Annotated in this window: 55 protein-coding genes and 1 tRNA gene (1 of these 56 cut by a window edge); 37 read left to right on the top strand and 19 right to left on the bottom strand. The window is 68.7% G+C overall.

Annotation, left to right across the window (positions count from 1 at the left end; all coding sequences use genetic code 11):
• From AX750_RS06455 to AX750_RS06435, 5 genes are all read right to left on the bottom strand, one after another.
• Positions 1-48 carry the 5' portion of a glycoside hydrolase family 25 protein gene (locus tag AX750_RS06455; protein WP_245282326.1) on the bottom strand. Its footprint begins 855 nt before the window's first position, so only the first 48 of its 903 coding nucleotides appear in the window; its start codon is at positions 46-48; its stop codon lies off the left edge, out of view.
• A gap of 160 nt (positions 49-208) precedes the next feature.
• Entirely contained in the window at positions 209-1150 is a 942-nt protein-coding gene (locus AX750_RS06450; RefSeq protein WP_082735460.1) for a GH25 family lysozyme, read from the bottom strand.
• A 61-nt stretch (positions 1151-1211) separates the two neighbouring features.
• Positions 1212-2618: a magnesium transporter gene (gene mgtE / locus AX750_RS06445; protein WP_066719165.1), complete on the bottom strand. Its 1407-nt coding sequence runs from the start codon at positions 2616-2618 to the stop codon at positions 1212-1214.
• Positions 2619-2809: 191 nt separating this feature from the next.
• A tRNA-Leu gene (locus tag AX750_RS06440) sits at positions 2810-2894 on the bottom strand.
• 97 nt (positions 2895-2991) lie between these two features.
• Positions 2992-3261, bottom strand: coding sequence for a FliM/FliN family flagellar motor switch protein (locus AX750_RS06435; RefSeq protein ID WP_066719171.1), 270 nt, complete (start codon positions 3259-3261; stop codon positions 2992-2994).
• 121 nt (positions 3262-3382) lie between these two features.
• Here AX750_RS06435 and lipB point away from each other — a divergent pair, with 121 nt between their 5' ends.
• A complete protein-coding gene (gene lipB / locus AX750_RS06430) occupies positions 3383-4123 on the top strand; it encodes a lipoyl(octanoyl) transferase LipB (RefSeq protein ID WP_066719174.1) in 741 nt (246 codons plus the stop codon).
• On the opposite strand, the gene AX750_RS06425 is transcribed toward lipB, so the two are convergent.
• Positions 4104-4685 (bottom strand): DUF2272 domain-containing protein, encoded by a 582-nt coding sequence (locus AX750_RS06425; RefSeq protein WP_066719178.1) that lies wholly within the window; start codon positions 4683-4685, stop codon positions 4104-4106. The two genes, lipB and AX750_RS06425, sit on opposite strands and share 20 nt — an antisense overlap.
• 273 nt (positions 4686-4958) lie before the next feature.
• On the opposite strand from AX750_RS06425, the gene AX750_RS06420 reads away from it, so the two are divergent.
• Both AX750_RS06420 and AX750_RS06415 read left to right on the top strand, forming a co-directional pair.
• Positions 4959-6566, top strand: coding sequence for a carboxyl transferase domain-containing protein (locus AX750_RS06420; RefSeq protein WP_066719180.1), 1608 nt, complete (start codon positions 4959-4961; stop codon positions 6564-6566).
• Positions 6567-6643: 77 nt separating this feature from the next.
• A complete protein-coding gene (locus AX750_RS06415; protein WP_066719183.1) occupies positions 6644-7261 on the top strand; it encodes a hypothetical protein in 618 nt (205 codons plus the stop codon).
• Here the strand turns inward: AX750_RS06415 and AX750_RS06410 are convergent.
• Positions 7223-7624 carry a DUF2177 family protein gene (locus AX750_RS06410; protein ID WP_066719186.1) on the bottom strand — a complete coding sequence of 134 codons (402 nt, stop codon included), beginning with the start codon at positions 7622-7624 and terminating at the stop codon, positions 7223-7225. The genes AX750_RS06415 and AX750_RS06410 overlap by 39 nt on opposite strands.
• Positions 7625-7752: 128 nt before the next feature.
• On the opposite strand from AX750_RS06410, the gene AX750_RS06405 reads away from it, so the two are divergent.
• From AX750_RS06405 to AX750_RS06385, 5 genes are all read left to right on the top strand, one after another.
• Complete coding sequence (locus AX750_RS06405; protein ID WP_066719188.1) at positions 7753-8130, top strand: DUF2147 domain-containing protein; 378 nt, start codon at positions 7753-7755, stop codon at positions 8128-8130.
• A 169-nt stretch (positions 8131-8299) separates the two neighbouring features.
• Positions 8300-10267, top strand: coding sequence for a GGDEF domain-containing phosphodiesterase (locus tag AX750_RS06400; RefSeq protein ID WP_066719190.1), 1968 nt, complete (start codon positions 8300-8302; stop codon positions 10265-10267).
• A 133-nt stretch (positions 10268-10400) separates the two neighbouring features.
• The gene (locus tag AX750_RS06395) at positions 10401-11177 is read left to right on the top strand and encodes an SDR family oxidoreductase (RefSeq protein ID WP_066719192.1); all 777 of its coding nucleotides are present in this window, start codon (positions 10401-10403) and stop codon (positions 11175-11177) included.
• Positions 11178-11307: 130 nt separating this feature from the next.
• A complete protein-coding gene (locus AX750_RS06390) occupies positions 11308-11967 on the top strand; it encodes a cation transporter (RefSeq protein ID WP_066719194.1) in 660 nt (219 codons plus the stop codon).
• A gap of 41 nt (positions 11968-12008) precedes the next feature.
• Positions 12009-13994 (top strand): acetyl/propionyl/methylcrotonyl-CoA carboxylase subunit alpha, encoded by a 1986-nt coding sequence (locus AX750_RS06385; RefSeq protein WP_066719198.1) that lies wholly within the window; start codon positions 12009-12011, stop codon positions 13992-13994.
• 149 nt (positions 13995-14143) lie between these two features.
• Here the strand turns inward: AX750_RS06385 and AX750_RS06380 are convergent, their stop codons facing one another.
• Complete coding sequence (locus tag AX750_RS06380; protein ID WP_066719201.1) at positions 14144-14914, bottom strand: SDR family oxidoreductase; 771 nt, start codon at positions 14912-14914, stop codon at positions 14144-14146.
• 128 nt (positions 14915-15042) lie between these two features.
• Between AX750_RS06380 and AX750_RS06375 the strand changes: the two genes are divergently transcribed.
• Positions 15043-15480, top strand: coding sequence for a DUF1489 family protein (locus AX750_RS06375; RefSeq protein ID WP_066719204.1), 438 nt, complete (start codon positions 15043-15045; stop codon positions 15478-15480).
• Between the two features lie 29 nt (positions 15481-15509).
• Here AX750_RS06375 and AX750_RS06370 read toward each other — a convergent pair whose 3' ends face one another.
• A complete protein-coding gene (locus AX750_RS06370; protein ID WP_082735459.1) occupies positions 15510-17255 on the bottom strand; it encodes a VWA domain-containing protein in 1746 nt (581 codons plus the stop codon).
• Between the two features lie 137 nt (positions 17256-17392).
• Positions 17393-18241, bottom strand: a complete 849-nt coding sequence (gene panC / locus AX750_RS06365; RefSeq protein ID WP_066719211.1) for a pantoate--beta-alanine ligase — start codon at positions 18239-18241, stop codon at positions 17393-17395.
• Positions 18242-18331: 90 nt separating this feature from the next.
• Here panC and AX750_RS06360 point away from each other — a divergent pair, with 90 nt between their 5' ends.
• Together AX750_RS06360 and AX750_RS06355 are read left to right on the top strand one after the other, a co-directional pair.
• The gene (locus tag AX750_RS06360; RefSeq protein ID WP_066719214.1) at positions 18332-19075 is read left to right on the top strand and encodes a hypothetical protein; all 744 of its coding nucleotides are present in this window, start codon (positions 18332-18334) and stop codon (positions 19073-19075) included.
• On the top strand, positions 19072-19785 hold the full coding sequence (locus AX750_RS06355; RefSeq protein ID WP_066719216.1) for a DnaJ domain-containing protein: 714 nt from the start codon (positions 19072-19074) through the stop codon (positions 19783-19785). The genes AX750_RS06360 and AX750_RS06355 overlap by 4 nt, the downstream gene beginning before the upstream one ends.
• A gap of 63 nt (positions 19786-19848) precedes the next feature.
• Here AX750_RS06355 and AX750_RS06350 read toward each other — a convergent pair whose 3' ends face one another.
• The gene (locus AX750_RS06350) at positions 19849-21477 is read right to left on the bottom strand and encodes a serine hydrolase (RefSeq protein ID WP_245282329.1); all 1629 of its coding nucleotides are present in this window, start codon (positions 21475-21477) and stop codon (positions 19849-19851) included.
• 361 nt (positions 21478-21838) lie between these two features.
• Here AX750_RS06350 and AX750_RS06345 point away from each other — a divergent pair, with 361 nt between their 5' ends.
• The 3 genes from AX750_RS06345 to AX750_RS06335 all read left to right on the top strand — a co-directional run bounded on the left by AX750_RS06345 (position 21839) and on the right by AX750_RS06335 (position 24867).
• Positions 21839-22180 carry a phasin family protein gene (locus tag AX750_RS06345; protein ID WP_066719220.1) on the top strand — a complete coding sequence of 114 codons (342 nt, stop codon included), beginning with the start codon at positions 21839-21841 and terminating at the stop codon, positions 22178-22180.
• Between the two features lie 212 nt (positions 22181-22392).
• Positions 22393-23922, top strand: a complete 1530-nt coding sequence (locus AX750_RS06340; RefSeq protein WP_066719222.1) for an altronate dehydratase family protein — start codon at positions 22393-22395, stop codon at positions 23920-23922.
• Positions 23923-24474: 552 nt separating this feature from the next.
• Positions 24475-24867, top strand: coding sequence for a hypothetical protein (locus AX750_RS06335; RefSeq protein ID WP_066719225.1), 393 nt, complete (start codon positions 24475-24477; stop codon positions 24865-24867).
• 145 nt (positions 24868-25012) lie between these two features.
• Here the strand turns inward: AX750_RS06335 and AX750_RS06330 are convergent, their stop codons facing one another.
• Positions 25013-26197 carry an aminotransferase gene (locus AX750_RS06330; protein ID WP_066719228.1) on the bottom strand — a complete coding sequence of 395 codons (1185 nt, stop codon included), beginning with the start codon at positions 26195-26197 and terminating at the stop codon, positions 25013-25015.
• 118 nt (positions 26198-26315) lie between these two features.
• On the opposite strand from AX750_RS06330, the gene AX750_RS06325 reads away from it, so the two are divergent.
• Both AX750_RS06325 and AX750_RS06320 read left to right on the top strand, forming a co-directional pair.
• Positions 26316-27071: a Sir2 family NAD-dependent protein deacetylase gene (locus AX750_RS06325; protein ID WP_066719230.1), complete on the top strand. Its 756-nt coding sequence runs from the start codon at positions 26316-26318 to the stop codon at positions 27069-27071.
• Between the two features lie 102 nt (positions 27072-27173).
• Complete coding sequence (locus AX750_RS06320; RefSeq protein ID WP_066719234.1) at positions 27174-27629, top strand: DUF3429 domain-containing protein; 456 nt, start codon at positions 27174-27176, stop codon at positions 27627-27629.
• 3 nt (positions 27630-27632) lie between these two features.
• Here the strand turns inward: AX750_RS06320 and AX750_RS06315 are convergent, their stop codons facing one another.
• Complete coding sequence (locus tag AX750_RS06315; RefSeq protein ID WP_066719238.1) at positions 27633-28265, bottom strand: LysE family translocator; 633 nt, start codon at positions 28263-28265, stop codon at positions 27633-27635.
• A 248-nt stretch (positions 28266-28513) separates the two neighbouring features.
• Between AX750_RS06315 and AX750_RS06310 the strand changes: the two genes are divergently transcribed.
• Entirely contained in the window at positions 28514-29062 is a 549-nt protein-coding gene (locus AX750_RS06310; protein ID WP_245282327.1) for a cold-shock protein, read from the top strand.
• 97 nt (positions 29063-29159) lie between these two features.
• Here the strand turns inward: AX750_RS06310 and AX750_RS06305 are convergent, their stop codons facing one another.
• Entirely contained in the window at positions 29160-29510 is a 351-nt protein-coding gene (locus AX750_RS06305) for an iron-sulfur cluster assembly accessory protein (protein ID WP_066719244.1), read from the bottom strand.
• A 98-nt stretch (positions 29511-29608) separates the two neighbouring features.
• On the opposite strand from AX750_RS06305, the gene AX750_RS06300 reads away from it, so the two are divergent.
• The 15 genes from AX750_RS06300 to AX750_RS06230 all read left to right on the top strand — a co-directional run bounded on the left by AX750_RS06300 (position 29609) and on the right by AX750_RS06230 (position 46230).
• Positions 29609-30868 (top strand): deoxyguanosinetriphosphate triphosphohydrolase, encoded by a 1260-nt coding sequence (locus tag AX750_RS06300; protein WP_066719255.1) that lies wholly within the window; start codon positions 29609-29611, stop codon positions 30866-30868.
• A gap of 35 nt (positions 30869-30903) precedes the next feature.
• Complete coding sequence (gene argS, locus AX750_RS06295) at positions 30904-32664, top strand: arginine--tRNA ligase (protein WP_066719258.1); 1761 nt, start codon at positions 30904-30906, stop codon at positions 32662-32664.
• Positions 32665-32762: 98 nt separating this feature from the next.
• On the top strand, positions 32763-34451 hold the full coding sequence (locus tag AX750_RS06290) for an SPOR domain-containing protein (RefSeq protein ID WP_066719267.1): 1689 nt from the start codon (positions 32763-32765) through the stop codon (positions 34449-34451).
• A gap of 200 nt (positions 34452-34651) precedes the next feature.
• Positions 34652-35746: a TRAP transporter substrate-binding protein DctP gene (dctP, locus tag AX750_RS06285; protein ID WP_066719269.1), complete on the top strand. Its 1095-nt coding sequence runs from the start codon at positions 34652-34654 to the stop codon at positions 35744-35746.
• Between the two features lie 168 nt (positions 35747-35914).
• On the top strand, positions 35915-36925 hold the full coding sequence (gene nagZ, locus AX750_RS06280) for a beta-N-acetylhexosaminidase (protein WP_066719271.1): 1011 nt from the start codon (positions 35915-35917) through the stop codon (positions 36923-36925).
• A 59-nt stretch (positions 36926-36984) separates the two neighbouring features.
• Positions 36985-37815 (top strand): ScpA family protein, encoded by an 831-nt coding sequence (locus AX750_RS06275; RefSeq protein WP_066719272.1) that lies wholly within the window; start codon positions 36985-36987, stop codon positions 37813-37815.
• 62 nt (positions 37816-37877) lie between these two features.
• The gene (gene scpB, locus AX750_RS06270) at positions 37878-38489 is read left to right on the top strand and encodes an SMC-Scp complex subunit ScpB (RefSeq protein WP_082735457.1); all 612 of its coding nucleotides are present in this window, start codon (positions 37878-37880) and stop codon (positions 38487-38489) included.
• Positions 38490-38649: 160 nt separating this feature from the next.
• The gene (locus AX750_RS06265) at positions 38650-39765 is read left to right on the top strand and encodes an ABC transporter ATP-binding protein (protein ID WP_245282325.1); all 1116 of its coding nucleotides are present in this window, start codon (positions 38650-38652) and stop codon (positions 39763-39765) included.
• 68 nt (positions 39766-39833) lie between these two features.
• Positions 39834-40076 (top strand): twin-arginine translocase TatA/TatE family subunit, encoded by a 243-nt coding sequence (locus AX750_RS06260; protein ID WP_066719277.1) that lies wholly within the window; start codon positions 39834-39836, stop codon positions 40074-40076.
• 44 nt (positions 40077-40120) lie between these two features.
• Positions 40121-40612, top strand: a complete 492-nt coding sequence (gene tatB, locus AX750_RS06255) for a Sec-independent protein translocase protein TatB (RefSeq protein WP_066719280.1) — start codon at positions 40121-40123, stop codon at positions 40610-40612.
• A complete protein-coding gene (gene tatC, locus AX750_RS06250) occupies positions 40609-41433 on the top strand; it encodes a twin-arginine translocase subunit TatC (RefSeq protein ID WP_066719281.1) in 825 nt (274 codons plus the stop codon). The genes tatB and tatC overlap by 4 nt, the downstream gene beginning before the upstream one ends.
• Before the next feature lie 224 nt (positions 41434-41657).
• Complete coding sequence (gene serS / locus AX750_RS06245) at positions 41658-42962, top strand: serine--tRNA ligase (protein ID WP_066719284.1); 1305 nt, start codon at positions 41658-41660, stop codon at positions 42960-42962.
• 137 nt (positions 42963-43099) lie between these two features.
• Positions 43100-43861, top strand: a complete 762-nt coding sequence (surE, locus tag AX750_RS06240) for a 5'/3'-nucleotidase SurE (RefSeq protein ID WP_066719287.1) — start codon at positions 43100-43102, stop codon at positions 43859-43861.
• A 155-nt stretch (positions 43862-44016) separates the two neighbouring features.
• Positions 44017-44703: an rRNA adenine N-6-methyltransferase family protein gene (locus AX750_RS06235; protein ID WP_245282324.1), complete on the top strand. Its 687-nt coding sequence runs from the start codon at positions 44017-44019 to the stop codon at positions 44701-44703.
• 117 nt (positions 44704-44820) lie between these two features.
• Positions 44821-46230, top strand: coding sequence for a LysM peptidoglycan-binding domain-containing M23 family metallopeptidase (locus tag AX750_RS06230; protein WP_245282323.1), 1410 nt, complete (start codon positions 44821-44823; stop codon positions 46228-46230).
• 255 nt (positions 46231-46485) lie between these two features.
• On the opposite strand, the gene AX750_RS06225 is transcribed toward AX750_RS06230, so the two are convergent.
• Complete coding sequence (locus AX750_RS06225; RefSeq protein ID WP_066719295.1) at positions 46486-47373, bottom strand: ATP-binding protein; 888 nt, start codon at positions 47371-47373, stop codon at positions 46486-46488.
• A gap of 318 nt (positions 47374-47691) precedes the next feature.
• Here AX750_RS06225 and yajC point away from each other — a divergent pair, with 318 nt between their 5' ends.
• The 5 genes from yajC to AX750_RS06200 all read left to right on the top strand — a co-directional run bounded on the left by yajC (position 47692) and on the right by AX750_RS06200 (position 52023).
• Positions 47692-47967 carry a preprotein translocase subunit YajC gene (yajC, locus tag AX750_RS06220; protein ID WP_066719313.1) on the top strand — a complete coding sequence of 92 codons (276 nt, stop codon included), beginning with the start codon at positions 47692-47694 and terminating at the stop codon, positions 47965-47967.
• A gap of 55 nt (positions 47968-48022) precedes the next feature.
• Positions 48023-49633 carry a protein translocase subunit SecD gene (gene secD / locus AX750_RS06215; RefSeq protein WP_066719297.1) on the top strand — a complete coding sequence of 537 codons (1611 nt, stop codon included), beginning with the start codon at positions 48023-48025 and terminating at the stop codon, positions 49631-49633.
• 30 nt (positions 49634-49663) lie between these two features.
• Positions 49664-50611 (top strand): protein translocase subunit SecF, encoded by a 948-nt coding sequence (gene secF / locus AX750_RS06210; protein WP_066719299.1) that lies wholly within the window; start codon positions 49664-49666, stop codon positions 50609-50611.
• 14 nt (positions 50612-50625) lie between these two features.
• Positions 50626-51003 carry an MTH938/NDUFAF3 family protein gene (locus AX750_RS06205; RefSeq protein ID WP_066719300.1) on the top strand — a complete coding sequence of 126 codons (378 nt, stop codon included), beginning with the start codon at positions 50626-50628 and terminating at the stop codon, positions 51001-51003.
• A gap of 126 nt (positions 51004-51129) precedes the next feature.
• Entirely contained in the window at positions 51130-52023 is an 894-nt protein-coding gene (locus AX750_RS06200) for a phytoene/squalene synthase family protein (protein ID WP_197426574.1), read from the top strand.
• A 7-nt stretch (positions 52024-52030) separates the two neighbouring features.
• On the opposite strand, the gene trmFO is transcribed toward AX750_RS06200, so the two are convergent.
• The 4 genes from trmFO to AX750_RS06185 form a co-directional block, all read right to left on the bottom strand.
• On the bottom strand, positions 52031-53446 hold the full coding sequence (trmFO, locus tag AX750_RS06195) for a methylenetetrahydrofolate--tRNA-(uracil(54)-C(5))-methyltransferase (FADH(2)-oxidizing) TrmFO (RefSeq protein ID WP_066734824.1): 1416 nt from the start codon (positions 53444-53446) through the stop codon (positions 52031-52033).
• Positions 53447-53604: 158 nt separating this feature from the next.
• Entirely contained in the window at positions 53605-53760 is a 156-nt protein-coding gene (locus AX750_RS25400) for a DUF1127 domain-containing protein (RefSeq protein ID WP_082732703.1), read from the bottom strand.
• Positions 53761-54160: 400 nt separating this feature from the next.
• A complete protein-coding gene (locus AX750_RS06190; protein ID WP_245282322.1) occupies positions 54161-54667 on the bottom strand; it encodes an invasion associated locus B family protein in 507 nt (168 codons plus the stop codon).
• A 308-nt stretch (positions 54668-54975) separates the two neighbouring features.
• Positions 54976-55302: a hypothetical protein gene (locus AX750_RS06185; protein WP_066721234.1), complete on the bottom strand. Its 327-nt coding sequence runs from the start codon at positions 55300-55302 to the stop codon at positions 54976-54978.
• Between the last annotated feature and the right edge of the window lie 280 nt (positions 55303-55582).

Raw genomic sequence — 55582 nt, 5'->3', positions numbered from 1 at the left:
GCCGGTGAGGGCGGCGAGCAGGCCGGCAAGGACGGCTGGGAGGGCCACCCGCTTCCACATCGTCGATCGCACCGGCTTCTCCCTCTCCTGGCTCATCCGTCGAGATGGCGAGGGCGTGGTTAAGGGCCGGTTAGAATTGGCTCGAATGCGGCCGCTTCGTTTCAGCTTTGGTTAACCGCCAAAGCACCGGGGGCGACGCACGGCGCGGTCAGTCGCCCTCGGCGATCTCCTCGGCCGGCCGGAAGGCGGAGGAGACCGGCGCAACGCTGCCGGGAATGGCGGCGACGGCGGGCGTCGGCGCCGCCGGCCGGTCCGGGCCTGGGCTCGGCTGCGGCGGGACCCGCGGCTGGCGTTTCCACTGGCGCGTGCCGATGTCGAACTCACCGGTGCGCCAACCGACGAACTCGCCCTCGTTGCCGAAGAAGGCGTTGCGGTCCACGTCGCCCTTGATGCCCGGCACGCGGCCCGTCGTCGTGAACTGCCAGAACTCCCAGGGCCGGTTGGCGTAACGCGTCTCGGGGAGGGCGGCGGTCGAGCGGATCCAGTAGGGATAGTCGTTGAACTGCCCTTCCAGCACATCCTTGTGGAAGGTGATGTCGGTGTAGATGATCGGCTTCTTGCCGGTGAGCTGTTCCAGCTCGGTCAGCATCAGCTGGATCTTCTCCAGCGCGAGATTGCGGTCGATCTTCTTCGGGCAGCTCCGCGAATGGCCGTTCCACTCGACGTCGAGCACCGGCGGCAGCGCGTCGGGGTCGTTGGGAATGTGCTGCTTGAACCAGAGCGCCTGCTCATGGGCGGGCCGGCACCAGTAGACGAAGTGGTAGGCGCCGCGCGGGATGCCGGCGCGGCGGGCGCCTTCCCAGTTGCGCAGGAACATCGGGTCGATGTGGTCGCCGCCTTCCGTCGCCTTCATGAAGACGAAGCGCGTGCCGGCCCCCTTCACGGCCGTCCAGTCGATGTCGCCTTGCCAGCGCGAGATGTCGATGCCCTGGATCGGATAGCGCAGCGCTTCCGCCACGCCGGGATGGGGGCGTGCATCGCCCTTGGCCGGGTAGTGGCCCTCCATGGCGACGCAGCCGCCGAGCACGGCCAGCGCGGCGGCAGCGAAGAGGGATGCGGGCGTGAAGGGGTTCATGCGGCGGACGGTCATGTGCCGCAACATTGAGGAGAAAGCTTGACGGGCCGTTTACGCTGCTCGCGCCCGGGCGATTTCAGGCATGGGCGAGCCAGATCGCCGCGACGCCCAGGAAGGAAAAGAACCCGACCACGTCGGTCACGGTCGTGACGAAGGTGCCGGAGGCGACGGCGGGATCGATCCCGAAACGGTCGAGCAGCACGGGGATCGCGACCCCGGCCATGGCGGCGGCGAGCAGATTGACGACCATGGCGATGGCGATGACGACGCCGAGCCCCTGGCTGCCGAACCACAGCGCCGCGACGAGGCCGGTGATCAGCGCGAAGCCGACGCCGTTGATCAGCCCGACGATCATCTCGCGGGTGACGAAGCGGCGCAGATTCCAGCCGCCCAGCTCCTGTGTCGCCAGCGCCCGTACGGCCACCGTCATGGTCTGAGTCGCCGCGTTGCCGCCCTGGCTCGCCACGACGGGGGCGAGGATCGCGAGCGCCACGACCTGGGAGAGCTGCGCCTCGAACAGGCTCATCACCGCTGCGGCGAGGAAGGAGGTGAAGAGGTTGACGAACAGCCAGCTGAAGCGGCTGCGTGCAATCTCGCGCACCGGGTCGGACAGTTCCTCGTCCGCATTGACGCCGCCGAGCTGCTTGACGTCGTCGTCGGCCGCCTCCTCGATCACGTCGACGATGTCGTCGATTGTGACGACGCCGACCAGCCGCGAGGCTTCGTCGACCACCGGGACCGCGATCAGATTGTAGCGCTGGAAGAGCCGCGCCACGTCCTCGATGTCGTCGGTGGCCTTGACCGAGCGGCTGTCCTCGTCGACCAGCGTCGCGATCTCGACCGGGCGCCGCGTGCGCAGCAGCCGGTCGAGCGGCACCGAGCCGACGAAGTGGTGGGCTGGATCGGCGACGAGGATTTCGAAGAAGCGCTCGGGCAGGTCGTCGGTCTGGCGCAGATGGTCGATCGTCTGGCCGACGGTCCAGAAGGCGGGCACGGCGAGGATCTCGCTCTGCATGCGCCGGCCTGCGCTACCTTCGGGATAGTCCAGGCCCTGCTGCAGGACGATGCGCTCGGCGGGGGTGAGCCGGTCGAGAACCTCCTGCTTGTCGGCTTCGTCGAGGTCCTCGAGGATGTAGACGGCGTCGTCGGTGTCGAGATCGCGCACGCCCTCGGCCACCGTCTCGGGCGACAGTGTCTCGAGGATTTCCTCGCGGACCGAATCGTCGACCTCGGTCAGCGCCGTGAAGTCGAAGTCGCGGCCCAGCAGCGAGATCAGCCGCGTGCGCTCCTCCGGGTCGAGCGCTTCCAGCAGCGCGCCGAGATCGGCCTCGTGCATGTCGGCGACGACCGCGCGCAGCGTCGTCAGGTCCGACAGCAGCAGCGCCTGCGAGACCTGCTCGACGAGCGCGGTATCGATGGCGCCGTCCTCGTCGCGGATCGGGCGCTCGGGGGCATCCGTCGCAGCGTTCTCGGTGTCCGTCATGGGCCGCTCCGTGCTGCGAGAAAGGGAATCGGCGCGACCAGGCTATGGAGCGGCGCGTGCCGCCCTTGTGTCAGCGGCCCGGCCTCGTTGCAATGCAACAGGGCGCGATTGCGGCGAAGGCGATGGGTTGGCCCGGAAACGCGAACGGCGACCCTTTCGGATCGCCGTTCGCCGGGCTCTCGCCCTCAATTTGGTGCGGTCAAGAGGACTCGAACCTCCACGGGTCTCCCCGCTACCACCTCAAGGTAGTGCGTCTACCAATTCCGCCATGACCGCGGCGTCGGAGCGTCCCGCCGTGGCGGTGAACTCCGGAGCGGCGCGGGTCTAGCAAATCGAATCCGTCGCCACAAGGGCATTGCGCAGGAAAACGCGATCAGGCTGCCGCGGCCACGGTTTCGAGGGTGTAGACGGTCGGCCGCTTCAGCATCTGGGTGATCTCGACCGAGATCCTCTGGCCGCTGACGACGACGATTCCCTTGGCGAAGGGGTGGTTGTTGGCGAGAATCTGGACCTCGTCGGTCTCGCTGGCGTTGAGCTCGATGATGGCGCCGCGGCCCATGCGCAGCAGCTTGTAGATCGGCATCCGCGCGGAACCCAGCACGACCGTCAGTTCGACGGGAACGAGATCGAGATCGGCCTTCAAGTCCTGCCTCCGGAACCCTACTTCAGAATACGAACAACCAAACTTGCCTGTTGCCCCGGCTGGGAGCATGAGGCTCGCCGCCGCTTCCGTCCGAAGTTGGTCGCAACAGGGTTAATGCGCAGTGAAGACGCGCGAGGCGCTCTCCGAATTGTTCCGGCCTGCCGCCGGCTCGCCGCCGGTCGAATGGGTCGTGGCCGATGGGCTCGTCGGCTATGACGAGGCGGTGGCCGAGATGGAGCACCGGGCCGGGCTGATCGCCGACGGGCTCGCTCCCGAACGGGTCTGGCTGGTGGAGCATCCGCCGCTCTATACCGCCGGCACCTCGGCGAAGGACGAGGATCTGATCGCGCCTGAGCGATTCCCGGTGCATCGCAGCGGGCGCGGCGGCCAATACACCTATCATGGCCCCGGCCAGCGCGTGGCCTATGTCATGCTCGACCTGAAGCGGCGCGAGCCGGATCTCCGCCGCTTCGTCGCGGCGCTGGAAGCCTGGCTGATCGACACCCTCGACGCCTTCAATGTGCGCGGGGAGCGGCGGGAGGATCGGGTCGGCGTCTGGGTCCGGCGGCCGGAGAAGGCCCCCGACGCGGAAGACAAGATCGCCGCCATCGGGATCCGAGTGCGGCGCTGGGTCTCGTTTCACGGCATCTCGCTCAATGTCGAGCCGGACCTCTCCCATTTCGACGGGATCGTGCCCTGCGGCGTCAGCCGGCACGGCGTCACCTCGCTGGTCGATCTCGGCCTGCCCCTGGTCATGGCCGATGTCGACTTGGCGCTGCGGTCCGCGTTCGAGCAGATCTTCGGCGAGACCGTCGCGGTGGCGTCCGCGCCAGCCGCCGGCGTCAGGGCAGAAAATTCTTGATCACGACGAAAACCTCCTGCGTCTTCGACTTGTTCAGCAGCTTGCCGCCCGAATGGGTGAAGATCTTGCGGGCCACTTCGCCCGGTGGCGATCCGACATTGCCGCCGATGGCTTCGACCGTCTTTCCGGATACGGACACGACGACATCAGAGTGGCTGAAATAGTCGGAATGCGTCATCGCCCAGTCGTAGTCGATCGGGGGCTTGCCCGAGCGGTTCATGCCGATGATGTCGCCGGGTTCGATCGTCACCTCCGACAGGCGAAAGCCCCAGAAGGCGGAGGCCTTCTTGATCACCTTGTCGTTGATGGTGCGGTAAAAGTAGACGGAGTGCTGGGCGCTGTAGGGGAATGTGCTGTTCGCACCGGCCAGATTGACCATGAAGGACACGAAGGCGGCCGACCACGGAACCTCATGGTCGCTGCCGTCGAGGTCCGGCCGCTTGAGAAAATCCCAGTAGAGGCCAATCCGCTCCTTCAAGGGCGATACGTGCTCCGCAATTCCGCCATAGGCGGCGAGTTCGTCCTGCGCCTTGATGACCAACTTGTTGCTGAACCCACCCATGACAGCCCCCTTTGCGTCAACCGTGAACTGCTACCCAGAAAATGTTATCTGAGGTCTATACAACTATAGGTAGTATTTTGGCCTGTCAATTTCGGAGAGCTGCGCTGACAGCCGCCTGCGTCGCGCAGGGTCGAAGTCCGGTTGGTCGTTGGCAGTCAAGGATCGGCCGTCCGGGGGATTTTGCCTGAGTCCCTGTGAGCATCCCGGCGGTTGGCCTTTGCAGCCGTCCGGGCCATAACCCGGCGAGGATGTCTTCGCCTGGGAGAGCGTGCCGTGCCGGTCATCGAGAGCAAGGTCGATCTGGCTTCGGCCGATTCGCAGGCGAATGCGCAGGCCTGGGTGGGGCTGCGGGATGAGTTGCTAGAGCGCCGCGCCGTCGCCGCGCTCGGCGGTAACGAGCGCTCGCGCGAACGCCATGTCGCGCGCGGCAAGCTTTTGCCCCGCGAGCGCGTGCTGCGCCTGCTCGACCCCGGCTCGCCCTTCCTCGAGATCGGCTCGCTCGCGGCCTTCGGCATGTATGAGGGCGACGTCCATGGCGCCGGCATGATCGCCGGCATCGGCCGGGTCGCCGGGCGTGAATGCGTCATCGTCTGCAATGACGCCACCATCAAGGGCGGCACCTACTACCCGATGACGGTGAAGAAGCATCTGCGGGCGCAGGAGATCGCGCGCGAGAACCGGCTGCCCTGCCTTTACCTCGTCGATTCGGGCGGCGCGAACCTGCCGCACCAGACCGAGGTCTTCCCGGACCGCGAGCATTTCGGCCGGATTTTCTACAACCAGGCGACGCTCTCGGCGGAAGGCATCCCCCAGATCGCGGTGGTGATGGGCTCCTGCACGGCGGGCGGCGCCTATGTCCCGGCGATGTCGGACGAAACGGTGATCGTGAAGCAGCAGGGTACGATCTTCCTGGGCGGTCCCCCGCTGGTGAAGGCGGCGACCGGCGAGGTCGTGAGCGCGGAAGACCTCGGCGGCGCCGATGTCCATGCGCGGCTCTCGGGCGTCGCCGACCATTATGCCGGCGACGACAGCCATGCGCTCGCCATCGCGCGGCGCATCGCCGGCAACCTCAACAGCGTGAAGCGGCCGGACATCGACATCGCGGACGCGGTCGAGCCGCTCTATGATCCGGCCGAACTCGAGGCGGTCGTCCCGACCGATCTCAAGAAGCAGTACGACATCCGCGAGGTCATCGCCCGGCTCGTCGACGGCTCGGAGTTCGACGAGTTCAAGAAGCTCTACGGGACGACCCTGGTCACCGGCTTCGCCCGCATCCACGGCATCCCCGTCGGCATCATCGGCAATAACGGCATCCTGTTCTCCGAGAGCGCGCTGAAAGGCGCTCACTTCATCGAGTTGTGCTGCCAGCGGCGCATCCCGCTGCTGTTCCTGCAGAACATCACCGGCTTCATGGTCGGCCGCGACGTCGAGACCCGCGGCATCGCCAAGGACGGGGCGAAGCTCGTCACGGCGGTCGCCTCGGCGCGGGTGCCGAAGATCACCGTGCTGGTCGGCGGCTCCTTCGGTGCCGGCAATTACGGGATGTGCGGGCGGGCCTATTCGCCGCGCTTCCTGTTTTCCTGGCCCAATTCCCGCGTCTCGGTGATGGGCCATGAGCAGGCCTCCAGCGTGCTGGCGACGGTGCGCCGCGACAATATCGAGGCGGAAGGCAAGAGCTGGAGCGCGGAAGAGGAGGAGGCCTTCAAGAAGCCGATCCGCGACAAGATCGAGGCCGAGGGCTCGCCCTATTACGCCACGGCGCGGCTCTGGGACGATGGCATCATCCTGCCCTCGGAAACCCGGCGCGTTCTGGCGCTGGCCTTCTCCGCCTGCCTCAACGCGCCGGTGCGGGAGACCAAGTTCGGCGTCTTCCGCATGTGAGCCGCCGGCGGGCTTGTGACCCAAGCCGCGGCGGGGGGCGTAGATGCGTCATCGCCCCTCGCACGAGGCTGCAGCCCATGTCCCTCATCGCCCGGTTCAACGACGCCATGGCCGCGCTCAAGGCCTATGCGCACCATCCTGATCCGCGTGTCGCCACCGCGAATTTCTTCGCGCTGCTCGTCGCCTCGAACCAGCCCTTCTATCCGCTCTATGTCTACTGGACGGTCGGACCCGAGATCGGGCCGACGGCATGGACCTTCCTCTCGACGCCGTTCTTCCTCGCCGTGCCGGCGCTGTCGCGCTGGAACACGCTGGTCGGGCGGGCGATGCTGCCGGTCGCGGGCATCGCCAACACGCTGCTCTCGGCCAAGGTCTTCGGCGTGGCTTCGGGCGTCGAGATCTTCCTCGTGCCGTGCGCAGTGCTGGCGCTGCTGATCTTCCGTCCGCATGAGCGCTGGATCGCGGCGTTCCCGCTCGCCGGCGTCTGCTTCCTCGCCTATTTCGTCCTGCACGGCGCCTATGGCGCGCCGTTTCATCTCTACAGCGAGGCGCAATACGCCGCCCTGCTGCGGCTCAACATGATGAGCGCGGGAGGGCTGACCGCCTTCACCGCGCTCTCCTTTTCGACCCTGCTGGCGGAGGCCGAAGCGGCCGGCTCAGGCAAAGCGGCGGGCGGCGGCATAGCCCGCGACTGAGGCGCTCGCCGTCAGCAGCGTGCCCCAGATCATGTCGGCGACGGTGATGATGGCCGGCCAGTCGCGCAGCGTGGCGTGATTGGTCAAGTCATAGGTGCCGTAAGCGACGAAACCGAGCGCGGCGCCGTGGAGCGCGGCGGTGGCGAGGCGGCCGTTGGCGAGGGCCGGCCGGATGGCGAAGAAAACGATACCGCCGATATAGATCACGTAGAACAGGACTGCCGGTGCGAGCCGGAAACTCGGCGCCAGCAGATCACCCAGCAGCGGGCGATACATCAGATTGGCCATGGTCGAGAGCCAGACCGCGTCGATCGCGAGAAAGGCGAGGGCGGCGGCACCATAGGCCGTCAGAAGGATTTTCAAAGCGATTCTCCGGGTTGCTGTCGGAGGGTTACGCCACCAGATGCTGCGGAGATCACATTGCGCGTGATCGTGAAACCGGTCGACGGCGCACCGCGTATCCCGATCACGAAACGATTGGAGAGGAAGCCATGATGCTGAAGTCCACGCTGATCGCCTTGGGCCTGTCCATTGTCCCGGCTCTGCCGGTCCTGGCCAACAGCCCCGATCCGAGTGGCGTCTGGCTGCGCGACGACGGCAACGCACGCGTCCGGATCGCACCCTGCGGCAGCAACATCTGCGCGACCAATGTCTGGGTCAAGGATACGAGCGGCGGCGAAGAGGTCGGTGATCGTCTGGTGCTGACGCTCAAGCCGGCCGGTGCCGACAGCCTCAAGGGCGAGGCCTTCGATCCCAAGCGCAACCGAAGCTACGCGATGACGCTGACCGTCAAGCCCGACGGTCTTTCGACCCGCGGCTGCATCATCGGGGTGCTGTGCAAGACCGTGAACTGGACGCCGGCCGAGTAGCGCCACGTGAGGGGGCAAGGCGGGCCCCCCATCCTCGGAGGCATTGTGACAGCATGGGGCGGGAGCCTGAGCGGCTCCTGCCCCATGCGCGGACTGTTTACGTTTGGATACCGATTTGTCTTGTATGAGTGACACTCACATTGTGAGTCTCTTAAGCTGGACGAGCCGGTTGACCACGCATCCCACCCCGCCCTCGCGCCAGTCGGGTCAGGTTGCCGCCGCACTGGTCCCGATCGTTCGGCGCAATTATCTCCCCGCGCTCTTCGTCAATTATGTCGCATCCACGGCGGTCTCGGTTCTTGCGGCCGCCGCTGGGGTGACCTGGGTCTGGTGGTGGTTCGGCCTCGTCACGCTGGTTTCTCTCGTGCGCATTGCCGGCCATAGGGCCATGGGGGCTGCGATGGCGCGGGGGCAGGGGCCGACGCCGGAACGCGAAATCTTCATCGCCGGCCTGGGCAAGCTGGCCGCGGCCGTGAGCTGGGCCGTCCTCGCCTGGCTGCTGCTGGGCGTGGCCGACCCGCTGGTGAAATTCGCGACGAGCATCGTTCTGGCCGGCATGGCCGCGGGTGCGATCGGCATTCTCTCGCCCTTCGGAATCGTCGGTCCGCTCTACATCGCGACGCTCATGGTTCCCGGCGCCATCCGGCTGATACTGGAAAGCGGTCCCGATTCGGTGATCGGCCTGCTGGGATTCGTCTTTTGTGGCGTGATGATCGCCGGCCACAGGGCCAACCGCATCCTGCTGCTGCAGTCCGTGCAACTTGGTCAGCGCAACAGCGAGCTGATGGCCGAAATCCTCGACGCCAACCAGACGCTGGAGAACAAGGTCCGCGAGCGCACCGAGACGCTTGAGCACCAGGCGTCGCACGACCTGCTGACCGGCCTCTTGAACCGCCGGGGCCTGTCCGAGCAATTCGACAGGGCGATCACCGGCGCAGCCACGGCATGCGTCTATTTCCTCGACCTCAACCGCTTCAAGCGCATCAACGACACGCTGGGTCATGACGCCGGCGACTATGTCCTGCGCGAGATCGCGTTGCGGCTGATGACCAGACTGCCGGCCAACGCCCTGATCGCCCGCTGGGGCGGTGACGAACTGGTGGTGGTGACGCCCGGCTCCGCCGAGGGCGGCACCTCGTCCTTCGTCATGGAGAATCTGTTCGCAACGCCTTACGTCTTCTACGGCCAGACGCTCGATATCGGGGCCAGTATCGGCGTCGCGCGCTATCCCGAGGACGGGCAAGGGCTGGAGGAACTGATCTGGGCCGCCGATCTCGCGGCCACCCAAGCCAAGCGCCAGAACGCAACGGTACCGCTGAACTACGACCATTCGCTTGCGGTCGCGCTGCAGCGGCGGGAGCGTATCGCCGACGACATTCCTGCGGGGCTGAAGCAGGATGAATTCTGGCTCGCCTTCCAGCCGATCGTCGCGGCGGCCACGGGCGATCTGCACGGCTTCGAGGCTCTGCTGCGCTGGACCCACCCGACGCTCGGCACGCTATCCCCCGATGAATTCATCCCAATCGCCGAGGAGAGCAACCAGATTGCCATGGTCGGCGCCTGGGTACTGGATCGGGCCTGTGCGGCAGCGGCGCGCTGGCAGCGCGGCGGCGTGCGCGCTGCGGTGGCCGTGAATTGTTCGGTGCGGCAGCTCTCGCAGCCGGAGTTCGTCGATATCGTGCGCGGCGCGCTCACCCGGCACCAGCTTGGAGCGCAATGGCTGCATCTCGAGGTCACGGAATCGGTCTTCATGCCGGCCGACGACGCGCAGACGCTGGCGGTTCTGACGCAGCTCGACGAGCTCGGCATCTGCCTCGCAGTCGATGATTTCGGCACGGGCTATTCCTCGCTGGCGCGGCTGCGCGATTTCCCGATGCGCCAGATCAAGATCGACAAGTCCTTCATCGCCGATATCGACGGGCGTTCGCGCTCGGTGATCGAAGGCGCGGCGCTGATCGCGCGCCGATTCGACCTGCAGATCGTCGCCGAGGGCGTCGAGACCGAGGCGCAGGCCACGGCGCTGCTCTCGCTCGGTATCGATTCCTTCCAGGGCTATCTGGTCGGCCGCCCGGTCGCCCAGCCGCAGACGGCGGTGAACTGCCCCTGGCTCGGCGCCAACGCGGCCGTGGCGGGCTGAGCAGGGGCCGCACCCCCGTATCGGCGGGCGAGGGCGCCTGCGCGAAACGCTGTTCCCTGCATGCAGCACGCTGCTATGGTCGGCTCCACCGGATTTGAAACGGTTGAACCGGCAAGAAACCAGAGGATACGCCATGCCCGCCGCCAGCACGCCCGCCCATGACAAGGTCGCCATCATCACCGGAGCCGGATCGGGCGTCGGACGGGCCGTCGCGCTCGCCTTCCTGAAGGACGGCTATCGCACAGTGCTGGCCGGCCGCCGTGCGGACGCGCTGGAGGAGACGATCGCGCTGTCGGGCGTCGCGGCCGGGCGGGCTCTCGCCGTCCCGACCGACGTCACCGACAAGGCGTCGGTCCAAGCGCTCTTCGCCAAGACAAAGGAGGCGTTCGGCCGGGTCGACGTGCTGTTCAACAACGCCGGCGTCAACGCTCCCGGCGGCATCCTGCTCGAGGACCTCTCGCTGGAAGACTGGCAGAAGGTGGTCGACACCAACCTGACCGGCCCGTTCCTGTGCACGCAGGAGGCCTTCAGGGCGATGCGCGACCAGGTTCCCCAGGGCGGCCGCATCATCAACAACGGCTCGATCTCGGCCCATGCGCCGCGGCCCAATTCGGTCGCCTATACGGCGACCAAGCACGCCATCACCGGTCTGACCAAGACCGCCTCGCTCGACGGCCGCAAATATGGCATCGCCGTCGGCCAGGTCGACATCGGCAATGCGCTGACGGAGATGGCCCGCAAGATGACCACCGGCGTGCCGCAGGCCGACGGCTCCATCAAGGTCGAGGCGGTGATGGATGTCGACAACGTCGCCACCACGGTGCTGCACATGGCGAGCCTGCCTCCGGAGGCGAACGTGTTGTTCGTTACGGTGATGGCGACGAATGCGCCCTTCGTCGGGCGGGGGTGAGACCACCGCGCTGGTCATCCCGGGCGCAGCGAAGCGGAGACCCGGGATCCATGCCGGAACGGTTCAGGCATGGTTCCCGGATCGGCGCCGCTGAAGCGGCTTGTCCGGGATGACGGGGAGGGGGGGATCGATGACTGAGCATCGGGACAGCGCCGTGCTTGTCGAGCGATCGGTCGCCCGCGCCTTCACCCTGACCATCTGGGGCATCGCGCTCGGCATCCTGGCGTTTGCGTGCGGCGTGGTCGCCTGGGCGCTCGCCATCGGCAATCCGCAGCTGTTCAAGGACGGCGTCGACTGGATCTATGACGTCGCGCTTTACGGCATCGCGGCCGTGGTATTCGGCCGTGATGCGCGTGCCGAAAAGCTGGCGGCGTTCGCCATCGGGGCCGTCATGGCGCTGGCGGGCTTTCACACGCTCTACGATCTCTGGGACAAGATCGTCATGCCGCGCCCGATCGAGGTCTGGACGCTCGGCTTCTCGGCGGGCAGCGCGGTCGTCGTTGCCATCCTGATCGTCGTCGTGCTCTGGCGTTTCCGGCGAGAGGACAATCCGGTCATCAGGGCGACCTGGCTGTCGTCCCGCAACGACGTCATCAAGACGCTGGGGTTCGCGCTGGTCGGGCTGTTCGCCCGGGTCATGCCGATGCGCTGGCCGGAATATCTCTTCGACCTCGTCATCGCCGGCATCTGTTTCCAGGCCAGCTGGGCGATCTGGCGCTCGCTGCGGACGAAGCCTGCCGAGGCTCCTGTGCAGAACAAGGCGGCGACAGCCCCGGCCGCCGGGCTATAAAGACGGCACGCTCACGCGCCATGCCGTCCGGGACGTTGCCCATGTCGATTGCCGAGAAGCTGCCCTCCATCCTGATCGCCAATCGCGGCGAGATCGCCTGCCGGGTCATCCGCACCGCCAAGCGGCTCGGTTTGCGCACCATCGCTGTCCATTCCGACGCCGATGCGGAGGCGCTGTTCGTGCAGATGGCCGACGAGGCCTACCGGATCGGCCCGGCGCCGGCGCGCGAGAGCTATCTCGATGCCAGCAAGATCCTGGCGGTCGCCAAGGAGGCGGGCGCCGCCTGCATCCATCCGGGCTATGGTTTCCTGTCCGAGAATGCCGAATTCGCCGAGGCCTGCGCGCAAGCCGGGATCGTCTTCGTCGGACCGCCGGCCTCCGCCATCCGCGCGATGGGGCTGAAAGATGCCGCCAAGGCGCTGGTCGAGAAGGCCAGCGTGCCGGTGGTGCCGGGCTATCACGGCGCCGAGCAGGGCGTCGAATTTCTCGCCGGGGAGGCGCAGCGGATCGGCTACCCCGTTCTGATCAAGGCGGTCGCGGGCGGCGGCGGCAAGGGCATGAAGAAGGTCGATCGGCCGGAGGATTTCGCCGACGCCCTGACCAGCGCCCAGCGCGAAGGCCAAAGCGCCTTCGGTGACGGTCGCGTGCTGGTCGAAAAATATGTGCTCTCGCCGCGCCATGTCGAAATCCAGGTCTTCGGCGACAGCCATGGCAATGTCGTCCACCTCTTCGAGCGCGACTGCTCGCTGCAGCGCCGCCACCAGAAGGTGATCGAGGAGGCGCCGGCGCCGGGCATGACCGAGGAGGTCCGCGCCGCGATGGGCAAGGCCGCGACCGAAGCGGCGAAGGCCGTCGGCTATGTCGGGGCCGGAACGGTCGAGTTCATCGCCGACGGGCGCGACGGCCTGCGTGCCGACCGGTTCTACTTCATGGAGATGAACACCCGGCTTCAGGTCGAGCATCCGGTCACCGAGGCGATCACGGGGCTCGATCTGGTCGAGCTGCAGTTGAAGGTCGCCGCCGGCGAGCCTCTCGGCTTCACCCAGGCCGACGTCACCGCGACCGGCCATGCGGTCGAGGCACGGCTCTATGCCGAGGATCCGGAGAAGGGCTTCCTGCCCTCGACCGGCAAGCTCTGGGCGCTGCAATTCCCGGAAGGCGACGGCATCCGCATCGACACCGGCGTCGAGGCCGGCGACACGGTGACGCCGTTCTACGATCCGATGATCGCCAAGGTGATCGCCCATGGCGCGACTCGCCATGAGGCGCTGGACCGCCTCGGGGCTGCGCTGAGCGAGACGATCGTGGCGGGGCCGCGCACCAACCTGGCCTTCCTGAAGGCGCTGACCGAGGCTCCCGGCTTTCGCGAGGGGCCCTTCGACACCGGCTTCATCGAGCGCAACATTACGGCGCTCGGAGCCGAGCCGCAGCCGCTCGACGCGGCGGCGGTCGCGGCGGCGGCGCTTCAGTTGGAGGAGGAGCGTCAGACGGAAGGTCTGCTTCGGGCGGCTGAACGGGCCGATGGCGAGGCCCGCTCGCCCTGGCTTGTGGCGGACGCGTTTTCGCTGATGCCGCGCCCCGCGCTCGGCCTGCCGCTCCTGGTCGATGGCGAGCGGGTCGAGGCGCGGATCGAGTGGCATGAGGAGGGCGCCCGCGTCAGCCTGCCCGGCCATCAGATCGGCGAGGGCGAGCACGAGATCGCGCTGGCGCAGGGCGAGCGCGGCACCTGGCTGGCGCTGCACCGCGGCCGGCAGACGGCCGTTTCGCTGTTCGACCCGTTCAGTGTCGATCTCGACGCCGCGGCCGGCTCGGGCGGCGTCGTCAAGGCGCCGATGCATGGCAAGCTGATCGCGCTGTTTGTCTCGGCCGGCGATGTCGTCAGCAAGGGCCAGCGGCTCGCCATCGTCGAGGCGATGAAGATGGAGCATGTGCTGACGGCACCGCGCGACGGCACGGTCAGCGAGATCGGCGCCGCGCCAGGGGCTCAGGTGGCGGAAGGCGCCAAGGTGGTGGTGCTCGGCGACTAGGCGAATCGTAGGAGTCGCTTGCGGCCGTTTGCTCGCTCGACAGGCGAGGATAGCCCGTCACTGCGAGCGCAGCGAAGCAATCCAGAACGGCAGTGCTCGACGTTACCTGGATTGCTTCGCTGCGCTCGCAATGACGGCGGCCAGCCGGACTACCCCATCCGTCCGATCACCGGGAACTGCTCGACCTCGTAGATCTGCCCCGAGACCGGCGCGCTCTCGTCGGAGAGCCAGAAGGCGGTATGCGCCGCGATCTCCTCGGGCTGCATGATGCGGCCGCTCGGCGCCTGACGGACGGGCACATGCTTCTCCCAGCCGGGCTTCTGCCCCTCCTTCTGCTGGGTGGCGTCCTCATTGGCGGTGAAGGTCCAGCCGACATTGAGCTGGTTGAGGCGGATGCGCTCCGGGCCGAGCGAATCGGCGAGGTTGCGCGTCATCGTCATCAGCGCGCCCTTGGACATGGAATAGACGGTCAGGCGCGGCAGGCCGCACCAGGCGTTGATCGAGCCGACGGTGACGATCGCGCCGCCCGAGCCTTGCGCGCGAAAAGCCCGCGCCGCCGCTTCGGAGGCGAGCAGCGGGGCGCGGACATTGACGGCGAAGATCTCGTCGAAGAAGTCGACCGTCGTCCCGGTGACCTCGCCGCGGGGATAGATGCCGGCGTTGTTGACGAGGCCGTCGATCCGTCCGAAGGCCGCGACCGTGGCATCGACCAGGGCCTGCGGCGTCTCGGGATCGGCGAGGTCGCCGGTCACGGGAGCGGCCTGGCCGCCCAATTCGCGGCAGACGCCCTCGACTTCCTCGCGATCGCGGCCATGGACCACGACCTTGGCCCCCTCGGCGACCAGCCGCTCCGCCATGGCGTGGCCGATGCCGTTCGAGGAGCCTGTGACGAGAATGGCCTTGCCTGTCAGTCCGCGCATCAAAATCTCCTTGTGTCTTGGGGTGCCCTGCGGCCTGCCGTCGCGCAGGCAGCTTCGCGCAGCGCGGCTGTGGAGAGCAACGCCGCTGGCGCTGGTCCGGTTGCCGTGCCCGCACTAGATTGCCGGCCATGCCGCTCCATCTCCTCAAGCTCTGCGTCGGCGCCGATTCGATCGGCGATCTGGAAGATTGGATCGAGGAGCGCCTGACACTGGAACGGCGACTGGGCCGGACGGCCGAGCAGATCCACACCACCCGCATGGTGCCCAAGCGCCTCGACGAGTTGCTCGACGGAGGCTCGCTCTATTGGGTGATCAAGGGCCAGATCAGCGCGCGGCAGAAGCTGCTGGCCGTGCGCCCTTTCACCGATGGCGACGGAATCGGCCGCTGCCATCTTGTGCTGGAACCGGTGGTCGTGCCCGTCGAGCCGCGTCCCTGCCGGCCGTTCCAGGGCTGGCGCTACCTCACCGAGAAGGATGCGCCGCGCGATATCGACGGCCGCAGCGGCGATCTTGGCGCCATGCCGGAGGCGTTGCGGCGGGAGCTTGCGGAGCTGGGGCTGCTGTAGAGCGCCATTCCAGTCGTGCGCTGGCGTGCTCAGCGCACTTCGATGCTGCGCCTCGCCAGGACGCTAAGGCCGTCTCCCGCTTTCAGGATGTAGCGGATGTCGTAGCGCCCCGGCTTGTCGGGCGCGGCGAGCCGGCCGCGGCTTTCAGCCTCCACGGAGATATAGGTCAATTCGCCAGCGGTTTCCCTGGAGCCGGCGACAACAATGTCGACATAGTCCCCTTCGCCATTCGGCCCTTGCCATGACACCTCGAACTCGACTCCGCGCTGGACACGGGCGGGGGCCTCGAGACTGGCTGTGGCGGCACGGACGGTCAGCGGCACCTCGGCAAGGATCTTGTGCCCTCCGGCGGCTGCGAGGACATAGCGGATGCGGTAATCGCCTGGTGCTCCGGGCGCCCGCAGCGCCACGGTTTCCTGATCCTCCGACTGTTCGACATAGGCATAGGCCAGTTCGCCGGAGGTGTCGCGATGGCCCTCCCTCACCAGATCGACATAGTCTCCGGCAGCGCCGGGGCCGCGCCAATGGACCGAGATTGTCGCGCCCGCGATCGCGTCGGGCGGGAAGGCGAGCGTCGCCGCGGAGGGCGTGACCTCGAGCGGGATGGCGACCAGCGCCTTGCGCCCGTCCGGGGCGGCGAGGATGTAGCGCAACTGGTAGGAACCGGCTTCGCCGGGAGCCTTCAGCCGAACCGGGTTGCCGCTGTCGAGATAGGCATAGGCGATCTCGCCATCAGGCGCCGTATGGTCGCGGCGGACGAGGTCGACATAGTCGCCCGGTTGGCCCGGCCCCTTCCAGGATACGTCGAAGGTCGTGCCAGCCGCGACGCTGGCCGGAGCCTCCAGCGCATGGGGGGCGTCGGCCACTGCGATCCGTGCCGTCGCGAGCACTTGCCGGCCCTCGGGACCAGCCCAGACATAGCGCAGGTCGTAGGGACCGGGCCGGCCGGGGGCGCGTAGCGCCGCTGCTTTGCCGGCCTCGACATAGACATAGGACAGCTCGGCATCGAAGCCCTTGCTCCCGGCCGGGACGATATCGAGATAGTCGCCGGTGCCGCCAGGGCCGGTCCACTCAGCAGTGAAGCTCTGGCCGATGCTCGGCTTCGCGCCCGTCCTGACTGTCGCCGCCGGCCGCTTGACCGATTGCACCGCTGCGGGACGCAGCGTCGCGCTCACGGTGGTCATCAGCGCATCCTGGAGCTGGGCGGCGTTGCCGGCCGCGATATAGCGGCCCCCGGTCTTTTCGGCGAGGCAGGCGACCTTGCGGCCGTCCTCGCGCGACAGGTCGAAGCCGACGACATGCGCCGTGAAACCGACGCCGGCCTTGGCGAGTTCCGCTCCCAGCGCGCAGGGGTCGGCCTGACAGGTCTCGATCCCGTCGGTGATCAGGATGACGGTCGCCTTCTCCTCCGTGTAGCGCAGTGCAACGGCTGCCTGCCGGACGGCCTCTGTCAGCGGCGTCTTGCCGAGGAAGCGCAGTCTTGCGGCCGCATCAGTGATCGCAGCAGCATTGTTCCGCCCCGGCGGCACGATCAGTTCGATGTCGGAGCAATTGCCTTTCTCGCGATGGCCATAGGCAAGCAGGCCGATCTCCCTTTGCGGGGCCATGCCGCCCAGGACGGCCTTCAGCGCCTCGCGGGCGATCTCGAGCTTGGGCTTGCCGTCGATGCGGCCCCACATCGAGCCCGAGGCGTCGAGCACGATCAGCGACTGCTCGGCCCGCCCCGCAGTGCCGAGCGACAGCAGCAGGCCGAGGGCCATCATCCAGATCCGCATCACGTACTCCGTGTCGCACCCGTCGCAAGCCGAGGCGGCTGCCAGCCGCTCCATTACCGATAGCGGTCATCCTGCCGAACGGGAAGGGGAACCGAAGGCGGCCGCAGCGCCCCCTCATCCGGGTTTCGTCACGCGCCCTACACTGCGATGTTGTCGATCAGCCGCGTTGCGCCGAGCCGCGCGGCCACCAGAATCCGGATCGGTCCGTCCGCGAGCGAAGTGACCGGTGCCAGGGTCTCGGCGTGGCGCGCTTCGAGATAATCGAGTTCGAAACCTGCCGAGATGATTTCGGTCTGGGCCTCGCCGACGGCCCGGAACAGGTCGTCGCGGTTGCGGATGCGGACGGCCAGCGCCTGCATCACCCGGTGCAGCAGCGGCGCCAAGGCGCGATCCTCCGGCGAGAGGTAGCGGTTGCGTGAGGACATGGCGAGGCCGTCCGCCTCGCGGAAGGTCGGCAGGGGCACGATCTCGATGCCGAGGTCGAGATCGGCCGCCATCCGGGTCACGACCTTGAGCTGCTGGTAGTCCTTCTCTCCGAAGACGGCGAGGTCAGCCCGTGACTGGGTGAAGAGCTTGCAGCAGACCGTGGCGACGCCCTCGAAATGCGTGGGCCGGAAGCGGTCGTCGAGCCCCACCGCAGCGGGCCCGAGCAGCAGCACGCGCGTGGCGAAGCCGGACGGATACATCTCCTCGACCGGGGGGAAGAAAACGGCATCCGCGCCGGCGGCGACCAGCTTGGCGCAGTCGTCGTCGAAGGTGCGCGGATATTTCTTGAAGTCCTCATGCGGCGCAAACTGCGTCGGGTTCACGAAGATCGTCACGATGACGCGCTGCGCCCGCCGCTGGGCTTCCTTCACCAGCGCGATATGGCCCTCATGCAGCGCGCCCATCGTCGGCACGAGGCCGACTTTGTCGCCCGCGGCATGCCAGCCGGCGACGGCCTGCCGCATGGCGGCGACGGTCTCGAAGATCGCGATCCCGGTCATGGCGTCTCTCTTGTCGATGGGCTGACACGTCGCGCCCCTGATGGTGGCGGACGGGTAGCAAATGTCCCGCAAACCGCCAATATCAAGGCCATGACGGAGAAGAGCGACAAGGCGCTGGAGAAGCGCGCCGGAGCGGGTGTGGCGACGGGGCGATCGGCGCCCGGCGAGATCGACCGTTTTCTCGGTGCGGCGAAGCAACTCGCACCGCTGGCGACCGGACAGGCGGGGCGCCTCGTCTTTGCGCTCGACGCCACGATGAGCCGCCAGCCGACATGGGACCTCGCCTGTTCGCTGCAGGCGAAGATGTTCGAGGTCGCGGCAACGAGCGGCGGGCTCGCCGTGCAGCTGGTCTATTTCCGCGGTCTCGCCGAGTGCCGCGCCTCGGGTTGGGTCGGCGAGCCGCGCCGGCTCAACGGCCTGATGTCGGGAATCGCCTGCCAGGGCGGCCAGACGCAGATCGCGCGCGTGCTGAAGCATGTCCGCGACGAGGCGCGCAGCGTGCCGGTTCGCGCCTTCGTCTTCGTCGGCGACGCGATGGAGGAGGAGGCCGATGCGCTCGCCGCCCTGGCGGGCGAACTCGGACTGCGCGGCATCCGCGGCTTCCTGTTCCAGGAGGGGCAGGATCCCGCCGCGAGCGCTGCCTTCGCCATGATGGCGCGCCTGACGGGCGGCGCCCATGCCCGTTTCGACGCCGCCGCGCCAAATTCGCTGCTCGATCTCCTGCGCGGCGCGGCGGCCTATGCGGCGGGTGGGCGAGAGGCGATGCTGAAGCTGTCGGCGGCGAGCCCTGCCGTGCGTGGGCTGCTGGGCTCGATGGAAGGAGGCCGCCGGTGACGCTGCTTTACGGGATCGGCGCGGTGCTGCTGATCTGGTGGCTGTCGAAGCTCTTCGCGAGCACCAATCCGAAGATGCTGGCCAAGGCGGTCAAGGGCGGCGGCGGGGTGCTGTCGCTGGGTGTTGCCGCGCTGCTGATGATGCGCGGCCGGCTCGACATGGCGATCTTCGTCGGCGGCATCGGCGCCTGGCTGCTCGGCTGGAGCGCGACCGGGCCCGGCGGCATCCGCTTTCCCTGGGGGACGTCGTCCGCCGAGACACCCGGTGCGCGCTCGCAGGTCGCCTCGCGGCTGTTGGCGATGGAACTCGACCATGACAGCGGCGGCATGACCGGGACGGTCAGCGGGGGCCGTTTCGCCGGGCGCAGCCTCGACGACCTCTCGCTGGCCGAGATCGCCGAGTTGATGCGCGAGTGCCTGGCCGACGACCCTGACGGGGCGCGGTTGCTAGAGGCTTATCTGGACCGCCGGTCGCCCGGCTGGCGTGAAGACGCTGATCGTCACCGCGACGCGGGGCAGGGCCGCGCGGCGGGCACGGGCGCGATGTCGCATCAGGAGGCCTACGAGATCCTGGGGCTTCAGCCGGGGGCGGGCGAGGAGGCGATCCGCGAAGCCCATCGCGCCCTGATGAAGCGCATCCACCCGGATGCCGGGGGCACCAGCGGTCTTGCCGCTCGCGTCAACCAGGCCAAGGACGTCCTTCTGAAGTGAGGGGCCGAGGGGAAACAGGGAAGAGGTCGGGTGCGACATGGCAGCGTTCCTTGTCCTTGTCCTTCAACCGCGGGTGGCGAAGCAGGCGAAGCCGTCGCGCTTGAGCCTCGCGCAGGCGTTCTGGGCGTCCTTGGAGTCGTCGAAGCCGGCGAAGCGGGCCCTGAAGAGGGTGGAGCCGCCCTTCTCGACGCGCTCGGTCACCGCCGTGGCGTCGGCCAGCGGACCGGCGGCCTTGGCGCGGGCCCTGGCGAGGATGTCCTTGGCCTTGGCCTCGTCATCGGTCGCGCCGAGCTGGATGATCCATTTGCCGGTGGTGGCGACGGTCGCGCGGCTTTCGCTGGCGCGCGCCGGCTCGGGAGCCTTCTCCACGGCCTTTGCAAGGGTGGTCACGCCGCTCTCGTGAGCCTTCTCGGCCGGCGCCGGTGCAGCGGCGGGCTTCGGCATCGGAGCCTCGGCGGGCTCGGCGACCTTGGCGATCGAGGAGGTCACGTCGACATTCGCCGGCGGACGCAGGACCTTGCCGTCGGCGGCGGGGGCGCCGATCGACCAGCGCATGGCCGGCGGCGTCGTGGTGGCGGTCACCGGGCGCATGCCGGAGATCTGGAGCTGCTGGGCGCCGGCGGAGAGCGGGCGCGGCGGCGCGATCGGCGTCGTCGTCGAGACCGGCGCGTAGGCACGGGCGGCGATCGGCAGCGGCGCTTCGGTCTCGACGCGCGGGCGGGGCACTGGCAGCGGGGCCGGCTCGGCGGCGGCGGTCACGACCGGTGCGGCCGGGCGGGCGCGTTCCGGTGCACGCTCAGGGGCGCGCTCCTGCGGCCGCTCCTGGGGTTCCGGGGCCTCCGCAATCAGCGTCGAGGCGCGGCCGCTGGTGGCGGCCTTGGGCAGGGCGGCGACAACGAGATCGGCCATGATCTTGTCGCGGGAGGCGCCTGAACGTCCGCCGAGCACGACGGAGACGACATGGCGGCCATCGGCCTTGGCCGAGGTCATCAGGTTGAAGCCGGAGAGGCGGGTGTAGCCGGTCTTGATGCCGTCCACGCCCTCGATGCGGCCGAGCAGCTTGTTGTGGTTGCGGTAGGCGCCGCCGGCATAGTTGAACACCCGCGTGGAGAACATCGGGTAGTAGCGCGGGAAGCGCTCCTGGATGGCGCGGGCGAGAATGGTGAGGTCGCGCGCCGTGGTGATGTTCGGCGGGCTGTGGGGCAGGCCGTGCGGGTTGTAGAAGGCCGTGCGGCTCATCCCGAGCGAACGGGCGCGGGCCGTCATCATCTTCGCGAACTCGTCCTCCGAGCCGCCGACATTCTCGGCGACCGCCATGGCGACGTCGTTGGCGGATTTGGTGATCAGCGCGAGGATCGCGTCGCGGACCGAGATGGTCTCGCCCGGCGTGAAGCCGATCTTGGAAGGCTCCTGGCGGGCGGCGTGAGCCGAGACCGTGAGTTCCGAATTCATGCTGAAGCGGCCACGCTCCAACTGCTCGAACAGCACGTAGAGCGTCATGACCTTGGTGATGGAGGCGGGGATGCGGGGCGCATCCTCGTTGACCGCATGCAGCGTGCGGCCGGTCTTCGCATCGACGACCATCGCCGCATAGGGGGGCGCATAGCCGCCGCCCGCGGGGCGCTTCTTCTTGCGCGCCGCCTCGGCGGGAGAGGCGACGGCGGCGACAGCCACCGCGACGATGCCGATCATTGCCACGAGCGCGCGCGAACGCACGCGCCGGGACCCAACGCAACTGAAAGCCATGCAACCCGCCTCAACCAGAACTCACGTCCCGATCCCGGAGCACGTGACGACGTGGCATCCGGGACACAGTTTTGGAGGTTACGACGGCGCGGTTACGGAGCCGTTAAAATGCCACCGATCGCGAAGGCCGCCAGTGGCGTCAGGGCGTCGCGGCTGATGCGCTGCAGCGCGATCTTGACATTCATGTTGCGGTGCACAATATGAAGGCGGTCCCGGTGGTGAACCCTTTTTCATCTGACCCAGGGGCGACAGACCCGGGCCCAAGGGCTCGTCAGCAAGAGGCGGCATGCGTGCCGAGGGAAGAAACATGATGCAGCAGTTCGAAACGATCCAGAAGGCCTCGAAAGAGAACGTCGATGCGGCCCTGAAGGCCTTCGGCGCCACCTCCAAGGGCGTGCAGACGCTCGCCGTCGAGGCCACCGACTACGCCAAGAAGTCCTTCGAGACCGGCACCGCCACGCTCGAGAAGCTGGCCGGCGTCAAGACGCTGGACAAGGCCATCGAGATCCAGACCGACTACGTCAAGACCGCCTTCGAGGGCGCCGTCGCCCAGATGACCAAGATGGGCGAGCTCTACGCCGCGATCGCCAAGGACGCTTACAAGCCGTTCGAGGGCATCGTCGCCAAGGCCGTTCCGGCCACCAAGTGAGGCGACGCGGCGCCGCCCGCTTGCGGCGCCAAGCCTCACCACTGAATCAGAGCCCGGCCGCGAGGCCGGGCTTTTTCGTTGCGTGATGCCCGCCCGGATGCTGCGCTGCAGCAGCCGGACGCCTCTTTGAACCGATTGAAAACTGTCGCGATGAAGCGCATGTCTTGCCCGTCGCCGCGCGCGCCGCGGCTTGCAAGCCAGTGGTTCCCCCGATGCTCGACAAAGCCATTCCCCCGCGTACCCTCAGGCTGAACGCCAGCGACAATGTCGCGGTCGCGGTCGATCCGGTCGATATCGGTGTGACAGCCGCGGGCGTGACGGCGCTGAAGCGCATTCCACGTGGCCACAAGCTGGCGCTGAGCCCGATCGCCAAGGACGAGCCGATCCGCAAGTTCGGCCAGATCATCGGCTTCGCCACCGTCGACATTCCGCCGGGCGAATGGGTGCATGAGCACAACACCGGCTTCCACGCCTTCGAGCGCGACTATGCCTTCTGCGCCGAGGCCAAGCCCGAATTCGTGCTGCCGGTCGAGCGCCAGGCGACCTTCGAGGGCTTCCGCCGCGCCAATGGCAAGGCCGGAACGCGCAACTATGTCGGCATCCTCACCTCAGTGAACTGCTCGGCCTCGGCCGCGCGCTTCATGGCCGAGGAGGTCAAGCGCTCTGGGCTGCTCGCTGATTATCCCAATGTCGACGGCGTGATCGCGCTGACCCACGGCACGGGCTGCGGCATCGACTACAATGGCGAGAGCTTCGAGGTGCTGAAGCGCACCACCTGGGGCTATGCCTGCAATCCCAACATGGCCGCTGTGCTCGTCGTCGGGCTGGGCTGCGAGGGCTTCCAGATCAAGCGGATGAAGGACGCCTATGGCATCGAGGAGAGCGACGTCTTCCGGACGCTGACGATCCAGGAGACCGGCGGCACGCGCAAGGCGGTTGCGGCGGGGATCGAGGCGCTCAAGATGATGCTGCCGATCGCCAATCGGGCGCGGCGCGAGACGGTGCCGGCGTCCGAGCTGATGCTCGCTCTGCAGTGCGGCGGTTCGGACGGCTATTCCGGCATCACGGCTAACCCGGCTCTGGGCAAGGCGGTCGACATCCTGGTCGAGCATGGCGGCACGGCCATCCTGTCGGAAACGCCGGAGATCTACGGCGCCGAGCATCTGCTGACACGCCGCGCTGCGACGCGAGAAGTCGGCGAGAAGCTCGTCGGCATCATCAAATGGTGGGAGGACTATACCGCCCGCGCCCGGATGGACATGAACAACAACCCGTCGCCCGGCAACAAGGCGGGCGGGCTGACGACGATCCTGGAGAAGTCGCTCGGCGCTGCCGCCAAGGGCGGCACCAAGACGCTGGCGGCCGTCTACAACTATGCCGAGCCAGTCCGCTCCAAGGGCTTCGTCTATATGGACACGCCCGGCTACGATCCCGTCTCGGCGACGGGGCAGGTGGCGGGCGGGGCGAACATCCTCGCCTTCACCACCGGGCGCGGCTCGGCCTATGGCTGCAAGCCGACGCCCTCGATCAAGCTCGCGACCAACACGCCGATGTATCTCAAGCAGACCGACGACATGGACATCAACTGTGGCGATGTCCTCGACGGCGTGACGCTGGAGGAGAAGGGCCGGGAAATCTTCGACTATCTGCTAAAGGTCGCCTCGGGCGAGAAGTCGAAGTCCGAAGAGATGGGCTATGGCGACGCCGAGTTCGTGCCCTGGCAGATCGGCGCGACCATGTGAGGGTTCGGGCCGGCGGGATTGTTCCGGCCGGAACAATAGCGCGACGTCGATCGTTCCTTCCGATCAACGTGAAGGAAGGGACGATATGATCCGCCACGCTCTCGCAGCAGCACTCTTTGCAGCCGGCCTCTCCGTTGCGGCGCCCGCCTCGGCATCGCCTCTCGCCGCGCCCTCGGCCTCCGGACTGCTGCAGCAGGTTCCGTCAGTGGCGGAGCAGGCCCAGTATCGCGATCATCGCCGTTATCGCCGCGACCACCGCGGACCTTATATGCGGCGCCACGGGCCGCGACCGCGCTACGCACCCGGTGCCCGATTCCGCGCCCCGCCGCCCGGATATCGTCGCTATGGCGCCCGGCCAGGCAACTGGCGCACCCGAGGCTGCATCACGGTCGGGGCGATCTGGTTCTGCCCGTGACCTGCGGCCATCGACAACCAAGCCGGGCTCGCGCCCGGCTTTTTTGTGTGTTGGCTTGAACCGAACCGGACGTCGAAGGGACCAAGAGGGGAAACCGGCGCAACCCGCGCCGGTGCATTGCTTTGCCTAGGCCCATCATGAAGACCCTGCTTCTGGTCACCCTCCCGCGCATCCTTCTCGGGCTGCTTTTTCTGGTTTCCGCCGTCGACGGCTTCTGGTGGCTGGCCACCGGCGCGCATCTGATCCATCCGCCGACCAGCGCGCGCGGGGTCGCCTTCGAGGAGGCGCTGCAGGCCTCCGGCTTCTTCTGGCCGCTGCTGAAGACGGTCAATCTCCTCGGTGCGCTCAGCCTGCTCGGCAATATCGCGCCGGCGTTCGGACTCGCGCTGATCGCGCCGGTCATGACCGTGATCGTGTTCTTCCACCTCGTCATCAACCCGCAGGGCATCCCTGTGGCGGTGATCCTGGTGGTTCTGGGCTCGCTGCTGGTTTGGGCCTATCGCGATCGCTATGCGGCGCTGCTGCGGTAGCGGGCAGGCGTCATTCTCGGGCGCAGCCCTCGGGTCCGATCTTCGATCGGCCCAAGGATAAACTCCGCGCAGAGCCGAGAATCTCGAAACGAGAATGAACTGGTTTCCGAGATGCTCGGGTCAAGCCCGAGCATGACGTGTCACGTCACAGCGCAAACCCGCGCAGCCGCTCGCTCAGCGCGCCGATCCGGTCGGCGGCGACATTGGCGATGGCGATGCGTAAGTGCCGTTCCTGGCCCGGTCCGAAATAGGGGCCGGGCAGGGCGAGGACGCCGCGCTCCTGCACCAGAGCCCGTACCACCTCGGCCGCCGGCACGTCCGGGAACGGGTGGGCCACATAGGCGAAATAGGCGCCGGCCGCGAGCACGCGCCAGTCGTTGAGCGGGGCCATCGCCTCGCGGAAGAGCGCGGCGCGGGCGTTGATTTCGGCGCGATTGGCCTCGCGCCAGTCGCGGATGCCGTCGATGCCCCAGGTCACGGCCGCCTGGCCGGCGCGCACGGGGTTGATCTGGACGCAGTCCAGCACCTTGGCGATCTCTGCCATCACCGCTTCGCCCGCCGTGATCGCGCCCAAGCGCCAGCCCGGCACGGCATAGGCCTTCGAGAAGCTGTAGAGGCCGATCACGGAGTCCTGCCAGGGCGTTGTGGCGAAGACTTCATGCGGGGCGGCAGCGCCTGCGGGGAGGAAATCGCGGTAGGTCTCGTCGAGCACCAGCCAGAGACCGCGCCCCGCGCAGAGCTCCGCGAAGGCCGCGATGGTCGCGGGAGGATAGATCGCGCCGGTCGGGTTGTTCGGCGTCACCAGCACGATGGCGCGCGTGCCGGCGTCGATCAGCGCCTCGGCCGTCGCGACATCGGGCACGAAGCCGGCGGCCGGATCGCAGGGCAGCGGGCGCGCCTCGATGCCGAGCATGCGCAGCGTCATCTCGTGGTTGAAGTACCAGGGCGTCGGCAGCAGCACGTTCTGGCCGGCCCGCGCCACCGCCATCATCGTCATGACGAAGGCCTGGTTGCAGCCCGAGGTGATGGCCACCTCGCCCGGCTCGAAGGGCGCGCCATAGATCCGGCCGATCTCGGCCGCATAGGCTTCGCGCAGGACCATGTCGCCGGTAATCGGGCCGTAGCGCGTGGCGTCGGGCGAGGCGGCGGCCTGCGCCAGCCGCTCGAGCAGCGCGGCCGGCGGGGGCGAGCCCGGCACAGCCTGGGAGAGGTCGACCAGGGGGCCCGAGCGGCCGTCATAGGCGCGCGCCCAGCCCTGCGCCTGCGGGATCGGCGGCGTTCCGGTGTCGAGAAGGTCGGGGTTCAGGGCGGGGAGCGTCTTGTCGGCCATGGCCGGCAGCTTTGGGACGCGGCCGGCCTTGCGTCAATCGGTCCGCGCGCCGGAGGCTCCTGCGCTTGGCGGCCGGCCAGAGGGACGCCATATCGTCGGAGGAAGCCACGGAGCGCGCATGCCGGACGGAACACGGGACGCCATCGAGACGCTGCATGCGATGCTGGACGCGGCCGGCAGCATCGTCGCCTTCACCGGTGCCGGCATCTCGACCGAATCGGGGGTCCCGGATTTCCGCTCGGCCGGCTCGCCCTGGATGGTCAACAAGCCGATCCCGTTCGAGGCTTTCGTGAAGAGCCGTGAGGCGCGGGCCGAGGCCTGGCGGCGCAAATTCGCCATGGACGATCATTATGCCGGCGCCGCACCCAATGCCGGGCATCGCGCGCTGGCCCGGCTGGTCGGGCAGGGGCGGGCGCCGGCGATCATCACCCAGAACATCGACGGGCTGCACCAGGCCTCGGGCGTGCCCGACGACCGGGTGATCGAACTGCATGGCAACGGCACCTATGCGACCTGCCTGGGCTGCGGCCGCCGGCATGAACTGGCCGAGATCCGCCCCGCCTTCGAGGCGACGGGCGAGCCGCCGGACTGTGCCGCCTGCGGCGGGCCGGTGAAATCCGCGACGATCTCCTTCGGCCAGGCGATGCCGCAGGACAAGATGATCCGGGCCCAGCAACTGGCTCTGGAGGCTGAGCTTTTCCTCGTCGTCGGGTCCTCGCTCGTGGTCTATCCTGCCGCGACGCTGCCGGTCATCGCCAAGCGGCAGGAGGCGACGCTGATCATCGTCAACCGCGAGCCGACGGAGCTCGACGCCATCGCCGATCTGGTGGTGCGGGCGGAGATCGGCGCGGCGCTCGGCCCGCTGGCGGGCTGAGCCCCTGCGACCTTTCGGTCCGGCCCGCATGACGGGGCTTGAGGCCGTGGCAAAAACAGCTATGCGAGCGGGACGCTTCCCTCCACCGTCGCAAGGCGCTCCATGTCCAGCGAGAAGACCATCCCCTCGGCCGCCCTCGCGCTCGGTGCGGCCGGGGTCATCCCGTTCCTGGCCTGCACCGCCGGGCTCGCGGCCGGCTTCGCCGTGCCGGGCATCGGCGGTGGCGAGCGGCTGTCTCAAGCGCTGATCGTCTACGGGGTCGCGATCCTCTCGTTCCTCGGGGGGGTGCGCTGGGGCATCGCCATGGGCTATGAGAGCGAGGCCGCGCAGCGGCGCGATTTCGTCATCGCCGTGATCCCGGCGCTGATCGGCTGGGGCGCGGCGCTGCTGGCGCCGGGCGCGGCGCTGTGGACGCTCTGCGTCGCCTTCATCCTGCTCGGGCTGATGGATTACGGGCTCTATTGCCGCGAGGTCGCCGCCGAGTGGTATGGCCGGCTTCGGCTCGGCCTGTCGGCGGCGGTGGCGGTGCTGCTCGGCGTGGCGGCGGCCGCGGCCTGAACCTCACTCCCGCGAGGCCAGCGCCAGCCGCAGTGCCAGCGCGCCGAAGACCGCGCCCATCAGCCGCTGCGGCCAGGCGGCGAGATGGGGCCGTGCGGCGAGCGCCCGCCCGAGCCGGCCCGCCGTCAGGATGACCGCGCCGTTGACCATCAGCCCGACCAGATTGAGAATCGTCGCCAGGACGATCACCTGCAGCGCGATCGACCCGGCCTCGGGCTTCAGGAACTGCGGCAGCAGCGCCAGCATGAACAGCGCCATCTTGGGGTTGAGCAGGTTCGTCAGCATCCCCTGCAGGAAGATCGCGCGCAGCTTCAGCGCCGGCTGGTCGGCGCGCGGCGCGAAGAGGGTGGCCGGCGACCGCAGCGTCGTCCAGGCCAGCCAGGCGAGATAGGCCGCGCCGAGGAACCGCAGTGCGTCATAGGCCGCCGGCACCAGCAGGAAGAGCTGCGACAGGCCGAAAGCGGCCGCGAAGGCCTGGAGATAGCTCCCGGCGGCGATGCCGGCATAGGTCACGAAGCCGGCGCTGCGGCCCTGGCCGAGGCTGCGCGAGGCGATCAGCAGCATGTCGGGGCCGGGCGTGGCGGTCAGGACGGCGCAGGCGGTCGTGAAGAGCGCGAGGGTGGCGAGATCGGGCATGGCGGTCCTCGTCGCTTCGGGATCGACTCGGGAGCCTCCTATCGCATGGGACGGCCGGGCGCCGCAGGGCTTTTTTCGCCCATCGCGGATGTGGATGACGCGAAGCCGGCTGTATCGCGACTCCCCGGGGATGGTATCGTGAGCAGGCGAATCAAGCCATTTCGGGCGGGGGTGGGTAGTCAATGTCCGACGAGTTCGGTGAGAGCGGGCGGCGACCGGTAGGACCGATCCAGTCGCTCAATCGGGTGATGCGGCTCGACGGGCCGGACAGCCTCGCCGCGGATGTCGGCGTCGAGCTCAGCGGCTATGTGAAGTGGTTCGACGTCTCCAAGGGCTACGGCTTTGTCGTGCCCGAGGATGGCGGGCCCGACGTTCTCGTCCATGTCACCATCCTGAAGCGCGATGGTTTCAATGCGATCGCCGAAGGCGCTCACATCGTGCTCGAAGCGGTGGAGAAGCCGCGCGGCCGTCAGGCCATCCGCGTCCTGTCGATCGACACCACCGCCGCGCGCCATCCCGCCGAGATGCCGCTGGCGCGCACCAACGTCCAGGTCACGCCGACCAGCGGGCTCGAGCGGATGACGGTGAAGTGGTTCAACCGGCTGCGCGGCTTCGGCTTCGTCTCGGCCGGCGAGAATTCGCCCGACGTCTTCGTCCATATGGAAACGATGCGCCGCTATGGGCTCGTCGAGCTGATTCCCGGTCAGGTCGTGCTGGTGCGCTACGGACCCGGGCCGAAGGGCCTGATGGCCGCCGAGATCCGGCTGGAGCAGGGCGGGGCGCCGAGCTCGCACTGACCGCCTCGCGTCATGCTCGGGCTCGACCCGAGCATCTCATCCCGCGAATGGCCCTCTTCTTGCCGGAGATGGTCAGGGCAAGCCCGACCATGACGCGTCAGAGCGCGAACGACGTCCCGCAGCCGCAGGAACTCGTCGCGTTCGGGTTGGTGATCTTGAAGGACTGCCCGATCAGATCGTCGACGAAGTCGATCGTGCTGCCGGCCAGCAGGTCGAGCGAGGTCTCGTCGATCAGCACGGTGGCGCCGTCGCGCTCGATGACGATGTCGCCCGGCGCCTTCTCGCGATCGACGTCGAAGACATACTGGAAACCCGAGCAGCCCCCGCCGGCGACACTGACGCGCAGCATCGAGCCCGGCGGCTCCGTCGCCATCACGGCGAGGATACGGCTGGCGGCCTTCTCGGTCACGGAGACGGGGCCCGCAGCGGCCTCGTTCGATGCGGTCATGGCGATCTCCCGGAGCAGAAGCTCCTTGCACCTTGGTTGCCCGCAAAGGTAAGTGCGCGCCAGCCCCCCGACAAGCCGGGGGCGGCGACGGACCCGCCATGCCGCATCCAGACGATCCGCACGCCTTGCTGCCCACGCAGCCGGGCGCCGCGCGCGAACCCGGCGACCGCTGGCGGGCTCCCTATGCCTGCCGGTCGGCGACGAGCCGGGGCCGACTGATCGAGGAGCCGGCCTCGCCGACGCGCAACCCGTTCCAGCGCGACCGCGACCGCATCATCCACTCCACCGCCTTTCGCCGGCTGAAGCACAAGACGCAGGTGTTCGTCTCGCATGAGGGCGACCATTTCCGCACGCGGCTGACGCATACGATCGAGGTGGCGCAGATTGCGCGCGCCCTGGCGCGGGCGCTCGGGCTCGACGAGGATCTCGCCGAGGCACTGGCGCTGGCCCACGACCTCGGCCACACGCCCTTCGGCCATACCGGCGAGGATGCGCTGGCCGACTGCATGGCCGATGTCGGCGGCTTCGACCACAACGCCCAGACGCTGCGGATCGTGACGCGGCTGGAGCGGCGCTATGCGGGGTTCGACGGGCTGAACCTGACCTGGGAGACGCTCGAGGGCCTGGTCAAGCACAATGGCCCGCTGCTGCTGGCCGACGGATCGCCGACCGAGCGCTATGCGCAGGGCGGAATCCCCGCCGCGATCGTCGAGTACCAGGCCAAGCAGGATCTCTGGCTCGACAGCTATGCCTCTGCCGAAGCGCAGGCGGCAGCGCTCGCCGACGACATCGCCTACAACGCCCATGACATCGACGATGGCCTGCGGGCCGGGCTCTTCGGCCATGGCGAACTGCGCGCGGTGCCCTTCCTGGCCGGACTGCTCGACGAGATCGAGGCCCTGCATCCCGGGCTGGAGACGGCGCGGACGACGAACGAGCTGGTGCGGCGGGTGATCACGCGCTTCGTCGAGGGCACGATCGCCGAATCGCAAGGCAGACTGGCGGCGCTCGCCCCGGCCGATGCCGATGCGGTGCGACGGGCGGGCCGGCCGGTGATTGCCTTCCCGGCGGCCGTCGAGGCGGCCGACCGCGAGATCAAGGCCTTCCTCTACCCCAACATGTACCGCCATGCCCGCATCGCGCCGATCCGCCGCGATGCGGCGCAGGTGGTGCGCGACCTGTTCGCCCGCTTCCGGGCCGATCCTGGGCTGATGCCGGCCGATTGGGCCGCGGGCTGCGGAACCCTCGACGCGCACCGCCTGGCGCGGCGCGTGGCCGACTATATCGCCGGGATGACCGACTGGTACGCGCTCGACGAGCACCGGCGCCTGTTTGACGCGACACCGACGCTGCGATAGGGCCGGGCGCCTCTCCACCGCAGATATCGGCCGCCATGAACCTGTTCGAGACCTATTCCGCCCGCGTCGCCGCCGCGCTCGCCGCGCTCGCCGATCGCGGGGCGCTGCCCGCCGGGCTCGATCTCGGCCGCGTCGTGGTCGAGCCGACGAAGGACCCCGCGCATGGCGATCTCGCGACCAATGCCGCGATGGTGCTCGCCAAGGAGGCCGGCACCAATCCGCGGGCTCTGGCCGCCCTGCTGATCGAGGAACTCGCCAAGGACGCCGAGATCGTCAAGGCCGAGGTGGCGGGGCCCGGCTTCATCAACCTGACGCTTCGGCCTTCGGTCTTCACCGCGATCCTGAAGGAGGCGGTGCTGCGCGGGCTCGATTATGGCCGCGGCGCGCCGAAGCCGCAGCCCAAGATCAATGTCGAATATGTCTCGGCCAATCCGACCGGGCCGATGCATGTCGGCCATGGCCGCGGCGCCGTCTTCGGCGATGCGCTCGCCAACATCCTGGCCTTCGCCGGCCATGATGTGACGCGCGAGTACTACATTAACGACGCCGGGGCGCAGGTCGATGTCCTCGCCCGCTCCGCCTTCCTGCGCTACCGCGAAGCGCTGGGCGAGACGATCACGATCCCCGAGGGGCTTTATCCGGGCGACTATCTGGTCTCTGTCGGTCACGAGTTGGAACATCAGTATGGCCGCTCGTTGTTGGACAAGTCCGAGTCGGAGTGGATGCCTATCGTCCGGTCCGTCGCGATCGGCGAGATGATGGCAATGATCAGGGCCGATCTGCTGGCCTTGGGCGTCGCGCACGACCAGTTCTTCTCCGAGCGCTCGCTGCAGGAAACCGGCGGCGTCGATGCGGTCGCCGAGACCATCGCGGATCTGCGGTCCCGCGATCTCGTCTATGAAGGCCGGCTCCCCCCGCCCAAGGGCCAGAAGGATGAGGATTGGGAGGATCGCGAGCAGACGCTGTTCCGCGCCACCCAGTTCGGCGACGATGTCGACCGGCCGCTGCTGAAGTCGGATGGCAGCTACACCTATTTCGCCAACGACATCGCCTATCACCGCTCGAAGTTCACCCGCGGCTTCGCGCAGATGATCGACGTCTGGGGCGCCGACCATGGCGGCTACGTCAAGCGCATGCAGGCGGCGGTGAAGGCGGTCACGGCCGGGCAGGGCGCGCTCGACGTCAAGCTCTGCCAGCTTGTCAAGCTGCTGCGCAACGGCGAGCCTGTGAAGATGTCGAAGCGCTCGGGCGATTTCGTCACGCTGCGCGAGGTCATCGACGAGGTCGGCCGCGATGCGGTGCGCTTCATGATGATCTTCCGCAAGAACGACGCGACGCTCGATTTCGATCTCGCCAAGGTGGTCGAACAGTCGAAGGACAATCCGGTCTTCTATGTCCAGTACGCCCATGCCCGCTGCGCTTCGATCTTCCGGCAGGCGCGCGAGGCTTTTCCGAATCTCGACCTGTCGCCGCAGGCGCTGGCTGGTGCCGATCTCGCTCGCCTCACCGACGAGGCTGAGCTCGGTATCGTCAAGTTGATCGCGGCCTATCCGCGCATCGTCGAAGGCGCCGCGGCCGCTCATGAGCCACATCGGCTGGCGTTCTTCGTGCATGAGCTCGCCAGCGCGTTCCATTCCCTATGGAACAAGGGCAAAGACTCGCCGCAATTACGGTTCGTTAATCAAACTGATCGAGAGTCGACTGTGGCGAGGTTGGCGTTTGTGCATGCGGTGCGCAGCGTCCTTGCTTCCGGTCTGGCTGTCGCCGGAGTTGCGGCGCCGGAAGAGATGCGTTGACGGGCTCAGGGCCCTCGGCGCCCACAAGGTCGGGTTGACTGCGTCGCGCCTGGGCGTTCCCATGCGTGCCTGCGGCCTGCGCTGGGATGGATCATGCCATGAGTGAGCCCGCTAGGAACCGTTTTGCTCTCGACCTCGAGGATCTGGAGCGCCAGCTCCGCAGTGCGGGACAGGCCCCGCGCTCGGGCCAGTCGGCCGATCCTCTGGCCGAGCTGACGCGGATCGTCGATCAGGGCGATCCGCTGAAGGACATTTTTGGCCAGCGGGGCGCTGCACCGGCGCCCTCGCGCGCCACGCCGTCCTGGCCGGCTGCCGCACCGGCTCCGGCCCAGCCCCGGATCGTGCCGGAAGCGCCGCGCGAGGAGCCGCAGTTCGACGCCATCCGGCAGTTCCAGGCCGTGGCCGAGCAGGCGCCGCCGCCGGCCGAACTGCGTGGCGCGCTCGACGAATTCGAAGCCCTGCTGCGCCGCACCGATTCGGCCCGGCCGGCCGCGCCCGTCGCTCCGGCACCCGCGCCGCTGCGGGCTGAACCCCGCTTCGATTCCGCCGACGAGAGCTTCGACCGGCCCGAGCCTCAGGCTTATCAGCGCCCGGTCACGGCTCCGGCTGCACGCGACCTCGACGAGGCGAGCGAGGCCTTTGGCTATCACGGTCAGCCCGACGTCTACGATCAGCAGCCGGTCCATGCGGCCGCGGTGGCCGACGAGGACATGCCCGATCTCGAGCCGCGCCGCTCGCGCAAGGGCCTCTATGCCGCCGCCGCGCTGATCGTCGTCGGCGTGGTCGGTGTCGGCGCCGCGATGTCGCTGCGGGGGCCGACCCGCAGCGCCGACGGGCAGCCGCCAACCATTGCCGCCGCCACCGGCCCGACCAAGGTCGAGCCGGTCAATCCGGGCGGGGCCGAGATCCCGAACCAGAACAAGCAGATCTATGAGCGGCCCGGCGATGGCCAGTCCGGCGCGACCAAGGTCGTCAGCCGCGAGGAGCAGCCGGTCGACGTCCAGCAGGCGGCGCGCTCGATGCCGACCCGCGTCGTGATGCCGGGGCCGGGCTCGGCGACGGCTACGCCGCCCGCCAACGCGTTGTCGCAAGCGCCTGCCAGCGCCGCGCCGGTCGCCACCCCCGCCGAACCCGCCCTGACGCCGGTGCCGCCGGTGCCGGGTCTCGGCGAGCCGCGCCGCGTCCGCACCGTGTCGATCCGTCCGGACGGCACACCGGCGCCGCCCGCCAACGGCTCGGCCAACGGCCCGACCGGCTACACCAATGGCGCCGTCCCCCTGGCGACGGGCTCCGCGCCTCCGGCGCGTCCGGCCGGGCTCTCCCCCTCCGCGACCTCCGCTCCGGCCCCCGTCGCGGCAGCGCCGGCAACGCCCCAGTCGCGTCCCGCGACGACTCCGGCGGCCGAGGCGCCCAAGGTGCAGGAGCGGGCTGCCGCGCCGGCGACGACTCCCGCCGCCCCACTGCGCATCGCCAATGCCGCTCCTGCGGCGCAGGCTCCTGCCGCTCCGGCCCCGGCCACGGCGGCGATCCGCGCCGGCACCGGTGACTTCGTGGTCCAGCTCGGCGCGCCCGGCAGCGAGGCCGAGGCCCGCGCCACCTTCGCCGCCCTGCAGCGCAAATATCCCGGTCAGCTCGGCGGCCAGGCGCCGATCGTGCGCAAGACCGAGCTGGCCGGCGGCAAGACCGTCTACCGCCTGCGCGTCGGCCCTTACAGCCGCGAGGACGCGACCTCGATGTGCACGGCGCTGCAGGCCGCCGGCGGCCAGTGCTTCATCGCGAAGAACTGACCCGACCGCCTCCGTCGACCCCATCCGAGGCCGGCGGCGCCCAGCGCCTCCGGTTTTTTCGTGTCCGTGATGCAGGGCGCGGCGGCGCGGCGCGCGGTGGCCGGGCTCGGCGATTCATGGCAAGAGGCCGCGACAGAGTCGCGTCCCGCCTGCGGGCGGCGGATGCGGCCGAAGACCAGAAAAGCCTTCCGGAGGACACCATGGACCGCCGTCGTTTCGTCAAGACCGCCGCCACAGGCGCAGCCGGCAGCGCGCTGATCGCCGCGCCCGCCATTGCCCAGTCCCAGCCCAAGATCAGCTGGCGCCTGACCTCGAGCTATCCGAAGAGCCTCGACACCCTGTTCGGCCTGTCGACTCAAGTTGCCAAGCGCGTCGCCGAGGCGACGGATGGCAATTTCCAGATCCAGGTCTTCGCGCCCGGCGAGATCGTGCCCGGTCTGCAGGCGCTCGACGCCGTGCAGAACGGCACGGTCGAGTGCAGCCACACCCTGTCGAGCTTCTATATCGGCAAGGATCCGGCCTTCGCCTTCGAGACCTCGCTGCCCTTCGGCTTCAACACCCGCCAGCAGAACGCCTGGCTCTATGCCGGCGGGGGTCTCGAGCTCTGCCGCGCCTTCATGAAGAAGCAGGGCCTCTACACGATTCCCTCCGGCAACACCGGCGCGCAGATGGGCGGCTGGTTCCGCAAGGAGATCAAGTCGCTGGAGGATTTGAAGGGCCTCAAGATGCGCATCGCCGGCCTCGGCGGGCAGATCATGTCGAAGCTCGGCGTGGTGCCGCAGCAGATCGCCGGCGGCGACATCTATCCGGCGCTGGAGCGCGGCACGCTCGACGCGGTCGAGTTCTCGGGGCCGCTCGACGACGAGAAGCTCGGCTTCCAGAAGGTCGCGAAGTACTATTACTATCCGGGCTTCTGGGAGGGGAACGCCAATGTCAGCTTCCTTGTGAACCTGGAGAAGTGGAACGCGCTGCCTGCCGCCTACAAGGCGATCGTCGAAGCGGCCTGCGCCGAGGCCAACGCGCTCTGCGTCGCCAAATACGACCATGGCAATCCCGATGCGCTGATGCGGCTCGCGGGGACGGGTGCGGAACTGCGGCCCTTCCCGCAGGAGGTGATGGCGGCGGCCTTCAAGGAAGCCTTCGCCATGTATGCCGACCTCGCCGCGAAGAACGCCGAGTTCAAGACGTTCTACGATTCCTTCCTTCCGTACTGGAAGAAGGAGAACCTCTGGTTCCGCGTCGCCGAACTGCCCTTCGACGCCTTCAACGCGCAGATGTCGCAGCAGATGCGCTGAGGCGTTTCGTCCAAACCTCAACCGTCATCCTGGGCGACCGCAGGTCGTCCGGGATCCATCCTGGGGCTCCGATGACCTCCGATGGATCCCGGGCTGCGCCGCTTCGCGGCGGGCCCAGGATGACGGCAGAGGGTTGACCGCGTCGCCCGCGCTTCCTACCCCTCGACCATGACCTCGCGCGCCTTCATCGCCGGCTGCCTCGGCACGAGCCTGACCCCGGACGAGCGGGCCTTCTTCCGCGAGGCCCGGCCCTGGGGCTTCATCCTGTTCCGGCGCAACACGCAGAGCCCCGAGCAGGTCGCCGCGCTGACGGCGGAGCTGCGCGAGACGGTCGGCTGGCAGGCGCCGATCCTGATCGACCAGGAGGGCGGGCGGGTGCAGCGCATGGCGCCGCCGCACTGGCCGAAATATCCGCCGGCGCGCGCCTTCCTCGGCATCAACGATCCGCTGCAGCAGCGGGAGATCGTGCGCCTCTCCGCCCGGCTGATGGCGCATGATCTGAGGGCGGTCGGCATCGATGTCGACTGCCTGCCGGTGCTCGACGTGCCCGTGGCCGGCAGCCACGACGTCATCGGCGACCGCGCCTATGCGCATGAGCCCGACCGCGTCGCCCAGCTCGGACGCGCGGCGGCCGAGGGGCTGCTGGCGGGAGGCGTGCTGCCGGTGATCAAGCACATGCCCGGTCATGGCCGGGCGAAGGCCGACAGCCATCACGACCTGCCCGTCGTCGACGCCTCGCTGGACGAATTGCGGGCGCATGATTTCCGGCCCTTCCGCCATCTCGCCGACATGCCGCTGGCGATGACGGCGCACGTCGTCTTCACGGCGCTCGATGCGAAGAACCCGGCGACGGTCTCCCGCACCGTCGTGCGCGACATCATGCGCGGCGAGCTCGGCTATGACGGCCTGATCATGACTGACGACATCTCGATGAAGGCGCTGTCGGGCGGCTTCGCGCAGAAGGCCCGCGCGGCGATCCGCGCCGGGGTCGATGTCGTGCTGCATTGCCACGGCATCATGGAGGAGATGGTCGCGATCGCCGGGGCCGTTCCGGAGATGCGGGGCGACCGCGCCCGCCGTGCCGCGACGGCGCTGGCGCGCATCCGCCACGAGCCCGAGCCGCTCGAAGTCGAGGCCGCCCGCGCGCAGCTCGCCAGCGCGCTTGCCTTGAACGGCTGAAGCGTCGAACCTGTGGCGCCCCCGCGTGCGTCGCAGGGGCGGGAGGGGGACGGCCGGCCATGGCGGCGCAACTGCCATTCGAAGAGGACGGCCCGGAGCGCGACGGCGAGCCGGCGCTGCGGGTCGATGTCGATGGCTATGAGGGGCCACTCGACCTGCTGCTCGATCTCGCACGCAGGCAGAAGGTCGATCTCCACCGCATCTCGATCCTGGCGCTGGCCGAGCAGTATCTCGCCTTCGTCGAGCAGGCGCGGGCGCTGCGGCTGGAGCTGGCGGCCGACTATCTCGTGATGGCGGCCTGGCTGGCCTACCTCAAGTCCCGCCTGCTGCTGCCCGAACCGCCCAAGGGCGAGGAGCCGAGCGCGGCGGATCTCGCCACGGCCCTGGCGCTGCGCCTGCGCCGGCTGGAGGCGATCCGGGCCGCGGCACGAAAGCTCGCCTCGCGCGAGCGTCTCGGGCAGGACGTCTTCGCGCGCGGCGCGCCCGAGGCGGTCGTCGCCGGAGCCAGGCCGGTCTGGGAGGCGGAGCTCTACGATCTGCTCTCGGCCTATGCGCAGCAGCGGATGAAGCGCGTGCAGGGGCACATCTCCGTCGGCCAGCGCGTCGTCTGGTCGCTGGTCGAGGCGCGCGAGGCGCTGCAGCGGCTGGTCGGTGAGGCCGGCGACTGGACGCAGATCGACCCGTATCTCGCCCGTTACATGACGTCGCATGGGCTGCCCGCCCGCGAGATGGCGGCGACGGTGCGGGCCTCGGCGCTCTCGGCCATGCTGGAGATGGTCAAGGAGGGCGTGCTCGATCTGCGCCAGGACGAGGCCTTCGCGCCGCTCTATCTGCGCCGTCGCTCGGCGCGCCCGCCCGTGCTGCCGCTGGCCGGCGGAGACGGCCCGTGACGGAGGCCGCAACGCCGCTTTCCGACGAGGCCGATGGCGCGGCCGAGGCCTTCGCGCAGGCAATGCGCGTGGTCGAGGCGCTGCTGTTCGCCTCGGCCCAGCCGCTGCCGGCCGAGGAACTGGCGCGGTCGGTGCCGGCCGGCGTCGCGATCGGGGAGGTTCTGGCGCAGCTGACCGCGCTCTACGCGCCCCGCGGCGTCAATCTGCGCGCCGTGGCCGGTGGCTACGCCTTCCGCACCGCGCCCGATCTCGGCTATCTGCTCGCCGCCGAGGCGGAGCCGCCGCGCAAATTGTCGCGGGCGGCGCTCGAAGTGCTGGCGATCATCGCCTATCACCAGCCTGTGACGCGGGCCGAGATCGAGGAGATCCGCGGCGTCGCCACCGCCAAGGGCACGCTCGATATCCTGCTGGAGGCCGGCTGGGTGCGGCTGCGCGGGCGGCGCCGCTCGCCGGGGCGTCCGGTGACCTTCGGCACGACTCCCGGTTTTCTCGATCATTTTGGGCTCGAGCGGATCGACGATCTGCCCGGGCTGGAGGAGTTGAAGGGCTCCGGCTTCATCGAGGGGCGCCTCACGCGCGACCTCACCGTGCCGGTTCCCGACGACGATCCGGAGCTGCGCGCCGACGAGGACCCGCTCGGCGACCTGTTCACGCCGCTTGACGAGAACGGCTGAGCGCCGCACAGGGCGGCGGTCACATCATCCGCCGCGTCGTCCCGGACGACCGAAGGCAGGCCCGGGACCCATTCCTGAACCGTTCCGGCATGGGTCCCGGGTCTGCGCTTCGCTCCGCCCGGGACGACGTCGCGTTCCAAGAGACGAGGCGGAGCATCCGTTGGTCGCCAACGAGACGAAATCGCGCTGGCTGAGCTGGGGGCGGCGGGGAACGGCCGGGGCCGCGATCCCGATGGCGCTTGCCTTCGACGGCGTGACCCAGCGCTTCGGCGAGGTCACGGCACTCAACAGCGTGTCGCTTTCGGTCGAGCCCGGCGAGATCGTGGCGCTGCTCGGCCAGTCCGGTTGCGGCAAGACGACCCTGTTGCGCCTGGCCGCCGGCGTCGAGCGGCCGAGCGCGGGTCGCGTGCTGCTGGAGGGCAAGGACGTGTCCTCTCCGGAGAGCTTCGTCGAGCCCGAGCGGCGCGGCGTCGGCCTCGTCTTCCAGGACTATGCGCTGTTTCCGCATCTCACCGTGCTGGAGAATGTCCGCTTCGGGTTGCAAGGCCGGGTGCCGGGGACGGCGGCGGAGGCGACGGCGCTGCGTGCGATCGCCCGTGTCGGCCTGGCCGACCTGGCCCAGTCCTATCCGCACATGCTCTCAGGCGGCGAGCAGCAGCGCGTCGCGCTGGCGCGGGCCGTGGCGCCGCGGCCGGGCGTGCTGCTGATGGACGAGCCTTTCTCCAATCTCGACCGGCGCCTGCGTGACGTCGTGCGCGACGAGACCGCAGCCCTGCTGCAGGAGACCGGCGCGACCTCGATCATCGTCACGCACGACCCCGAGGACGCGATGCGCATCGCCGACCGGATCGTGCTGATGCGCGCCGGCGAGATTGTTCAGATCGGCACCGGCGAGACGCTGTATCGCCAGCCGGCCAGTCTCTTTGCCGCCCGATTCTTCTGCGATTTTACCGAGGTCGCCGGCAGGGTCGTGCGCGGGGCGGTGGACACGCCCTTCGGCCGCTTCCCGGCACGGGGTCTGGCCGAGGGCAGCGAGGCCGTCGCCTGCATCAGGCCCCATGCGGTCCGGATCGTCCCCAAGGGCTTCTGCCTGCCGGGCCGGGTGGTGACGCGGCGCTTCCTCGGCGAGGTCGATCACCTGCTGATCGCGGTCGATGGCTTCGACCGGCTGCTTTCGGTGCGGGCCTCGCTGGCCGGAGTGCTGGGCGAGGGCGAGGATGTCGGGCTCGACATTCCCACCGACGAAGTTCTTGTGTTCCCCGCGGGGGACACATAGGTTCCGCCACAACAGCCCGGGCCGGGGTCGCCGATCCAATCCGAGCGCATGAATCGAGGGAGTTCGCCATGGGTGGCGTCAGCATCTGGCACTGGATCGTCGTCGGCGTCATCGTGATGCTGCTGTTCGGCCGCGGCAAGGTTTCCGAGCTCATGGGCGACGTGGCCAAGGGCATCAAGTCGTTCAAGAAGGGCATGGCCGAGGACGAGACGCCTCCGCCGCCGCCCACCGCCGCGACCCCTGTCGATCCCAAGATCATCGACGCGCAGGCCACCCCTTCCGCGCCGGCGAAGGCCGAGACCAAGGCCTGAGGCCTGGCCTCCCGCCTGCGGGAGGCTGAGAGGACGGACTGTCGATGTTCGACATCGCCTGGAGCGAATTCATGCTGATCGGGGCGGTCGCGCTCGTCGTGATCGGCCCCAAGGACCTGCCGAAGGCGATGCGGACCGTCGGGCAGGCGGTCGGCAAGATTCGGCGCATGGCGTCCGAGTTCCAGGGCCAGTTCAACGAGGCGATGCGCGAGGCCGAACTCCACGATCTGAAGAAGCAGGTCGAGGACGTCGGCGGCTCGGTCTCCAATGCGATGAACACCGACTTCAAGCCGATCGAGATGCCGGCTTCGACCGGGCTCGATGATGCGGCGCTGAAGGAGGCCGAGGCCAAGCTGTCCGCGCTACCGCCACCCGATCCGCTGCCGCCGGTCGAGATCGCGCCGCCTGTTCCGGCGCCCGTCGTCGAGGCTGCCACGCCCGAGCCGACCGCCGAACCGTCCGAACTCGCGCCGGCGAAGGCGCCGCGCAAGCGCAAGGCAGCGGCTGCCGAACCCGGTGAAGGGAGCGCGGCATGAGCGTCGCCAATCCGCGCGAGGGCGAGGACGAGATCGAGGCCTCCCGTGCGCCGCTGATCGACCATCTGATCGAGCTGCGCTCGCGGCTGATCAAGTCGCTGATCGCCTTTCTGGTGATGTTCTTCATCTGCTTCGCCTTCGCGACGCAGATCTACAACATCCTCGTGCTGCCCTATGTCTGGGCGGCCGGGCCGGGCGCCAATGTCCAGTTGATCTACACCGCGCCGCTCGAATATCTCTTCACCCAGATCAAGATCGCGGCCTTCGGCGCGGGCTTTTTCGCTTTCCCGGTGATCGCGACGCAGATCTACAAATTCGTGGCGCCCGGACTCTACAAGAACGAGCGTCAGGCCTTCGCGCCCTATCTGGCGGCGACGCCGGTCTTCTTCGTGCTCGGTTCGGCGATGGTCTTCTTCTTCGCCATGCCGGTGCTAATGAAGTTCTCGATCGGCATGCAGCAGGCGGCGACCGACGGGCAGGCCGGCATCGCGCTCCTTCCCAAGGTCAGCGAATATCTCTCGCTGATCATGACGCTGATCTTCGCCTTCGGCATCTCCTTCCAGCTCCCGGTGATCCTGACCCTGCTCGGCCAGGCGGGGATCATCGACACGGTCTTCCTGAAGGAAAAGCGCCGCTACGCGATCGTCTTCGTCTTCGTCGTTGCCGCCGTGCTGACCCCGCCGGACGTGATCTCGCAGCTGATGCTCGCGGTGCCGATGCTCCTGCTCTATGAGCTCTCGGTCTTCTCAGTCGGCTATGTCGAGAAGAAGCGCGCCGCGCAGCAGGCGGCCGACGACGCTGCGGACGCGCCGAGCGCGTAGCGATCGTCTATTGAGTGTGGTGCGCGTCATGCTCGGCCTTGTGCCGAGCATCCACGTCGTGAACTCAGGTCTCGCCAATCGAAGACGTGGATGGTCGGGACAAGCCCGACCATGACGGGCGGGATGCCTGCGCGCGAGCGCGACGTAGGTGGTTCCCTCCGCGCCCGTCCCGGTCTAGAGCATCGGGCTGTTTTTCCGACCTCTGACGGCGTGGCCTGACGACGATGTACGACATCAAATGGATTCGCGAGAACGCTGTGGCGTTCGACACCGGGCTGAAGCGGCGGGGGCTCGCGCCGCTGTCGGCCTCGCTGCTGGCGCTCGACGACACGCGTCGCGCGGCGATCGCGAAGGCCCAGGCCTCGCAGGAGCGCCGCAATGCGCTGTCGAAGGAGATCGGCAAGGCGATGGGGGCCAAGGACGTGGCTCTCGCCGAGCAGCTCAAGGCCGAAGTGGCAGCGCTCAAGGAGCTGCAGCCGCAGCTCGAGGCTCAGGAGAAGGCGGCCAAGGCCGCGCTCGATGAGCAACTCACCGCGATCCCGAACACGCCCAAGGACGAGGTGCCGGACGGCGCCGACGAGCACGGCAATGTCGTCAAATCGGTGCATGGCGAGGCGCCCGAAAAGGCCGGCGGGCGGCTGTTCGGCCAGAACTTCGCGCCCAAGGAGCATTTCGAGCTCGGCGAGGCGCTCGGCCAGATGGATTTCGAGACGGCGGCCAAGCTCTCGGGCTCGCGCTTCGTCGTGCTGGAGCGCCAGATCGCGCGGCTCTCCCGCGCGATCGGTCAGTTCATGCTCGACACCCACACCGAGGAGCACGGCTATACCGAGGTGATGCCGCCGCTGATGGTGCGCGACGACGCCATGTTCGGCACGGCGCAGTTGCCGAAGTTCCGCGAGGATCAGTTTCGTGCCGGGGACGATCACTGGCTCATCCCCACCGCCGAAGTTCCGCTGACCAATCTCGTGCGCGAATCGATCCTCTCCGAGGAGGAACTGCCGCGCCGCTACACCGCGCTCACCCCCTGCTTCCGGGCCGAGGCCGGTTCGGCGGGGCGCGATACGCGCGGCATGCTGCGCCAGCACCAGTTCGAGAAGGTCGAGCTGGTCTCGATCACGACGCCGGAGACGTCGGCCGAGGAGCATGAGCGCATGCTCGCCTGCGCCGAGGCGGTGCTGAAGAAGCTCGACCTGCATTATCGCGTGATGACCTTGTGCACCGGCGATATGGGCTTCGCCTCGCAGAAGACCTACGACATCGAGGTCTGGCTGCCCGGCCAGAAGACCTATCGCGAGATCTCGTCCTGCTCGGTCTGCGGCGATTTCCAGGCACGGCGGATGGATGCGCGCTACCGGCCGAAGGAGGGCGGCGCGCCGCGCTTCGTCCATACGCTGAACGGCTCGGGCACGGCGGTCGGCCGCGCGCTGATCGCGGTGATGGAGAACTATCAGAACGCCGACGGCTCGATCACCGTGCCCGACGCGCTGGTGCCCTATATGCGCGGCGTGACGAAGATCGAGAAGGCGTGAGTGCGCTGTCTTACCAGCGTCATGCTCGGGCTCGACCCGAGCATCTCCTGGGAGGAGATTCTCGGGTCTGCGCTTCGCTTCGCCCGAGAATGACGCCTCCTGCCGGGAATCCTCCTCGTCGATGAAAGACCTCTGACATGCGCATTCTCGTGACCAATGACGACGGCATTCATGCCGAGGGGCTGGCGGTTCTGGAGCGCATCGCGGCGCAGCTCTCCGACGATGTCTGGGTCGTCGCGCCCGAGACCGACCAGTCGGGCGTGGCGCATTCGCTGTCGCTGTCGAACCCGCTGCGCCTGCGCCAGGTCGGCGAGAAGCGCTTCGCCGTCGCGGGCACACCGACCGATTGCGTGATCATGGCGGTGCGCTCGATCATGATCGAAAACCGGCCGGACCTCGTGCTCTCGGGCGTCAATCGCGGCCAGAACGTCGCCGAGGACGTGACCTATTCCGGCACGATCGCGGCCGCGATGGAGGGCACGCTGCTCGGCATCCCCTCGATCGCGGTCAGCCAGGGCTATGGGCCGGGTGGACGCGAGAACATCCGCTGGGACTGCGCCGAGCAGCATGCCCCTAGCATCATCCGCCGGCTACTCGAGGAGGGCATCCCGAAGGAGATCCTGTTCAACCTGAACTTCCCGAATGTCGCGCCCGACGAGGTCGCGGGCGTGGCGGTGACGGTGCAGGGGCGGCGCGACCAGGAGCTGATGCAGCTCCAGCCGCGGCAGGACGGGCGCGGCAACCCCTATTACTGGATCGCCTTCGCCCGCGGCCGCACCGAGCCGGCCAACGGCACCGATCTGCGCGCGTTGGCGGAGAAGAAGATCTCGGTGACGCCGCTGGAACTCGACCTGACCCATGAGCCGACGCTGACGCGGTTCGCGCGGGTGTTTGCTTGAGCGACGCGTCCCTCACCCGCGCCGTCATCCTGGCCGGAGCGAAGCGGAAGGCCGGGATCCATCGTAGAGCCCTGCGACCTCCGATGGATCCCGGTCGACCTTCGGTCGCCCAGGATGACGGCGTGGTTGCAATGTCCACAGGCGCGGACTGAACCATGACCGACGGCGAGGGCGACGCCATGACCGAGGAGCGGCCGGCGAGCGAGGGCGAGCGCACCGTCGCCTTCCTGCTGTCGCTGCGGGCGCAAGGCGTGCGTGATCTCGCCGTGCTGCGCGCCATGGAGAAGGTGGCGCGGGAGCGTTTCGCGCCGGCGCGCTTCGCCGATCTTGCCCGGCAGGACGTCTCGGTGCCGCTGCCCTGCGGCCAGACGATGACGGCGCCGCATACGGTCGCGGCGCTGCTGACCGCGCTCGATCTGCAGGCGGGGTCGCGCGTGCTCGAGATCGGCACCGGCTCGGGCTATGTCACGGCGCTGCTGGCGGCGATGGGGTCGCAGGTCGTCTCGCTCGAGCGCTACCGCACGCTGGCGCTGGCGGCGCAGGAGCGCATCGCCGGCAGCGGCTTCGCCCGCGAGATCGAATTGCGCCAGGCCGATGGGCTGCAGCCCGACCGGACGCTCGGGCGATTCGAGCGCATTCTGGTCAATGGCGTCACGCCGGTGATTCCCGAGATGCTGCTGGCGCGACTCGCGCCGGGCGGGCGCCTCGTCGGGGCGATGCGCGTCGAGGGCGCGGCGCGGCGCGTCGTCGTCATGCGGCTGCCGGACGGCAGCTTCGACCATGCGCCGGGGCCGGCGGTGCGCCTCCCGCCACTGGTGGCCGGCCTCGCGCGGGCACTCTGATCGCGGCGGTCGACCGGTCAAAAAGCAAACGCCGAGTCGCGGCGCGAAACGCTTTCGTAACCTGAACGCGGTTTTAATGCTGGCAATCGAGTTGCGTCGTTTGCGAGTGCCAGTTCCATGCGTAGCCCTGCCGGATCGGTTTCGTTCCATCTCGCCCTGCGCGCTTCGACGGCGTGCCTGCTGGCGCTCGCTCTCAGCGCCTGCTCCTCTGAAGCGATGCGCTTCACCGACACCCCCTTCGACAGTCCGTTCAAGACGGCGCAGGCCCCGGCTCGCGACCCTGCGACGACCGGCTCGATCGGTCGCTCGGTCAACACGCCGGTCTATGCGACACCTGCTCCCGCCACGGCGGCCGTGCGCTCGCAGCCTCTGCCGCCGCCGCAATCGGCCGTCGCGCTGCGCGCCGCCGCGCCGCAGCCCATGGCGGGCAGTGCGAATGGCTGGTCGGCCCAGGGCGGTACGCCCGTGGTCCTCGCTCAGGGCGAAACGCTCGACACGCTCTCCTCGCGCTATGGCGTGCCGCGCGCCGCGCTGATCTCGGCCAATGGCCTGTCCAGCCCGAATGTCGCGCCCGGCACGCGCATCACCATCCCGGTCTACAACGCCGCCGGTTCGGCCGCTCCGGCTCCGGCCGCAGCGGCTCCGCGCCAGCAGATGGCGCAGGCTCCTGCCGAGACGCGCTCCGATGCATCCCGTTTCGTGACCGGTCCCGCGCCGGCGGCTGCTCCCGTGCGCCCTGCGACGCCGGTGCAGGATGCTCGCGCCAAGGCGCAGGCTGCGGCCGAGGCCAAGGCCCAAGCCGCCGCCGAAGCCAAGGCGAAAGCGGAGGCCGACGCGCTGGCGATGCGCGAATCGCGCGCCCGCTTCGCCGCCGAGGCCAAGGCCAAGGCTGCGGCCCGCGCCAACACGACGGCCGCTGCGGCTCCCGTCCCGACACCCGCTGCCAAGCCGGCGGCCCCGGCCAAGGTCGTCGCCGAGAAGCCGGCCGCCAAGCTGGAAGCCCAGCCGGCCAAGACGGCCGCCGCTCCGGCGCCGGAGAAGACCAAGCCGGTCGTCGTCGCGACGGCGCCCGCCGCTCCCGAGCCCAAGGCCGCTCCCAGGAGCGAGGCCGAGCCCACCACCACCGCCAGTCTGCCAAAGGCGGAGGAGGCCGGCGAGAAGGCCGATTTTCGCTGGCCGGCCCGCGGCCGCGTCATCGCCGGCTTCAGCGGTCGCGGTGGCAATGAGGGCATCAACATCGCCGTGCCGGAAGGCACGCCGGTGAAGGCGGCGGAGAGCGGCACGGTCGCCTATGCCGGCAGCGAGCTGAAAGGCTACGGCAACCTCGTCTTGATCCGCCACGCCAACGGCTATGTCTCGGCCTACGCCCATAACGGCGAGCTCAAGGTGAAGCGCGGCGACACGGTCAAGCGCGGCCAGGTGGTCGCCAGCTCCGGCCAGACGGGCAACGTCTCTTCGCCGCAGCTGCATTTCGAGCTGCGCAAGGGCTCGGCGCCGGTCGATCCGACGCCCTACCTCAACAACTGATCAAGAGTTCACCTTCGACCGGTCTCCGCGAGACCCCACCGGTCGGAACAGGGCGGGGCGGTCCCAGGAAAGGCCGCCCCGCCACTTTTTTGTCTGGCCAACGTCAGGGTCGGGCCTGACCCGACCAGCGGACGTCAGGCAGCCGCGTCATGCTCGCCCCTGTAGCGAGCATCCACGTCTTGAACACGGCCCTCGACGAATGAAGGCTTGGATGGTCGGGACCAGCCCGACCATGACGGCCCCGCCGGCTGGCGATTACTCGTCCAGCGGCTTGCCGAGGCGCCCCGCCAGATCCTGGATGAACTGCCAGGCGGTGCGGCCGGAGCGCGAGCCGCGGGTCGTCGCCCATTCCAGCGCCTCGTGGCGCAGCGTTTCGGGGTCGATCGCCAGGCCGAAATGGCCGACATAGCCGTCGATCATCGCCAGATACTCGTCCTGGCTGCATTTGTGGAAGCCGAGCCAGAGGCCGAAGCGGTCCGAGAGCGAGACCTTCTCCTCGATCGCCTCGCCCGGGTTGATCGCGGTCGAGCGCTCATTGTCCATCATGTCGCGCGGCATCAGATGGCGGCGGTTGGAGGTGGCGTAGAACACGACATTGCCGGGCCTGCCCTCGACGCCGCCATCCAGCGCCGCCTTGAGCGACTTGTAGGAGGTGTCGTCGCGGTCGAAGGAGAGATCGTCGCAAAAGACGATGGCGCGATGCGCGTCGGGACGCAGCAGACCCATCAGCACCGGCAGGCTCTCGATGTCCTCGCGGTGGATCTCGATCAGCTTCAGCGGCAGGGCCTGGCCGGCGAGGCGCCTGTTGGTGTCGGCATGGACCGACTTGACCAGCGAGGACTTGCCCATGCCGCGCGCGCCCCAGAGCAGGACGTTGTTGGCCGGCAGGCCGCGGGCGAAACGCTCCGTGTTCTCGGCCAGCGTGTCGCGAACGCGATCGACGCCGCGCAGCAGCCCGAGCGCGACGCGGTTGACGCGGGCGACCGGGGCGAGCTCCGAGCCGGCGGGATGCCAGACGAAGGCGTCGGCGAGCGTCAGATCGGCGGGCTTGCGGGCGGGCGGGGCGATGCGCTCCAGCGCCGCGGCGATGCGCAGCAGGGCAGCCAGCGTCGGGTCGGTCTGGGTCTCGGTCGCAACGGTCATGGGCGGGCCTTCGGGCAACTCGGCGCGGAGCCGTAACGGAGGGTACGGTGCCTTGCAGCGTTAGCGGTTCGTCGGCTCGGAGCGCAAGGCCATTGCGCGAACTGCGGCGAGCCCATAGGTGAGGAGCGCCGCGAGCCGGCCGGGCGCGTCCGATTGATTTAACGGCGCCTCTGGCTATAGTCCGCGCGATTTTTTAAGGCCTGTGACGAAATCCGCCGCGCCCCGCGGCCGGGGGCGCCTGCGCCGCCGCGATGAAGGAGCCGTTTCGTGATCACCCCCGCTTTCGCCCAAGCCGCCGGTGCCGGTGGTTCCACCGACATGCTGATCTCGCTCGTCCCCTTCGTGCTGATCTTCGTGATCATGTGGTTCCTGATCATTCGGCCGCAGCAGAAGCGCGTGAAGGCGCATCAGGAGATGGTCAAGAACGTGCGCCGCGGCGACACGGTGATCACCTCGGGCGGCATCGTCGCCAAGGTGGCCAAGGTGATCGACGATGGCGAGATCGAAGCCGAGATCGCCGAGGGCGTCCGGGTTCGCCTGGTCAAGGGCATGATCACCGACGTTCGCGCCAAGGGCGAGCCGGTCAAGAGCTGAACCGCGCAGCGGCTCCGCGAGGGGCCGGCGCGCGACAACAAGGCGTTACCCGCAGATGCTCCGTTTCCAGACCCGCAAGGTCATCGTCGTCCTGCTCGTTCTGCTCTTCGGCTGCGGCTTCGCCCTGCCGAACCTTTTCTCGCCCGAGACGCGCAAGGCGATCGAGCAGGGCGCTCCGTCCTGGATTCCGCGCATCCTGCTGCCGATCCACGCCGTCGTGCTGGGTCTCGACCTGCAGGGCGGCTCGCATGTCCTGCTCGAGATCGACCGTGCCGATCTCGTCCGCAGCCAGGTGACGCAGCTGCGCGATGACGTGCGCCGCATCCTGCGCGAGGAGCGGGTGAGCTTCCAGGGCGGCATCGGCATGACGGCGCGCGGCGTAAGCCTGCGCGTGCCGGATGCGGCCGATCGGGCCAAACTCCTGCCGAAGCTCCGCGAACTGGCGCAGCCGATCGGGACGCTCGGCGCCTTCGGCCCCTCTGGCAACATGTCGATCGAAGTTGCGGAGCAGCCTGACGGACTGATCCAGCTCAATGTCACCGAGGCCGGCGCCAATGAGCGCGTGCGCCGCGCCGTCGAGCAGGCGATGGAGGTGCTGCGTCGCCGTGTCGACGCGCTCGGCACCACGGAGCCCAACATCCAGCGCCAGGGTCTCGACCGCATTCTCGTGCAGGTGCCCGGTCTGCAGGATCCGCAGCGCCTGAAGGACATTCTCGGCCAGACCGCCAAGCTACAGTTCCGCATGGTTGCCGACGGCCAGGGCGGCGACGTCGACATGCTGCCCTCGCAGGATGCCGGCGGCTCGCTGGTGCCGGTCGAGCGGCGCGTTATCGTCGAGGGCGAGGATCTGATCGACGCCCAGCCGGCCTTCGATTCGCGGACCTCGCAGCCGATCGTGAATTTCCGCTTCAACATCCGCGGCGCGCAGCGCTTCGGCCAGGCGACGACGGAGAATCTCGGCCGTCCGCTCGCGATCGTGCTCGACAACAAGGTGATCTCGTCGCCGGTCATCCAGTCGCCGATCACCGGCGGCTCGGGCCAGATCTCCGGAAATTTCACGGTCGAGGCGGTCAACAACCTCGCCATCCTGCTGCGCGCCGGTGCGCTGCCGGCGAAGATGACGATCGTCGAGGAGCGGACCGTCGGCCCGGGCTTGGGTCAGGATTCGATCCAGGCCGGCAAGATGGCGACGCTGATCGCCACCGTGCTGGTGATCCTCTACATGATCGGGACCTATGGCGTGTTCGGCCTGATCGCCTCGATCGCGCTGCTCGTCCATGTCTGCCTGATCTTCGGGCTGATGTCGGTGCTGGGCGCGACGATGACCCTTCCGGGCATCGCCGGCATCGTGCTGACCATCGGCACGGCGGTGGACTCCAATGTGCTGATCTATGAGCGTATGCGCGAGGAGGCCCATCAGGGCCGCTCGCTCGTCTCGGCGCTCGAGGCCGGCTTCCAGCGCGCCTTCGCGACCATCATCGACTCGAACGTCACGATGCTGATCGCGGCGCTGGCGCTGTTTGCGCTGGGCTCCGGCCCGGTGCGCGGCTTCGCGGTCGTGTTCATCCTCGGCATCCTGACCACGGTCATCACCGCGGTGACACTGACGCGGATGCTGATCGCGCTCTGGTATCGCTGGGCCCGTCCCAAGACCCTTCCGTTCTGACGCAAGCCAACTGTTCAAGGAGATCAGCGCATGCGTCTGCTTCGCATCGTTCCCGACGGTACCCGTTTCAAGATCGTCCGCTTCCGGCGGTTCAGCTATCCGTTTTCGGCAGCTTATTCGCTGCTGGTGCTGTTCCTGTTCCTGACGGTCGGCCTCAATTTCGGCATCGACTTCCGCGGCGGCACGCTGATCGAGATGCAGGCCAAGTCCGGCAAGCCGGAGATCGCTTCGGTGCGTGCGACGGCGAACGGCCTCGGCTTCGGCGAGGCGGAGGTGCAGGAGTTCGGCTCCGGCGGCGAGATCTCGATGCGGTTCGCGCTGCAGCCGGGCGGCGAGGTGGCGCAGCAGCAGGTCGTCGTCAAGGCGCGCGAGGCTTTCTCGGCCACCTATGATTTCCGCCGTGTCGAGACCGTCGGCCCGCGCGTCTCTGGCGAGCTGGTTCAGGCCGGCACGCTGGGCGTCGTGCTCGCGATCATCGGCGTGCTGATCTATCTCTGGTTCCGCTTCGAGATGCAGCTGGCGATCGGCGCGATCCTCGGCACGCTGCACGACATCGTGCTGACGATGGGCTTCTTCCTGATCACCCAGCTCGAGTTCAATCTGACCTCGATCGCGGCGATCCTGACCATCGTCGGCTATTCGCTCAACGAAACCGTCGTGGTGTTCGACCGCACGCGCGAATTGCTGCGTCGCTACAAGACCATGCCGATCCCCGACCTGCTCGATCTTTCGGTCAACTCGACGCTGTCGCGCACCGCCATCACCTCGACCACGACGGTGCTGGCGCTGATCGCGCTGGTGTTGTTCGGGGGCACGGCGATCGAGGGCTTCGCGCTGGTCATGCTCTTCGGCGTGGTGGTCTGCACCTATTCGGCGATGTTCATCTCGACGCCGGTCCTGCTCTATCTCGACGTCCGCGCCGGGGTTTCGCGGCCGGAGGGTGCCGAGGAGAAGGTCGCCGCCGGCGCCAAGAGCTGAGCCGCGCGGCCGGCATGAGCCGCTTCGACGGATTCGTTCCCGGGCGCCACCAGCTCGACGCCTTCGGCGCGGGCGGCTTCCGTTTCGCCGGGATGAGCCATCGGGGCTCGGTGCTGGCGCTGCCGTCCGGCATCCGGATCTGGCCGGTCTTGCGCTTTGCAGACGTCACGCCCGCGGCCTTCCAGCCGGTGCTGGACGAAGCGGAGAGCATCGACTTCCTGCTCATCGGCACCGGCGCCGACATCGCCTTCATTCCGCATGACTGGCGCGCCCTGCTGAAGGAGCGCGGGGTCACGGTCGAGGGCATGGCCACGGGGGCGGCCGCCCGAACCTACAATGTACTCGTCGCGGAAGAGCGGCGCGTGGCCGCAGCCCTGATCGCGGTCGACTGAACCCAGGACCGACATGCCCGCCGGAATTCAGGGCGCCCATGTCGCGTGAGGCGTAGCCATCCGCCGCCGCCTCGGCCTACACTGCTGAACCGTGGCTTGGGGGCAGCACCGGATCGAGGCCAGATGATGCCGCAGGCAACCGAGACCGACCGCCGCAGCGACGCCGTGCCGTCCGCACTGCCGGACGCCTACGCGCATTGCGCGGCGATGGTTCGCGAGCAGGATCACGACCGCTACATCACCTGCCTCTACGCGCCCGAATCGCAGCGCCCCGCGCTCTTCGCGCTCTATGCCTTCAGCCTCGAGATCGCCCGCATCCGCGCGCTGGTGAGCGAGCCGCTTCCCGGCGAGGTCCGGATGCAGTGGTGGCGCGACCTGCTGGAAGGCCAGGCGAGCGGCGAGACGCAGGGGCACCCCGTCGCCGCCGCGCTGCTCGACTCGATCGCCCGCTATCGCCTGCCGATCGCGCCGCTGACCGGGCTGATCGAGGCCCGCATCTTCGATCTCTATGACGATCCGATGCCCTCGCTGCGCGATCTCGAAGGCTATGCCGGCGAGACCGCGAGCGCGCTGGTGCGGCTGGCCTCGATCATCCTGGCCAATGGCCGCGATCCCGGCGGGGCGGCGGCTGCGGGCTATGCCGGCGTCGCCTATGCGCTGACGGGGCTGATGCGCGCCTTCCCCTGGCATGCGGCCGAGGGGCAGGTCTACCTGCCCGGCGACATCCTCGCCCGCAACGGCGTCACCCGCGACGACATCGTGCGCGGGCGCGGCGGGCCGGGCGTGCTCTACACGCTGAAGGAGCTGCGCGGCATCGCGCGCGGGCATCTGGTGAAGCTGCGCGAGCTGCGCAGCACGGTGCCCTCCGCCGTGATGCCGGCCTTCCTGCCGGTCGCGCTGGTCGAGCCCTATCTCGCGCGCATGGAGCGCTCGGGCTACGACCCCTACCGCACGATCATCACGCTGCCCGCCTGGCGCCGGCAATGGGCAATCTGGCGGATGGCGCGCGCGGCGGGGTGAAAGCGCGCTACTCCGCCGCCTGAGCCTGCTCGCCGCCCGCCCAGGCCTCCATCTCGACCTTGGCGCGGGCGGTCAGGGCGTGCTTGCGGGCGACGCTCTTGGCCGGGCCTTTCAGCTTCTTGCCGTCGGGGCCATGCGTCGCCTGTCCCTCGATAGGGGGGAACAGGCCGAAATTGATGTTCATCGGCTGGAAGGAGCGGGGGCCCTCGTCGATGGTGACGATGTGGCCGCCGGTGATGTGGTTGACCAGCGCGCCGAGCGCCGTCGTCGCCGGCGGGATTTCGATCTCGCGGCCGAGCCGCTCGGCCGCGGCGAGACGGCCCGCCAGCAGGCCGATGGCGGCGCTTTCGACATAGCCCTCGCAGCCGGTGATCTGGCCGGCGAAGCGCAGGCGCGGATCCGCCTTCAGCCGCAGCCGCGCATCGAGCAGCTTCGGCGAGTTGAGATAGGTGTTGCGGTGGATGCCGCCGAGCCGCGCGAACTCGGCGTTCTGCAGGCCCGGGATCATCCGGAAGATCGCGGCCTGCTCGCCATATTTCAGCTTGGTCTGGAAACCCGTCATGTTGAACAGGGTGCCGAGCGCATTGTCCTGGCGCAGCTGCACCACCGCATAGGGCTTGACCGTCGGGTTGTGCTTGTTGGTGAGACCGACCGGCTTCATCGGGCCCCAGCGCAGGGTTTCGCGGCCGCGCTGCGCCATGACCTCGATCGGTAGGCAGCCGTCGAAATAGGGCGTGCCCTCCCACTCCTTGAACTCGGTCGTCTCGGCGGCCAGCAGCGCGTCGATGAAGGCCTCGTACTGGTCGCGGTCGAGCGGGCAGTTGATGTAGTCGGCGCCGGTCCCGCCGGGACCCGCCTTGTCGTAGCGCGACTGGAACCAGGCCACTCCCATGTCGATCGAGTCGAAATGCACGATCGGGGCGATGGCGTCGAAGAAGGCGAGCGCGTCCTCGCCCGTCAGCGACTGGATGCCGGCGGCGAGCGCGGGCGAGGTCAGCGGGCCGGTGGCGATGATGACGCTGTCCCACTCTGCCGGAGGCAGGCCGGCGATCTCGGCGCGGTCGATGGTGACCAGCGGATGGGCCTCGAGCGCGGCGGTGACGGCTTGCGAGAAGCCGTCGCGGTCGACCGCCAGCGCCCCGCCGGCCGGGACCTGATGCGCGTCGCCCTTGTCCATGATCAGCGAGCCGAGCCGGCGCATCTCCCAATGCAGCTGGCCGACCGCATTGGAGAGCGCATCGTCCGAGCGGAAGGAGTTGGAGCAGACGAGTTCCGCCAGACCTTCCGTCTTGTGCGCCTCGGTGCCGCGGACGGGCCGCATCTCGTGCAGGATGACGGGGACGCCGGCCTGGGCGATCTGCCAGGCGGCCTCGGAGCCGGCGAGACCGCCGCCGATGATGTGAACGGGTTCCATCCCGCGGATGTGTCGCCCGCCGCCGCCGCCGTCAAGGGAAGCGGGGCCCGAAACGCAAAATGCCCGCCTTGCGGCGGGCATTCGCTCTGCGACCGGTCGCCGCGAGGGAGTATCGCGGCTCCGGGAGAGACTACTCGGCACCCCGCCTCAGCGGGGCGAAAGCCGCTTCAGACGGCCGCGTGGGTGCGGGCGACGAAGGGGATCTCGGTGCGCGACAGGCCGAGATCGTCGAGCTCGCGGTCGGTCAGGCGGGAGAGCTCGCGAACGGTCTCGCGATAGCGCAGATAGGCGCGGATCTTGGCGGCGATCATGGTGACGAACATGGTGGCAATCCTACTAAGTTTCCGGAGCGGGTCGGTGCCCACAGCGATGAATTCGTTGTGCGCTGCATATAAGTGAGCCAGCGCGCCCGCAACAGAGGCATGGAGTCAGCTCCGTCATGCGTTTTCGGCATGAACCATTCGCAATTGCTTCACTTTTGCCGTCTCGCCCGCGTCCAGCGGTTAACGACCCGGTAAGATTCGCAAGAGTTCTGCCCGATCCTTGTGCATTCCAGCGACGCCGGTCGGGTGGTCAGGCCAATTTGCCGCCCCGATGAGCACCCCCAGTGCCTTAACGATGCTGCAGCGCACATAAGCGCTGATTCACCCTGTTTCGCGCCGCTCGATGCCCTTTGGGTCCGGAAACGGGCCGGGCGGCGCGAATCGGCCGCCCGGCGGGGTCTCATTCGCAATGGGCCAGATGCCGCGATGCAGCAGTGACACCGGCGAGCGAGAATTCATAGCTCGTCGCATTGCCGCGGGCGGAGCGCGCCTCCAGCGCCATGACGCGGCCGGCGCGCATCGCCGCCAGCAGCTCCGGCTCGCGCTCGATCCGGCGCAGCCAGGCATGGCTGCCTTTCGTGATCATGCGGAAGGTCTCGTCGCCGATGGTGACGGTGACCTCGGAGCCGTCCTCGAAATCATAGCCGGCCTGCAGGCTCGATTCGGTCGCCTGCGGCGTCTCGGCCTCCTTGACGAAGAAATAGACCTCGCCATGGCGCAAGCTCGCGGGCTCGGCGCTGGCGGGCGTGGCGAGGATGTAGCAGCTGCGCGCCTCGCCCTCGCCGAAGGCGGCGGCGGTCCAGCTGCCGAACTGGCCAAGCGGGGTGGCGGTGGCGGCGACGGCCGGCAGGGGGGCGAGGCCGAGCGCGGCGGCGATGAGGGCGGCACGGGTGGCGAGGATCGTCATCCTGTCTCCTTTCGGGTGAAGCGGGCAGGGTGGGAAGGTAGCGGTTAACGAGGCGTGACCATGGCGGGCGGCTGGTTCGGCGCGTCCCGTCATTCCGGGGCGGGCCTGTCGACCCCATCGCCTCGCCCCCAACGCCGTCATCCCGGACAAGCCGCGTCAGCGGCGCTGATCCGGGATCCATTCCGGAACCTGTCCGACCCGGCGCTCCGGAATGGATCCCGGGTCTCCGCGGAGTTTATCCTTGGGCCGATCTTAGATCGGACCCGAGGGCTGCGCCCGGGATGACGGGGAGGGGGCACGGGAATGGGTCACCCGCCATCCTGCGCGATCTCGGCGGCGACGCGGGCCTGCGCCTGCGCCAGCGCGGCGTCGGGGGAGAGCCCGGCGGCGCCGTTCTGGATCATGTAGCCGGCGAGGCGGCGGTCCTGGTCGGGCAGGGCCCCCATGAAGCCGTGGAGGCAGGCGGCGTCGCTGCGCTTGCAGCTGCGGCCGCGCTGGCAGGCCTTGTCGGTGCAGTCGCGCCAGACCTCGAGGATGTCGCCCAGCCTCTTGAGGAGATCGCGGCGGATCTGCTGGGTGCGGTGGAAATTGGCGATGTGCTCGGGCGAGAAGCCGGAGGGTTCCTTGCGGGTCATGATCGTCTCCCTGCGGGGAGGGGGGCGCGCGCCAGCCCCCGCCCGCTGTTGCAGCGTCGGTGATCGAACGGGGCTGGCGGAGCGCCGCGGGGCGCTGGGGTCGAGGTCCGCAACCGTTGAGCCAGGTCGCGGCGCGGCGGGATTGAGCCACCCGTCGCACGCCCCCCGGCGCTCCGCCTTCGGCGATTTTGGGCTCCGGGCCGCGCTTATCGGGTCGAAGGCCATCCTCCGCCGCGAGCCCTCGGGCGCCAGTTCCCCTCATCGGGTTGTCGCGCCGTCC

The organism is Methylobacterium sp. CCH7-A2 (assembly GCF_001557075.1).
GTDB lineage: Bacteria > Pseudomonadota > Alphaproteobacteria > Rhizobiales > Beijerinckiaceae > Allobosea > Allobosea massiliensis.
This window is presented reverse-complemented; position numbering and strand designations above follow the sequence as displayed.

Excerpts from the sequence above, each read along its gene's own strand:
- AX750_RS06450 (WP_082735460.1), bottom strand. The coding sequence starts at position 1,150 with ATGACCGTCCGCCGCATGAACCCCTTCACGCCCGCATCCCTCTTCGCT.
- mgtE (WP_066719165.1), bottom strand. The coding sequence starts at position 2,618 with ATGACGGACACCGAGAACGCTGCGACGGATGCCCCCGAGCGCCCGATC.
- AX750_RS06425 (WP_066719178.1), bottom strand. The coding sequence starts at position 4,685 with ATGGGTGGGTTCAGCAACAAGTTGGTCATCAAGGCGCAGGACGAACTC.
- AX750_RS06415 (WP_066719183.1), top strand. The coding sequence starts at position 6,644 with ATGTCCCTCATCGCCCGGTTCAACGACGCCATGGCCGCGCTCAAGGCC.
- AX750_RS06405 (WP_066719188.1), top strand. The coding sequence starts at position 7,753 with ATGATGCTGAAGTCCACGCTGATCGCCTTGGGCCTGTCCATTGTCCCG.
- AX750_RS06395 (WP_066719192.1), top strand. The coding sequence starts at position 10,401 with ATGCCCGCCGCCAGCACGCCCGCCCATGACAAGGTCGCCATCATCACC.
- AX750_RS06390 (WP_066719194.1), top strand. The coding sequence starts at position 11,308 with ATGACTGAGCATCGGGACAGCGCCGTGCTTGTCGAGCGATCGGTCGCC.
- AX750_RS06385 (WP_066719198.1), top strand. The coding sequence starts at position 12,009 with ATGTCGATTGCCGAGAAGCTGCCCTCCATCCTGATCGCCAATCGCGGC.
- AX750_RS06380 (WP_066719201.1), bottom strand. The coding sequence starts at position 14,914 with ATGCGCGGACTGACAGGCAAGGCCATTCTCGTCACAGGCTCCTCGAAC.
- AX750_RS06375 (WP_066719204.1), top strand. The coding sequence starts at position 15,043 with ATGCCGCTCCATCTCCTCAAGCTCTGCGTCGGCGCCGATTCGATCGGC.
- AX750_RS06370 (WP_082735459.1), bottom strand. The coding sequence starts at position 17,255 with ATGCGGATCTGGATGATGGCCCTCGGCCTGCTGCTGTCGCTCGGCACT.
- panC (WP_066719211.1), bottom strand. The coding sequence starts at position 18,241 with ATGACCGGGATCGCGATCTTCGAGACCGTCGCCGCCATGCGGCAGGCC.
- AX750_RS06360 (WP_066719214.1), top strand. The coding sequence starts at position 18,332 with ATGACGGAGAAGAGCGACAAGGCGCTGGAGAAGCGCGCCGGAGCGGGT.
- AX750_RS06350 (WP_245282329.1), bottom strand. The coding sequence starts at position 21,477 with ATGATCGGCATCGTCGCGGTGGCTGTCGCCGCCGTCGCCTCTCCCGCC.
- AX750_RS06345 (WP_066719220.1), top strand. The coding sequence starts at position 21,839 with ATGATGCAGCAGTTCGAAACGATCCAGAAGGCCTCGAAAGAGAACGTC.
- AX750_RS06340 (WP_066719222.1), top strand. The coding sequence starts at position 22,393 with ATGCTCGACAAAGCCATTCCCCCGCGTACCCTCAGGCTGAACGCCAGC.
- AX750_RS06335 (WP_066719225.1), top strand. The coding sequence starts at position 24,475 with ATGAAGACCCTGCTTCTGGTCACCCTCCCGCGCATCCTTCTCGGGCTG.
- AX750_RS06330 (WP_066719228.1), bottom strand. The coding sequence starts at position 26,197 with ATGGCCGACAAGACGCTCCCCGCCCTGAACCCCGACCTTCTCGACACC.
- AX750_RS06325 (WP_066719230.1), top strand. The coding sequence starts at position 26,316 with ATGCCGGACGGAACACGGGACGCCATCGAGACGCTGCATGCGATGCTG.
- AX750_RS06320 (WP_066719234.1), top strand. The coding sequence starts at position 27,174 with ATGTCCAGCGAGAAGACCATCCCCTCGGCCGCCCTCGCGCTCGGTGCG.
- AX750_RS06315 (WP_066719238.1), bottom strand. The coding sequence starts at position 28,265 with ATGCCCGATCTCGCCACCCTCGCGCTCTTCACGACCGCCTGCGCCGTC.
- AX750_RS06310 (WP_245282327.1), top strand. The coding sequence starts at position 28,514 with ATGCGGCTCGACGGGCCGGACAGCCTCGCCGCGGATGTCGGCGTCGAG.
- AX750_RS06305 (WP_066719244.1), bottom strand. The coding sequence starts at position 29,510 with ATGACCGCATCGAACGAGGCCGCTGCGGGCCCCGTCTCCGTGACCGAG.
- AX750_RS06300 (WP_066719255.1), top strand. The coding sequence starts at position 29,609 with ATGCCGCATCCAGACGATCCGCACGCCTTGCTGCCCACGCAGCCGGGC.
- argS (WP_066719258.1), top strand. The coding sequence starts at position 30,904 with ATGAACCTGTTCGAGACCTATTCCGCCCGCGTCGCCGCCGCGCTCGCC.
- AX750_RS06290 (WP_066719267.1), top strand. The coding sequence starts at position 32,763 with ATGAGTGAGCCCGCTAGGAACCGTTTTGCTCTCGACCTCGAGGATCTG.
- dctP (WP_066719269.1), top strand. The coding sequence starts at position 34,652 with ATGGACCGCCGTCGTTTCGTCAAGACCGCCGCCACAGGCGCAGCCGGC.
- nagZ (WP_066719271.1), top strand. The coding sequence starts at position 35,915 with ATGACCTCGCGCGCCTTCATCGCCGGCTGCCTCGGCACGAGCCTGACC.
- AX750_RS06275 (WP_066719272.1), top strand. The coding sequence starts at position 36,985 with ATGGCGGCGCAACTGCCATTCGAAGAGGACGGCCCGGAGCGCGACGGC.
- scpB (WP_082735457.1), top strand. The coding sequence starts at position 37,878 with ATGCGCGTGGTCGAGGCGCTGCTGTTCGCCTCGGCCCAGCCGCTGCCG.
- AX750_RS06260 (WP_066719277.1), top strand. The coding sequence starts at position 39,834 with ATGGGTGGCGTCAGCATCTGGCACTGGATCGTCGTCGGCGTCATCGTG.
- tatB (WP_066719280.1), top strand. The coding sequence starts at position 40,121 with ATGTTCGACATCGCCTGGAGCGAATTCATGCTGATCGGGGCGGTCGCG.
- tatC (WP_066719281.1), top strand. The coding sequence starts at position 40,609 with ATGAGCGTCGCCAATCCGCGCGAGGGCGAGGACGAGATCGAGGCCTCC.
- serS (WP_066719284.1), top strand. The coding sequence starts at position 41,658 with ATGTACGACATCAAATGGATTCGCGAGAACGCTGTGGCGTTCGACACC.
- surE (WP_066719287.1), top strand. The coding sequence starts at position 43,100 with ATGCGCATTCTCGTGACCAATGACGACGGCATTCATGCCGAGGGGCTG.
- AX750_RS06235 (WP_245282324.1), top strand. The coding sequence starts at position 44,017 with ATGACCGACGGCGAGGGCGACGCCATGACCGAGGAGCGGCCGGCGAGC.
- AX750_RS06230 (WP_245282323.1), top strand. The coding sequence starts at position 44,821 with ATGCGTAGCCCTGCCGGATCGGTTTCGTTCCATCTCGCCCTGCGCGCT.
- AX750_RS06225 (WP_066719295.1), bottom strand. The coding sequence starts at position 47,373 with ATGACCGTTGCGACCGAGACCCAGACCGACCCGACGCTGGCTGCCCTG.
- yajC (WP_066719313.1), top strand. The coding sequence starts at position 47,692 with ATGCTGATCTCGCTCGTCCCCTTCGTGCTGATCTTCGTGATCATGTGG.
- secD (WP_066719297.1), top strand. The coding sequence starts at position 48,023 with ATGCTCCGTTTCCAGACCCGCAAGGTCATCGTCGTCCTGCTCGTTCTG.
- secF (WP_066719299.1), top strand. The coding sequence starts at position 49,664 with ATGCGTCTGCTTCGCATCGTTCCCGACGGTACCCGTTTCAAGATCGTC.
- AX750_RS06205 (WP_066719300.1), top strand. The coding sequence starts at position 50,626 with ATGAGCCGCTTCGACGGATTCGTTCCCGGGCGCCACCAGCTCGACGCC.
- AX750_RS06200 (WP_197426574.1), top strand. The coding sequence starts at position 51,130 with ATGCCGCAGGCAACCGAGACCGACCGCCGCAGCGACGCCGTGCCGTCC.
- AX750_RS25400 (WP_082732703.1), bottom strand. The coding sequence starts at position 53,760 with ATGTTCGTCACCATGATCGCCGCCAAGATCCGCGCCTATCTGCGCTAT.
- AX750_RS06190 (WP_245282322.1), bottom strand. The coding sequence starts at position 54,667 with ATGACGATCCTCGCCACCCGTGCCGCCCTCATCGCCGCCGCGCTCGGC.
- AX750_RS06185 (WP_066721234.1), bottom strand. The coding sequence starts at position 55,302 with ATGACCCGCAAGGAACCCTCCGGCTTCTCGCCCGAGCACATCGCCAAT.